We start from the raw sequence: 57,671 nt of genomic DNA on the forward strand, positions 1-57,671 counted from the left end.
ATTGACACCGAGAGGCTAATGGGTGACCCCAAGCTGTTCAGGCCGTGGCTTCAGCTGCTTTGATCATCTGATATAAATCATCTTTTAAGTGCAGACGCTGTAATTTTTGCTGCTCCAGATAATCGTCGCTACAAACTTCTGAGCCTTGCTCAATACGGTGTATTTCGTGGTCAATTTCATGGTAACGGCTGAACAGCACTGCAAAGTGATTGTTGTGTTGCTTTAACTGATGGATCTGTTCTTTGTATTCCGGAAACTCTGAATGTAAATCGTGTTTATCTGGCATGGTTTTTCCCCGTTGGTTGTGTGCGCAGCACTAGTAAAGCCTCTTCCAGTACAAGTACTACAGCTTGATTATGTGTGATTAAATTGTGGCTCTTTGTGCTATACCCCATGCTACGCCTTTGTTCTGACAGTTTTTTGATCCAACACAAAGTTGATGAGATTGGCAAAAGAAAACTCAGTATTTCAAGCTTCGGCTGACAGAAGGATTTAGCGCAACTGGCGGGTACTGCGGCATTGCAGCAACACAGTACCCGGTCTGAGTTATTTCAGCAGACTATGCTGCAGGCTAGCCTGTTTTATTTCTAAAACAGTCACCTGAAGAGGATCAAGCCGGCAGCTGTGGCAAAGTAACCTGGCCAGAGCTGCCATGCGCCAGCTTATGCGGTTTTTGTTTAATGCATCTTTGGTCACTACCCAGCGTGACAATGCTGTGCTCATCTCCTTGCTGATGTGCTGGAGCTGTTGATAGCTCAAGCCTGCTGGAGTCTGAAAACTATGTCTGATTATTTTCAGTTGGTGCAGATATTTTTCCCATCCATCAGCACAACGTGCTACCTCCCAGATTAATTCTTCCTCATCCTTCAGTCGTTTTGCCAGAAATTTAGGCTGAGTATTAGTACCTGCCAGTTTGCGTAATTTGGCAGTGTTTTGTGTCCAGTCTGAGAAGGTTTCATAACACTTGTCGTTTTTCCACCATGGCACTAGCTGGTCAGCGACTTCAAACTGAATGGCACAGGCGGTTTCAAATTGTTGTTTTGGGTTTTGCTCCACCAGACTAAACAGTTGATCGGTCGATATCTGCAACGCCAAATTTAACGCCACATTGCGCCAGCTGTTATGTTGTCTTACTGAACCTAAATCTAACAATGCCAAGGCTCTTGAATTTAACCCTTGGTTGGCTAAACCTGCAGCGACCAGGCTGTTAAAAAACTCTGTTGCATCATCAGCTTTAAGTTTTTCTTCGCTATAGCTGTAATTAAAGGTCAGGCTGCCTTGAGCCCGAGGCGCAGATTGGGCATCTATCAGTTGTTCTATGCTGGTTAAACTGGCTTCTCGTTGCTCGCCCAGAAACTTAAAGCGGGCACTGATATCAGCAGTGCTTTTGGCTGCGACTACATGCCCATACATATCGACCGCAAATACAGCACCGTAACTGACTACTTTGTTCCAGCTTAATTCAAAGCCAAATAAATCAAAGGTTAAGCCTGTAGTTGTAGCCTGGCTGAATTGTTGTTTAAATAGGTACTCAACCTGATTGATGCTGCCTTCTGCTAGCGCCTCTTTCAGCAATTCTGGTACAGACTTAAGCTGCCCTATCAGGCAGGACTTAAATAAAGCCCGGCTTATGGCTGAGCTTTGACTGACAACAAAACTACATAAGGTCTGACTCTGGTTATCTTGTTGTATTGAGGTCATAAAACTTAACCCCAACTGGCGTTCGGACGCCTGGGTGATAGCCTCTGCTAAAGCCTGGCGTTTTTGACCATACAAAGTTAACCAGTCTTGGCTGCGCTTTAAAACTGCTGGCAAAGGTGCGGGTAGAACCACCAGATCCTGCAATTTCAGGCCTGCAGCATCCAGTTTTTCGAACAATTGCGGTTGTCCAATCACCTGCTGTGCCCACTGTTCGAGTTGTTGTTGCAGGTTGTGCCGAATCTCAGTAGTCAGTTGCTTGAGTTCAGGTGTCAGCAAGGTGGCGAGTTTTTGTTGTAGTTCGGGCTGAGCTGTCAGTGATGCCACCAGCTTGTCGACCAGTTGAGGTGAATCCGCCTGCCATGGGTCAAAATATTTACTTAATAGATCTGCTATTTGTTGTTGCAGATAGTTTTGTAGTTCGGCTTGTACTTCGTCAGTCTCAGCTAAATTAAACAGCACACTGCTGAGTTGAACCAAGACCAGATTCTGCGCTGTACTCAGCCTGGTTTTTACTTTTTCCTGCAACAGCGCATAAGGGTTTGCCAGTTGTTTTAGCTGCTCTAACAATGGCTCTGGGTCTGTTGTTTCGGTCAGTAATTTTTCGGCCAGCTGTTCAGCACCTGTTACTTTAAGGCTTCCACCCAAAGTTAAACCTGCTTGCTTTTCATGTGCTTTAGTTCTGGTTAATTTTACTTCTAATTCTGTTGCATTGAGTTTGGTCAGGATGAGTTCAAAGGCCCCAGACAATAACAAACTACTGCTTAGCGTGGCTGCTACTTTGAGCTGAACTCCGGGAGTATGTGCATCAGCACCTGCTTTAGTAAAATTGCGGATCAGCTGCTGACCTATATTGAGTTCAGTTGTTGCTTCAATGCTACCCGTCAGCGTCAGGCATATCCTTTGTGGTGCGTAAGGTTCACTTAATTGTTGCAGTGCGGCATCAAGATCGGCCCATTTGGGTAAAGTGCTAATCGCTTTGGGCAAAACCTGAATTAGATCCTCGTGATCCGGTGCGACAAAAAAAAGATCATAACTGGCCTTTTGCTCACTTTTTGCACTGAGGCCCCAACTGCCATTGGCAAGCGGTACTGTGCCTGTACCAAAGCTTGTGCTCAACACTCCGTCCAGCCCCAGTCTGACCAAGGCCTGACTGAGGCGGATCTCTAACTGATGATCAGTGGCGGCGTCGGCTTTGTTGTACACATCAAGTTCGGCCTGCACTTTAACTTTGCCGTGAAAACTCAAAGGGACAGCGGCGGCTTTAGTGGTGAGAGTTTTGTCTTTGGCCAGCAGTTCAGTCTGGTATTCCCATTCGGGAGTAAAGTCTTTCAGTGGTTTAGAAAAGTCCAACAGCAGATTCAGTAGTTTGCTTTCGTTTTGTGTCACTAACTCTCTGCTGAGCAACTGGTAACTGCTTTTGTAGGCTTCTAAGTGCTTTGGCCAATTATTGCTGTCGGCATAAGACAGCAAACGTCTTAAAGCAGTCAATGTAGACGGGTCGGAATGCTGCTGTTTTTCCGTTTGGATCAGATCATTCAGCGTCAGGGCAAAAAACAGCCATTCCTGACTTTGATCCATAGTGGGCAGAGTATGTTGCATCATAGGTCTCCTTTTATCAGGTGATAAAATCCCACCAGTTCTCTACAGCAGGCTCTATTGGCTATGAATGGGATTTAAGTTATGAGTGTTGCTCCATGGTTTGAGCATTGGCTTCGCAGGACGGACTTTACCCGGACAGCTGAGGGCAGCAAGAAAGCTGAATTGAGTCTGTGACGTTTTGATAATTTGTCAAGTTCGGAACAATAAAGTAGGTTAATTTGTGGCTTTGTTTGAAAAGCCTGCTTTACTAATTGTTGTCAAAATGTAGACAAGGAGCAAAGTCATGTCAGATCCTCTTGCTGTTCCCGCCATTCAGCCCCAAGAAACTGAAGCCGTTTTCCAGCTCGGACTTACTATGGCCGGAGCTATTTCTGCCGGCGCTTATACGGCAGGAGTTTTTGATTGTCTGATCGCCGCTCTGGAGTTGTGGCAGCAAAAACGAGGGCAAGCCAATGTGCCCAAACACAAAGTAGTGATTTCAGTGATATCGGGGGCTTCGGCTGGCAGCATAGTGGGTGCAGTAGGGGTAGCTGCAACCGCAGACCGTAAAGCCGGGTTACAGCATAAACAAGTGCCGCAGGTTGGGCAGGTTAGTTATACCTTACCCATGCTGTATCAGGCCTGGGTTCGTTTGCCTGCATTTTTATCAGAAACGCAGCAGGCGTTGTTAGGCCTTGACGATTTAATGGCTAAAGCTCCTTTGGTGTCAGTGCTGAATTCAGCTGCATTGGCTGATATTGTTGAGCAGTGTTTTGCCAATTATCAAAAAACTGCCGAGCGTAAAGCTTATTTCAGTTCCTCGCTGCATTTGTTTTTTACCCACTCTAATTTGCGTGGTGTGGGGTATTCGGTACCTTTTACAGCAGGTGGTCAACTCAAAACGGGTTATGCCATGACAAATCATGCCGACCGCACACACTTTGTGGTCACAGACCTTGGCTCTACTAATCTGACTAGTGTATGGGCTGATCCTGATCCTGCTATTCCAATGCAATTGCAATGGTTAGAAACTGAAAAAATAACGGCCAAAGATATCCTTGATCCCAGTCAGGACTACAAAACCGGACCCTGGGCCAAATTCGCCGGTGCGGCTTTGGCATCCGGCTCCTTTCCTGCCGCCCTGGCTGCCCGTTATGTCAGCGTCAATACCTTAGGCCATTATGTTGCCCGACAGTGGCCTTTGCAGTTTCCAGAGTCGTACAGGGCGAAGTATAACTTTCGTTTAATGCCGCTCCTACCATCGCAACTGATTAGTCCGGAAAAACTAGCCACACTTTTTACTGAAAAAAATACCGCCACTCTGATGAGCGATCCGGTTGCTGCTGTCACTTTGCCTTACACCGCAGTAGACGGTGGGATGTTTAATAACGAACCTTTTGAATTAACGCGTTTTAGTTTGATGAAAAATCCGCCAAAACCAAACCCAAGAGATGAAAAGTTTGCCGCTTTAGTCGCCAGGGCTGTCGTGATGATTGACCCTTTCCCGCCGCAGCATGCACAAGAAGCGAAAGAGACGGCTGATGGTGCGTCCACTGAGCCTTTTGCAGATGCTTTGCTGCTGAAGGTTATAAAGGCGTTAATCCCTGCTTTTCTGAATCAATCCAGATGTAAATTTGATGAACTGGTGGCCGCTTATGACGAGCAGGTGTATAGCCGTTATCTGATTTCTCCTTCGCGGAAAAATGCCGCTGGACAAGCTGAAGAGCATGCTTTGGCGTCAGGTTTAGTCGGCGGTTTTGGTGGCTTTTTAGCAGAAGCTTTTCGCGCTCATGATTATCAGTTGGGGCGGCTGAATTGCTATCACTTTTTAAAACATCACTTTAGTTTACCTGCAGATTATGAGGTGGTTCGTCAGGGGTACGCTGAAATCAGCAGAGAGGGGTTTTACACTGATTCAACCGAAAAAGAACTGCAGATTATCCCCATCTTTAGTGACTTTCCCGAACCCAGGCAGCCGGACTGGCCCTTAGTTGGAGCGACTGAACTCAATGCGCTGGTTGATGCTGCGGCAAAACGGGCTGATTTGCTGGTGCCCGCTTTAATAAAGGAGTCAGAACCTAAATTTTTTATGAAACTGGCCGCAACACTCATCTGGAAACTATGGGGTAAGAAAAAGTTAAAAACAGCTCTGTATAAGATACTGGAGACAGATCTGAAAGAGAGAACACAGTGGCGATCTTCTTGAGCAAGCTGGTGTAAAAATTCTTGCTGGCACCGATACCCCAGACTCTTTTGTCTTTGCAGACTCGGGTTTACCCGACGAGCTGGCGTTGTATCTGCAGGCAGGTTTAAGCCCTTTAGAAGTGATTCAAACCGCTACTATGAATTCCGCCATTTTTGCTGAAGATCAAGCGAACAGCATCAGGCTGAATCTGAATTTGTTATGGGATGCGCTGATGAGTGCTCCTATGCGTCAGCAATTTGCGGACTAAGCAGGCTCTTTGTATTGAAAGAGCCTGCTTAATCTGAGGCTTAATTCTCAATTCTTGCTAAAAGTGTCGCGAGTTCCTCGATTTTACTAACAGTTTCTTTCACCAGCTCGTCAATTTCATTACTAGAGCTTCGGGATCTGGAGGCCAGTGAGCGCACTTCGTCTGCGACAACGGCAAAACCTCTGCCCATCTCACCGGCTCGCGCAGCTTCTATGGCGGCATTAAGTGCGAGCAGGCTGGTTTGCTCTGAGATGCCATTAATTGTGGTGATAATTTGACTGATGGTCTGGCTGGCTTGCAATACGGCTTGCATCGCAGTTTGAGTTTCATTCAGCGCTATTTTACGTTCAGTGATATCAACACCAAACATCACGTATTGAGTAATCTCACCTCTGAAGTTTTTTAGCACACAAAATCTGCTATCCAACGCCAGTTGTTTGTTGTCTTTGCCTTTGAAAATGAAGGTGCGCCCTATATAACCTTGAGTTTGAAGCTCCTGTTTTTCTTCACTACTTAGCGAATTCCAGATCTCAGCTCCCAGCGATGGCAGACTTTGAGCTGGATCCAGTCTTTGTTGCATCATCTCGTTAATTTTTATCAGCTGACCTTCGGGTGAAAACTCCAGGATCACCAGAGCGCCACTGATAGCATTAAGTTTTTGTGTAAAGTCCAGCGCCATTTGTTTTACTTCGGTTACGTTCGCCTGCACCGAAATAAAATACTCCAGCTGACCAGTAGCCGAAAAAATAGGGGTAATGGACAAAGATATCCAGTAGGGAGTGCCGTCTTTGCTGTAGTTTAGAATTTCGTCGTAAAAGGAGCGTTTATCCCGAATATATTCTCTGATCCGTTGCACTGTATCTGGGTCTGTGTCTTTACCCTGTAAGACTGAACCAGGTTTTTTACCTCGCATAAAGGCCATATCGTAGCCTGTAAGTCGCTCAAAACCGTTATTCACATAACGGGTCAGGCCTTGTGCATCTGTAATAACGACAGAGTTATCTGTTTTATTAGCAACCAGTGACAGCATGGCCATTTCTTCGCGTTTTAGCACTTCCTGAGTGACATCTTTGACAAAAGCTGTGTAAACGGTCACACCGCCCAGTTTTACTTTACTCAGTGACAATTGGCCCCATAGCACAGCACCATCTTTACGCTCTATTTTAATTTCCCGGCTGGTGCCTACTATTTTATCCTGGCCTGTAGTGCGGTTTTTATTCACATAACTATCGTGCTCGGGTTGAATAGCTTTGGGCACTAACATTTTCACGTTTTGGCCTATCACCTCATTTGGGTGATACCCCCACAGTTTTTCTGCGGCTTTGTTGTAAAAAGTCACCTCATTGCGTTCGTTGATAACGACCACTGCGTCCAGAGCCTGAGATAAGGTTTGTTCTATCATCTCGCGGGCATCACGCTCTTTGGTTACATCCTGAACGAAGGCTGTGTAGTGTTTTTTTCCACGAATTTCAATTTGTGATAGCGACAGTAAAGCCCAAATACGTACACCATCTTTGCGTTGTAGCTGTACTTCCCGGGAGGTACCGACAATACGGTTGGTGCCTTCAGTTCTGTGTCTGTTCACATAGCCGTCGTGGCTGCTTCTTATCTCACTGGGAACCAGCAGCGAGACGTTTTGCCCTATCACCTCATCACGCTTATAGCCCCAGAGCTTTTCAGCAGCCTTATTAAAAAAGGTCACTAAGTTTTTTTCATCAATACTGACAATGGCAATAATTGATTGTTCAAGTGCTTGTTTCTCAGCGCTTTCTGCAAAAAAGCCAAACATGGGCAACTCCGGTTAACAAAAGTTGATTTGAATCTAGTCGCCTGAAGAACGAATTTCCACCAGAAAGCTTTGAAAATGAACAATTAAATTTTTTGCCTGGCGGTGATCGAAAAAAAAACAGCTGCTGCGGCGAAAACACTGCAAAATACCTGAATTCCTAGGACTCCTGTATTTGTGAGTTTGTAAGCCTGAAGAGGCTGTGACAAAGTATCTATGGTTATTTGTCCTGGGCGGGACCTGTGAGTGGGGAGTTTAGACAAAAAGAAAGCGGGCAATACAGCCCATTTAGCCCATCAGATAACTCGCTTGTCCGGCTTCGCCCGAGGTAAAAAGCCCTGTAACGCCCAGCAATTCGGGATGGGTAGCACTACTGATAATCACAAACTGGCTTTTTGCGACGCCCTTTTCAAAAGTGCCATCGTGTTTCAGCGTCAGTTGACAAGGTGCATCGCCAAGCTTGCCGCTAATAAATTCAAAGCCGTTAAAGCAGGCGTTCCCTGTTGTTTCATAGTTCAACTGGTACTGCACTTCGCTGCTGCCAGTGATATTCCCACTGTAGCTTTGGCTTACCAGCGCTTTGCTGAGTTTTGCTCCTTGCTCAAAGGATGTGATGACCGACTCTTGCCAGTTGGTTATTTGAAATCTGCCTTTCAATTGCATGAGTTGTTTTGCCTTTCTTGTTTAATGATGCTGATTTCACAGTATCATGCGATTGAAGCTGGGTATTGTAAAAACACGTCATTCCGACGCTTTGCTGTGGGGTAGGGTTTTGCAAAGCAATCACAATCCAATCACTGGGGTGCTGCACCAACGCCAAAGCGCTGAACTCTATCAGCTAAGGCATTATCTGCCTGATGCCGCACTGGCCGAATTGATTGAGCAATTTTGGCTGGTGGATTGGGACTTACGCGGTAAAGCCACTCACATTCAACAAAACTTACCAGACCCGAATTTCCATTTGGTGATTAGCAATGGCACTGCCTCTCTGCTTGGGCCTGTCAGCAAAAGTTATAGCTATGAGATGCAAGGCAAAGGCCAGATTATTGGCGTTAAGTTTGCGTTGGGCGCATTGACTGAACTGTTAAACTTCAAACCTGCCGACTTTATCGATCAGCAGTTGGATGTGCAGCAGCTGTTCGCTATAGATAGTCGTCAGCTATTGTCTGAGTTGTCGATGGCAAACTCAGATCAGCAACGGGTCGCCATACTGCAATGCTGCTTTAAACCCTTTGCTATTGCGCCCTCTGTACAAGCTGCCAGAGTGCGGCAACTGGTTCATCTTATCAAACAGCACTCAGACATCACCAAAGTTGAGTTGCTGTCTGAACGCAGCAATCTTTCGGTGCAGGCCATTCAGCGTTGTTTCCGCCAGTATTTAGGCATCACCCCGAAGTGGCTGATCCGAAAATATCGGTTGCACCACTGCTTGCTGCTATTGGAGCAACAATCAGTGGAGATTGCCGATCTGGTCGAAGCTTTGGGTTATACCGATCAGTCGCATTTAATTCGCGATTTTAAACAGTTTTTGGGGGTGACTCCAGCCGCCTATAAGTTAGCTCCCTGAGCTGCAGGCAAAACAGATAAAATCCTTTACCATAACGGCAGTTTTTACCGGATGAGACACCAAAACGTGATAGGACTAGGGGATCAAAACGCCAGCTTTAGGGTCTATGTAGAAAACAGACCCAAAATGCCACAATACCAGCAGTTGTTTGACTGCGAAGCGGTGCAAGCGGGTGATATCGATCTGATATATCAGCACTGCGGCAATGGCTGGCGCAAGCTGTTTAATGTTTACGCCAAACTGCTATGCGCTTTGGACCCAAAGTTATTTAACTTCCCGACTCAGGCCGCCAGTTGGCAGCAGTATCGTGACCAGTTTTTGCTGCAACAAGCTTCAGACACAGCGCTGTTATTTGATATGCCGCTGCTCAAGCTTGCCGACAATACTCTTCATTTAATTGCTGGCCGCACCCATGCCAAACAGCTGATCCAGCAAGGTTTAGCTTGCCAGCTGCATTGGCTGAATGAAGAGTTTGCGATAGACCCCAGCAGCAAAGTACTGGTGACGCCTTATTTTGATTACCGCCAGCTGAGTAATGAAAAGATTGAGTTTTCGGCCACATTGTTGCGTTCATTGCGAAGCTAACCCGCTAGTTGTTGCCAAAAAGCGCTGAATTTTTTCTGGGTAACAGCCCCGTTGCCACGTTATGATGGCGCATCACTTTTTGTCAAAAACTCTCTTTATTCTCAGGACTGTTGTATGAGCTCAGCTGTTTCTTTGCCCACTGATTTAGTCCCTGCCGAATTGGCTGTATTGGCTGTTACTGCCTTATGGGACAGCGACATTAGCCAAACCCAGTTATTACAAATTCTGGTGTTAGCTGGCGTTAAAGATCAGGACGGCATGGCTTTTTCGCAGCCTAAAATAAAAATGCTGCTGAACCAACTGCTGCACAGGGATTTGATCATGCATCCTGAAGGCCGGGGTTATGCGCTAAACGACTTAAAAATGCCTGAGTTGCGATGGCTGATTATCCAAAAGCTGGACCAGCAACAACAGTTGCAGCTGTTTATTCAGAGTACCAGGCAGTATTTGACGACATTGGGTGAATACCACAGTTGGGGTTTTTATACGGATAATTTTTGTCGCAGAGAAATCTTTTTTGCGGCCCTGATGGCTAACCAGCAAGACCTGTTGCAGTGGCAGGAACAATTCCTCAGTGGTGAAAATGAAGACTGTGATACTGTCGTCGCCTTGTTTTTTCAGCACCCAATTGGCGCTGAATTTTTTGCCCGCATTGACCCCATAGTGCAAGAAATGTTGTTGCACGACGAGTTGGCGTTAAGTAGCTTGTTGTTGAGCGATTGTGCTGCTTTGTATCACTACTGTTGTAACTTACAGGATTCCGGTGCTCCACTTGCTTTAATAGCTCCGCATTTGGCGATTCAGGCTTTGTTGCGGGGCGACTTTGTCAGGGTGATGCTGTTGCTGAATATGCACCCGGATTTATGTCTGCCAGCCCGTTTTGCCATGGCGGCGATGGAAGGTAACTTTGATGCGGCCATGCTGATGGCGGAACAGCATCTGAAAAATATAAAAAAACAAACCGGCAAACGAAAAGTTTTTATGCACGGCTTTTCCGGTTTGATCTATTTGCTGCTGTTACTGGGGAAAAACTCTGCGGCAAGCATCAAATTAGCCCGTGAGCATCTTGCCCTTGGAGTGCAGGATGGTTATGACTTAAGTTACCCGGTGTTGTCGCCTCTGGTTGAACATCTGGCCACTGGTACTCCGCTGTTGCCAGCAGAAGCAGCACCTTATCATTTGCTGCAATTTGATATAGATATGTTATTTACTGGCTATGGCCTGTATTGGCAGGATGCACCTGCTACCGACCTATTGCAGCAGCATTTAATTCAAATGCGCCAGCAGATGCACGACTATGGCTACCTTTGGGTGGTGGCTGAGCTGGATCAGTTACTGACGAAGCAGTTTGATGCAGAACCTTTGTTACCCGGCTGGCATCAGAAGCACAAGTTGACACCGCTGCTGGACGCGATAAAGCGGGAAGAAAGCTGGGTGGTGGCTTTAAAAGCCTTAATGCAGCTGAACCCTGGTGCAGTGACTGTGACTAAAGGCAAAGAAGAGCGTATTGCCTGGTGTTTTACTGAAACAGGACAAAGTTTAAAAATTGAACCTAAAGAGCAAAAACTCAGTGCAGCAGGTCGTTGGAGTAAAGGTAAACCTATCGCCTTAAAACGCCTGATGCGGGAGCAGGAAACGGTACCTGCTTTGACTCCTCAGGATAAACAAGTTGCTGCTTGTATCCGGCGCTATGAGCAATATTACGGTGGCAGCAGTTACGAACTGGATATGGCATTAGCTTTAGTGGCGTTAATTGGTCATCCTGCTTTGTGTTGGGCTGATGCTCCGGATAGCAAACTTGAAGTTGCCAAAGGCGACGTAGTGCTGCAATTAAAAGAAAAAGCCGGGCAAATCAGCCTGCAACTGGACCCTAAAATCCGCTCCGATCAATCCGTGGTCTGGCGCAAAGAAACCCCGACTAAAATTACCGTCTATAGTCTGACGCCAGCAGTGAAACAAGTGGCGGCTATAGTAGCGAATGGTTTAAAAGTACCAGTGGCTGCAAAGGCCCAACTGGTAGAAGCTATTTCGGCCATAGCCCCTGTGCTGACTGTGCACTCAGATTTACCCGAACTCTCAGCAGCTTTGCCTGAAGTACCAGCCGATAGCTGTTTATATGCGCATTTATTGCCTTACAGTCAGGGCTTACGGCTGCAAATTTCAGTGCGGCCGCTTGCTGATGGCAGTTGGTTTACGCCTGGCAAAGGCAGTGCCACATTAGTCGGCGAACAAGATGGCAAAGCAGTGCAAGCTTGCCGTAACTTAAAACAGGAAAAAGCCAGTCATAAAAAGTTATTGCAGGCTTGCCCTACGATTGAAGCGGCGGAGCAGGACGGTGAACAGTGGTTATTTGCTGAACCAGAACATAGCCTCGAATTACTGACACAGTTAAAAGCTTTGCCTGAAACACAACTGCAAATGGTCTGGCCCGAAGGCGAAAAATTCCGTGTGAAAGCCAGCAGAACCCATAAAGAATTCAGTTTAAGTATTAAAAAACAAGGCGACTGGTTTATTGCCGATGGTGAAATTCAGCTGGATGACAATAAAGTCATAGCGCTGAAGGAACTGCTGCAGATGGTGGCGAGCACATCAGGCCGTTTTTTAAAGTTGTCCGACACCGACTATCTGGCTTTAACCGAAAGTTTGCGTAAAAGTCTGGCTGAACTTGGCGCTTTAGGTGAACAAAGCAAAACAGGTTTACGTTTTAATCACCTGACCTTACCGGCTTTAAGTGAATTGACAGCTGAAGTAGGCAACCTGAAAACCGACAAAGCCTGGAAAGATCAACTGCAAAAGTTTGAAGCTTTGGCCGATTTTGAGCCTGCCTTACCTTCTACCTTGCAAACTGAATTACGGGATTATCAGCTACAGGGCTATCAATGGCTGGCGCGTTTAGCTCAGTGGGGTGTTGGCGCTTGTCTGGCAGACGATATGGGCCTGGGGAAAACAGTGCAAACTCTGGCGCTGTTGTTACAGCGTGCGCCACAAGGCCCGGCTTTAGTGGTGGCTCCGGTTTCTGTGGCGATGAACTGGCAGGCTGAGGTATTACGTTTTGCCCCTACGCTGAATGTGCGGCTGTATCAGCAAAGCCGTTCTTTGGAAAACCTCGGGGCTTTTGATCTGGTGATCGCCAGTTATGGCATGCTGCAGTCGGACTCTGAGCTGTTTCAGGCGCAGCATTGGCATACGCTGGTGCTGGATGAAGCCCAAGCGATAAAAAACGAACAAACCAAACGCAGTCAGGCTGCTATGGCGTTGCAGGCTGATTTTCGCATGATAGCGACAGGTACTCCGGTGGAGAACCACTTAGGTGAATTATGGAATTTATTCCGTTTTATCAACCCAGGCTTGCTGGGCTCGAAAGAGCAGTTTCATCAGCGTTTTAGCAGCCCTATAGAAAATGGCGACAAAGCGGCGCGGCAGCATCTGAAAAAACTGATCCAGCCTTTTATTTTACGCCGCACTAAAACTCAGGTGCTGAGCGAACTACCGTCCCGTACTGAAATTACTTTGCAAGTAGAGCTAAGCGATGACGAAAGGCACTATTACGAAGCGCTGCGCCAGCAAGCTATTGAAAATGTAGAGCAGTTGGCGGCTGATAAAGGCAACGCCATGCAGGTGTTGGCAGAAATCACCAAACTGCGGCGTTTTTGTTGCCATCCGCAGCTGGTTGCACCCAATAGCGGCATGACAGGCAGCAAGCTGACCGTATTCACCGACACTGTGGAAGAGCTGTTAGACAACAAACATAAAGTGCTGGTGTTCAGCCAGTTTGTTGATCATCTGGCGATAGTGCGCACCGTGCTTGAACAAAAACAGATCAGTTACCAGTATCTGGATGGCAGCACTCCGGCGCAGGAACGTAAAAAGCGGGTAGATGCCTTTCAGGCTGGCGAAGGCGAGGTATTTTTAATCAGCCTGAAAGCTGGTGGTACGGGCTTAAACCTGACCGCAGCGGACTACGTGATCCATTTAGATCCCTGGTGGAACCCGGCGGTGGAAGATCAGGCCTCAGACCGTGCGCACCGTATGGGGCAAACCCGACCTGTGACCATCTATAGATTAGTGACACAAAACACCATTGAAGAGAAAATCATTGCTTTACATGGCCAAAAACGTGCTTTGGCCGATAGTTTGCTGGAAGGCGGTGATGTGGCGGCACGACTGGATACAGCGGCGCTGCTGAAGTTGTTGAAAGAACTGGATTAATGCCTTAATAGCTGGATACACCTATGAACAGAAGACATTTTTTATATAGCCTGGCCGCAGTGCCTGTGCTTGCCGTGGCTGGCATTGAACTGGCCAGTCGCCGTTTCATACCAGAAGCTGATATTTTACTGGCAAAGCTGGAAGGCTTGAAAGGCCAACAACTGCACAGCAGCGGTAGCTGGAGCCCGACTATGGTATTTCAGCATCTGGCGCAGAGTGTGATGGGCTCGGTGACAGGTTACCCTGAACATAAAGCGGCCTGGTTTACTCATACCCTAGGGCCATTGGCGCTGAAAGTGTTTAAAACCGCAGGCGCTATGCAGCACCCGCTGGATGAAGCTATTCCCGGCATGCCAGAACTGGACGCTAATCTGCCAGTAGAAACCGCGTTAGATCAGCTGATTAGCGCCCTGCAGTTATTCCAGCAAAGCACTTTGCTTCAGCCCCACTTTGCATATGGCAGCCTTAGCCAAAATGACTTTATGGCCGCACATCAACTGCATATAGAACAGCATTTAACGCAGATTGGGGTGGGGTAACTGCAAAGTCATATGGGTTGTGTGAAAGATAGCTTTAAGATTTGTTATGAAAACTGAACTGAACCTGGCAAAGTAACTTTCATTGGGACATCCAAACAAAGGACCTGTAGCTTGGTAAAGTCAAAACTCTGGGATCGGCACCAGCTGTTAGTTGCTTTTGACCTGTATTTTAGGTTGCGTTTTGGCCAGTTTGACCAGCGCAATTCAACAGTTATTTACTTTGCTAATTTGATTGGGCGTACTCCTTCGGCGCTGGCGATGAAGTTGTCTAATCTAGCTAGTTTAGACCCAGTGATTACTGCTTCTGGCCGTTCAGGTTTAACAGGTGCTTCCACCGCAGATCGTACTATGTGGTTAGAAATGAAAGCGGACTGGTTAGCTTTTTCTGAGCAGATGAATGCGGCGGTGTCCGCATTGGGAGAACCGTTACAAAAGACGGTACCAGATGTGCGAGAAGAGCCGCTGGTTAGTTATCAAGGTATGACAAAAGAGGTGATAACTCAGGTTCGTATCGGCCAGTCGTATTTTAGATCCGCGGTATTAAGCGCGTACAATAATCGGTGCTGTATCAGTGGCTTAGCTGTGCCTAAATTACTGATAGCTAGTCATATCGTGCCTTGGAGTGAAGATCCTCAGAATCGTTTAAATCCAACCAATGGTTTAGCTTTGTCGGCTTTGCATGATAAAGCTTTTGATTTGGGACTACTGACTATTGATGAAAGTTATCGTGTTGTGGTGTCGAGTAAAATAAATCACAGCAATGACTACTTCTTTGATTCATCAATAAAAAGTTTTCATGGCAAAAGTATTTTTTTACCAGACAAATCTAGTCCACAGGCCGAGTTTTTGGCGATGCATAGAGAAACAATTTTTGAGAAAGGGTTTAAGGTTAATAGCTAATTCAGTTGAGTAAGCCTGAAATACTAAGCCTGCCGCTGTTGGCGGCAGGCTGCTTTAAAGTCAGAAGCTATAACGCAGGCTGGCGCTGTAACTCCGTGGTGCACCCGGCATGGTCCAGATCGCCGAGTACGAGCTGACGTAGTGGGTTTTATCCAACAAGTTATCTATGTTCAGCTGAGCGCTGAGTTTGTCGTTTAACTCAAATTCTGCAAACAGGTTTACCAGAGTGTAAGCAGGCAGTATGTAGTCTGGGTCTATGGTTTCACCAAGACGATCATCGACATAGTGCACAGTGGCACCCAGATTGGTGGGGTAACTGAACAGTTCCAGCTGCTGCTTCACTGTGGCGTTGGCACTGTGTTTTGGAATATTTAACAGCTGGCTGCCCTTGGGGAGCTCTACACCCCAATCCAGGTTGATCATGTCTTTTGCCGTCGAGGCGTCTGTGTAGGCATAGGACAATGCGTAGCTGGCAGAATCGGTGATTTGGCCAGACAGATCCACTTCAATACCTTTGCTTTCCACTTCGCCCAGTGCCGCAGAAATACCCTGAATAGGGTCTGTTGTTAACATATTATTTTTTTCAGCTCTGAACAGTGCCAGACTGCCCTGGACTGAATTCAGGCTAAATTTTGTGCCCAGTTCCCAGGATTTGGTTTTTTCCGGTTCGAAGGCGTTGTTATTGGCATCAGCTCCGGTATTGGGTCTGAAGCCTTGAGAGTAGCTGCTGTATAAGGAGGCAGACTCCGACCATTGATACACCAGGCCTGCTCTTGGGTTAAAGACAGTTTGATGCTGGCTGGATGAAGTGCCGGTCAGGTAGTTCTCAATCTTTTGGTCAAAACTATCAAAACGGCCGCCTACCTGTGCTTTCCATTTTGCGGTTAAATCTATCTGATCCTGCACAAATAAACCGTAGGAGTCCTGCGTTTCTTTTTGGTCAAAAATACGAGTTCCGGCTGGCGCCGTTTGGCCATACACAGGGTTAAATACATTAATGCTATAGGCTGTTTGGCCTGCTGCAGGGCGGAAACGAGTCCAGTCTTTATTTAGCACAAAGCTATAACCATCTGCACCTATCAGCAGGTGATGTACCACATCGCCAGTAGTGAAGGTGCCACTTAATTCAGAGCGGACTGTTAAATCCGTGGTTTGGAAATCACGCTGGTTATGCTGGCGGCTTAAGGTTTGGCCATCCTTTAAAAACAGCTGACGGGCCGGCGCCAACTCTGCGTCGCTGGATGTACTGATAAACGAAGAGTCTTTGTAAAACACGCCACTGAGCAAGTCCCACTGGCCAAAGTTTTGCTCCAGCGTCAGCTGATGCGCTGTCACTTCAACATTGGTTGGGCCATCTTTGGCTTCGCCTAAAAATCTGGATACGGGTAAAGCTGCAGGATCGCCATTTAAAGCGACAATACCGCGGTCAAAAATAACGTCTTGGTCAACATATTCCAGTTCATAACCCAGTTTGGTTGTATCTGAAACCAGCCACAACAAAGACGGAGTCAGTACGGTTTTTTTGCTCCATACTTCGTCCCGGAAGCTTTTGTTATCTTCATAAGCACCGTTCACTCGTACCGCAACATCCTCACTCACTGCGTCTGTGTAATCTGCTTCAACCCGGTATTTATCCCAACGACCAGCTGATAGTTGCAGGTAGCCTTCGCGGTCAAACTGTGGTTTTTTGGTGACAATATTAATAGTGCCGCCAGGTTCTGAACGACCAAACAAAGCTGAGCCTGGCCCTTTCATAATCTCGATACTTTCAATGTTGGTGGTGTCTCTAGTGCCGCTATAACCGCGTCCAGCACTAAAGCCGTTGATCAAATAACCTGAAGGGATGTTTTCGTCGCCCACTAAACCGCGGATGGCGAAGCTATCCCATAAATCACCGAAGCTGTTTTGTCGGGCTATGCTGGCGGATAAATCCAGTGCTTCAACAAAGCTGGTTACTCCGGCATTGTCCAGAGCCTCATCTGATAAGGTTTGCACTGCAATAGGCTGCTGCTTTAACGGAACATCGCCACGAAAAGGCGCCCGAATTTGCACTGCTATATGTTCCAGTGCAGTTTTGTCCTCTGCAACTGGTGCTGGTTCAGCCGCATGTAACGGCTGAGTAAAGGCGCAAAGCACTGCAACAGTTGCAGCAGAATAGCGGAAAAATCTGTGGTCGGCCATACAATCAAATCTCAGATTAAGGTTCAGGTTAATAGTGTGGGGAATACAGTTGCAGCGCAGCTGATGGTCATTACACTCAGACTGATTCTACTAAATATCCTCAATAATTGATAATTATTATCATTTGCATCTTAATTGTTTAAGCTGTGGTCGTCAAGGGAGCAAGTCGGCTAGATTGAACAAGGTAGGTTTTGCAAAAAGATAGAAAATAGCGGCAATCAAAACAGATTGGTGTAAATGTTATCTGTAAAAAGTAAAACGCTAAGAAGCCTCAGAGGACGCTCTGAGTGTCAGCGTGTGTAACCGATCTACACTCCAAATCCATCAGAAACAGAAATATGGCTGCCATTAAAAGCCCTAATACAGTGCTTGAAATGCTTGTGCGTGGGGTATTACACAAAGCTGGTTTCCGCTATCGGTTGCATGTGACCAGTCTTCCAGGTAAGTCGGATCTGGTGTTTCCGTGTTACAAGACTGTGATTTTTGTCCAGGGTTGTTTCTGGTATCAGCACCAATGCGCTATGTTTCACTGGCCGAAAACCCTTACTGAGTGGTGACGGCAGCTTTATGGAACTGCCAGTCGATTGATTTTTAATACTATTTCGCCCGTTACTTTATGATTTCTACACTTTTATGCGCATAAAAGTGTGGCGACGAAAGTAAGGTGAGGTTATGGAGCGCGGTTTATCAGTAGAATTGCGGCGCTGGTTGTAAAGCGCCGCGCTTGAATATTACATCCCCAACAACGGCTTCAGATAATGCCCTGTATAAGACTTCTCATAAGCGGCCACTTGTTCTGGTGTGCCTGCGATCAGAATTTCACCGCCGCCGCTGCCGCCTTCAGGGCCTAAATCGACCACCCAGTCTGCGGTTTTGATCACGTCGAGGTTGTGTTCTATCACCACTATGGTGTTGCCAGCGTCGCGCAGTTTATGCAGTACGTTTAGCAGTTGCTGGATATCAAAGAAGTGCAGGCCTGTGGTTGGCTCGTCGAGGATATACAGAGTTTTGCCAGTGTCGCGTTTACTCAATTCACGCGCCAGTTTAACCCGCTGGGCTTCACCGCCCGACAAGGTGGTCGCCGACTGGCCAAGGCGGATATAGGTTAAACCTACGTCCATCAGAGTTTTCAGTTTACGGGCTATAGCCGGAATGCTTTCGAAAAACTCGTGCGCGTCTTCCACTGTCATTTCCAGCACTTCGTGAATGTTTTTGCCTTTGTATTTCACCTCCAGCGTTTCGCGGTTGTAGCGTTTGCCTTTACAGACATCACAAGGCACATACACATCAGGCAGAAAGTGCATTTCTACCTTGATCATACCGTCGCCCTGGCAGGCTTCACAGCGGCCGCCTTTGACGTTAAAGCTGAAGCGGCCGACCTGATAACCACGAGAACGGGATTCCTGAGTACCAGCGAATAAATCCCGTACTGCAGTGAAAATACCTGTGTAAGTAGCCGGGTTAGAACGTGGGGTACGGCCTATAGGGCTTTGGTCTATGTCGACACATTTATCAAAATGTTCCATACCCTGAATGGCTTTGTGCGCTGCAGGTTCGTCGCCTTCGCCTTTGTTCAGTACACGGTGAGCGACACGGAATAAAGTGTCGTTGATTAAGGTGGATTTACCCGAGCCCGACACCCCTGTGATACAGGTCATCACGCCAAATGGAATTTCTAAATCGACGTTTTTCAGGTTGTTGCCTGTTGCGCCTAACACTCGTAATTCTTTGCCTTTCACTCCAACATGGCGTTTATCCGGCACTGCAATTTTACGCACGCCGGATAAATACTGGCCTGTAAGCGACTCTGGGGTATTTTTAATATCCTCCAGGCTGCCTTGCGCCACAATATAACCACCATGCACACCGGCCCCAGGGCCAATGTCGATAATATGGTCGGCTGCGCGCACTGCGTCTTCGTCGTGCTCGACGACTATGACGGTGTTACCCAAGTCGCGTAAGTGTGTCAGGGTGCCTAATAATCTGTCGTTGTCGCGCTGGTGCAACCCTATCGAAGGTTCGTCCAGCACATACATCACACCCACTAAACCTGCGCCAATCTGACTGGCTAAACGAATACGCTGGGCTTCGCCACCAGATAAGGTTTCGGCGCTGCGTGACAGGTTCAGGTAGTTCAGGCCTACGTTGACTAAAAACATCAGCCGGTCCTGAATTTCTTTCAGAATTTTTTCGGCGATCTGCGCTTTTTGGCCCATTAAGGTCAGCTGGCGGAAGAACTCTAAACAGTCGCCAATCGACAGTTCCACCACTTCAGGCAAAGTTGTTTTGCCAATAAAGACATGGCGGGCTTCTTCACGTAAACGTGAGCCATTACAAGTTGGGCAAGACTGCGAAGCTAAATACTTAGCCAGCTCTTCACGCACCGCATTGGATTCGGTTTCGTGATAACGCCGCTCCATATTCGGCAAAATACCTTCAAACGGATGCTTACGTTTGATGATGTCGCCGCGGTCGTTCAGGTATTTAAACTCAATGTCGGTTTTGCCTGTGCCGTTTAAAATCACTTGTTGATGCTGTTTGGTCAGGCTGGCAAAAGGTACTTCCAGCTCAAAACCATAATGGTCAGCCAGAGATTTCAGCATTTGGAAGTAATAGAAGTTACGTTTATCCCAGCCACGAATAGCGCCACCGGACAAACTCAGCTCGTCGCTGACAATGACTTTATTGGCATCAAAATACTGTTTTACACCTAAGCCATCACAGCTTTGGCAGGCACCGGCCGGGTTGTTAAAGGAAAACAAACGCGGTTCCAGCTCAGCCATGGAATAACCACAAGTCGGGCAGGCGAAGTTGGCAGAGAAAATCAGCTCAGGCGCCTTTTCATCGTCCATTGACGCTACTTTGGCGATACCACCAGACAGCTCCAGCGCGGTTTCAAAACTTTCGGCTAAACGCTGTTTGATATCGTCGCGCACTTTAATCCGGTCTATCACTACTTCTATAGTGTGTTTTTTGTGTAAATCCAGCTTGGGTGGATCCGACAAATCACAAATTTCGCCGTTAATACGGGCTCGGATATAGCCCTGGGCCGCTAAGGTTTCCAGAGTTTTGACGTGTTCACCTTTACGTTCCTGCACCACAGGCGCCAATACCATTAGCTTGGTGCCTTCAGGAAAGGCCACCACTTTATCCACCATTTCACTGACCGTCTGTGCAGTTAAGGGCAAATCATGGGTAGGGCAACGCGGCTCGCCAACACGGGCAAACAACAAACGCAGGTAATCGTAAATTTCAGTGATAGTGCCGACAGTTGAGCGTGGGTTGTGTGAGGTAGACTTTTGCTCAATAGAAATAGCTGGTGATAAACCTTCGATATGATCGACATCGGGTTTTTCCATCAAGCTTAAAAACTGCCGGGCGTAGGCCGACAACGACTCAACATAACGACGCTGACCTTCAGCGTACAGGGTATCGAAGGCCAAAGAGGATTTACCTGAACCGGATAAACCTGTGATCACCACCAGTTTGTCACGGGGAATTTCCAGAGAAATGTTTTTCAGGTTGTGGGTGCGGGCACCCCGAATATCTATTTTATCCATAGGATTGGGTCTCTTGCCTGTTGAGTCGGCTTGGGGAAAACGAATTATCGCAAAAATTGCTATGAGGCAGTCAGTTTGACTTTAGTTGAAGCTTTATGCGGCAAAGCTTTAACCGGATCAGTAAAGCGATAATTCAATTGACGATACTGTATATAAATACATGCCTTATAGCAAGGTCAGGCGCTTAGAAAAACAGCATACCTAAGAGCGTTAGGTGCGGGTTAGGTCTGCTTTTTCAGAGCACGGTTTAAGTTGCAGTAGTGAGTTATTCACCCGTGTTAAAAGTGGTCTCAAGCATAATGTCAGGCTTAGCCTGCTGTGCTACAATCGCCGCCCGCTTTCACCCCGGAGAATTATCGCGGATGTCTAATCTGAATCCACTGGAAAAACGTGCCGCCTGGTCTCTGGCACTGGTATTTGCTTTCCGGATGCTTGGTTTATTTATGCTGATCCCCGTTTTTGCCATTTTTGGCAAAGACCTGATTGGCTTTTCGCCTTTGTGGATCGGCTTAGCTATTGGTGCTTATGGTTTAACTCAGGCACTGTTGCAAATTCCTATGGGCTGGCTGTCTGACAAATGGGGCAGAAAGCCTGTGATGTTGCTGGGCCTTGGCTTTTTTGTGCTGGGTTCTGTAGTGGCTGCTTTGGCTGATTCAGTGTATATGGTGACTTTTGGCCGAGTGCTGCAGGGCATGGGGGCTATATCTGGTGCTGTGATGGCGTTGGCCTCCGACCTGACGCGGGAAGAACAACGACCTAAAGTCATGGCTGTGATCGGCATGACCATAGGTTTGTCTTTCACCATAGCTATGGTGGCAGGCCCTGCGATAGCGGCGGCCAGCGGTTTAAGTGGTATTTTTTGGTGCACAGCTTTAATGGCCATTACCGGCTTGTTGCTGGTATGGAAAGTGGTGCCTATAGCTGTCAGTAAGGCGCCTTCTTCTGAAACCTTAGCGACTAAAGGCCAAATTGCAGCACTGTTTCGTCACCCTGAATTATTAAGACTGAACTTTGGTGTGCTGGTGTTGCACTTATTATTAACAGCAATTTTTGTGGTGTTGCCAAGCTTGTTGCTGCAGCAAAATTTTGTCTCAGAGCAGCACTGGCAGTTGTATCTTCCTGTTTTAATTGCCGCTTTTATTTTTATGGTGCCGTTGATGATTTTGGCCAGCCGCAAGAAGCAGGAAAAAGGCTATTTATTGCTGGCAATAAGTCTGCTTATTGTTAGTTTTGTGTTAATTTTAATCAATCAGCAGTTATGGTCAATCGCTCTGGCGCTGTTGTTATTTTTTGTTGGTTTTAACTATTTAGAAGCCAGTATGCCAGCTTTGTTGTCGCGTATTGCCCCTGCTGGTTTGAAGGGCACTGCTATGGGTACTTATGCCAGTGCACAGTTTTTTGGTGCCTTTTTAGGCGGTATTTTAGGCGGTGCTGTAGCGAGTTTTAGCAGTGGTGAAAGCTTGTTTGCTGTGGCTGCCCTGATTGGTTTACTATGGTTAGCTTATGCCAGCAGCATGACAGTGCCAGCGCGATCGCAACGGCTGTCATTGCCTGTCAAAGTGGCCGATGAAGCCGCCGCAGCCCAATTGGCGCAGCGCCTGACCCAACTCCAGGGCGTGTTGGAGGTCACGGTGGTGGTTGCGGAACAACGTTTGTATTTAAAAGTCGGCCAGCAACATTTTGATTTGGCAGAGGCACAGTCTTTGGTTGAAAGCAGCCAAAAAAGTTAAGGAGAAGTCGCATGGCTCGTGGAATTAATAAAGTAATACTCATTGGTAACCTTGGCACTGACCCTGAAGTCCGTTATATGCCAACAGGTGGCGCAGTGGCCAACCTGACTATTGCGACCAGCGAAAGCTGGACGGACAAAACCACCAATGAAAAGAAAGAAAATACCGAATGGCACCGTGTGGTGATTTATCAGCGTTTGGCTGAAATTGCCGGTGAATACCTGCGTAAAGGCAGCAAAGTGTATATCGAAGGTCGTTTACGTACCCGTAAGTGGCAGGATCAGCAAGGTGTTGAGCGTTACACCACTGAAATCATTGCCAACGAGCTGCAAATGTTAGATGGCCGTGGCGAAGGTCAAGGCTCAGCTATGGGCGGCGCTCCTATGGGCAATCAGGGCGGTAATCAAGGTGGTTATCAACAAGCTGCTGCTGCACCACAACAACGTATGCCACAAGCTGCCCCTGCTCAGGGCGGGTATGCGCCGCAAGCGCCAGCCGCTGCACCGGCTCAGGGCGGATATGCTCCTCAAGCACCAGCAGCTGCGCCAGCACAAGGTGGTTACCAGCAACGCCCGGCTCAGGGCGGCTTCCAGCCTCAGGGCAATTTTAACCAGCCACAAGGCGGTTTTAATCAGGCAGCACCACAACAACGTGGCCCAATGGAACCACCAATAGACTTTGACGACGATATTCCGTTCTAGGGTTACGGTTCGGTCGCTATAAAAAAAAGCCTCTGACTTCAGAGGCTTTTTTTATATATGTAAGTAAAGATGCCTATTTTGACTATCTGAATCGGCAGTTTTAGCAGTACTCATCATCCGCTCTACCAGATAATGGATAAAGCATATTCCGGCGTGTGACCACCAATAAAAGCAGCATGAATGGCTTCGCTATCCTATCGGAGTTCTGTGTAAGTCAGAGCATAACTGGGGGCCGTCTGACTTGCACTTCCAGTGCAGGTAAAGAGCAGGGCTGTCTCCATTTCAGCTGTTTGATTTGTCTTTCCAACGCTGATTTGTGACTACGGAACAAAACTGAATGTATCCTGCGCCACTTTTCGCGGGGCATGGGTTATCTGCCTTTGCATCACAACTGAGTGAGACTTTGCATGAAAATCAATATTCCTTTACTGGCCCTTGCATTGGGTGCTTTTGGTATAGGTGTCACTGAGTTTTCCCCCATGGGGATGTTACCTGTGATTGCCAATGATCTGGCTGTTTCTATTCCGACTGCGGGTATGTTAATAAGTGCCTACGCCTTTGGTGTGCTAATTGGCGCACCTTTGATAACTTTAGTCTTTGCCACTATGAGTCGTCGCAACCTGTTGCTGTTATCTATGAGCATTTTTACCTTGGGTAACCTGATCTCTGCTATGGCGGACAGCTACAACCTGTTGATGTTTGGCCGTATTGTGACCTCATTTAATCATGGTGCTTTTTTTGGTGTTGGCTCTGTTGTTGCTATGAGTATAGTGCCGCCAGAAAAGCGCTCGGCTGCCGTAGCAGCTATGTTCTCCGGCTTGACCATAGCTACCATTGGAGGTGTGCCTCTGGCTGCCTATATTGGTGAAGTCATTGGCTGGCGTCCGGCTTTTTTTGCTATGGCCGTGATAGGGGTAATTACTATGCTGGCGCTGCGCTTGTCATTGCCGCCACTAGCGAACGAAGGCAAAGCCAATGTGCGCAATGAACTTAAGGTTTTAACTAAAGGATCTGTGTTAGCGGCTTTGTTATTAACAGTGGTCAGCTCAAGCTCAATGTTTACTGTCTTTACCTACATAGTACCTCTGTTGCAGGATGAGACCCATGCCTCAACGGTTTTTGTCACCTCTATGCTGGTGTTGTACGGTACTGGTTTAGCGGTAGGTAATTATCTCGGTGGTCGTTTTGCTGACCGCTCGCTGGATTTAACCCTGATCGCTTCTTTGGTTGCCGTCACTCTGTTATTAGCGCTGTTTTCTGTCACTCTGTCATTGCCGCTGATCGTGGCGCCTGTGATTTTCTTATGGGGTATTGCCAGTTTTGCCTTGGTACCGCCACTGCAATCATTGGTGATCCAGGAAGCCAAAGCTGCGCCTAATTTAGCTGCAGCAATGAACATAGGTGCATTTAATCTGGGTAATGCGCTGGGGGCTGTTTTGGGAGCCGCTATAATCAAAACAGGTTTAGGCTTAAGTTATGTGCCTTTGGCTGGTGCTGGTTCAGCTCTGCTTGGACTTATGATGGTGTTGTGGTTCAGGCGTAGTCGTCAGCAGCGAAGCCAACAAAGCCCGGTTCCATCCTGTTAGATAGATGACACAAAGCCCGCTCCAATGAACACAGCCTTGAGCATTTGGCTCTGGAGTTTTCAAAGCAGCCTGAATGCTCTGGCTGCTTTGTTTTATCAAGGCTTTGAAACTTGCTGAGAAAAAGCCGCCAGCATATACACCAGCGGCGCATTCCAGTTGATGGTGACTTCGTTGCTGGCATAGCTGCACCAGTCGTCCACATAAGACAAGGCGGGTAATTTGCTGCTGTACTGGCACTTATCCTGCTGGCCCGGCTGGGCACCACCTGCTAACCAACCTGGCACTGGAGCTTTTACGTCGTCAGCTTCAGAAGGGCGGTGATGAATATGCTGCGGGCTTTTTACGCCAAAACCTGTGACATAGGTTAAATCCAGCGGATTGCGGCCCAGCACATAATCCAGTAAACCCTGCATCGCCTCGACATAGCCGGCTTTGGCTGTAATTTGGTTGGCTTTGTACAGTAGTATGGCTTTATTCATCGCCACGGCGTTACTGCCCCAGACAAAATCTTCCTGCACCATAGCTACTTTATATGCTGAAGCCTGATGCTGAGCTACAAACTGATCCGCCACTGCTGTAATGGCATTGGATACCAAGTTGCGTTGTTCGGGCGTCAAATCCTTTGCTTCTTTTACTAGTGAAAAATAACCCAAAGCGGAAACTGAAGCCCAGGAAGCTGTTTGTACTGGCTGCGCCAGTTGAAAAAACTGCTGCAGATAAGGCTGTTCACCTGTCAACAGATAAAGCTCTGCTGCGGCCCAGGCAAATTCATCTGCCAGCTTGTTATCCCCGTAAGCGCCTGTGCTGACATCTGCAGGTTGCTGATAATAAATAGCCGGGTTCTCGTTGGCCCATTGCCATGCTTTTATCGCTTGTTGGCTAAATAAAGCGGCCTTAGCTGGCTGATCGGCTTCAAATTCGCTTAGCACTCTGCTGGCTTTGGCCATCACAGCGGCAAAGTTTAAAGCGGCTGCAGTGGTTTTTTGAACTACGTAACGTTGAGCAACAGCCTGATGCGGCATCACTGCGCCTTCAAAATTCAGTGTTGTCAGTTTATGGTAAACGCCACCGTCTGCGGGATCTTGCATACTGCTCATCCAGTCCAGATTCCATAACACCTCATCCAGCAAGTCCGGCATGCTGTTGGTGGACTCAGGGATAGTCCATTCTCGCTGACGGTAAAAATCTTTGAAGTCTGTCCAGGCATCTAATAAGGTAAAAGTGCTGATACCTGAGTTCACTATGTATTTATTGTAATCACCAGCGTCGTACCAGCCTTTAGGCGATTGAATAACAGTGCCCTCTGGTCTGTTAGCCGAAGCGGCAGAGGCATGTATTTTTATGTTGTCGTCCGGATGTCCGGCAGGGCGGGCCCAGGTACCAGCATAGGCCGGATCCTGTTGTTGTGAAGCCCTGTTAAAATAAAAGGCTTTTATCGCTGCGTCGTGCAATTGAGCATAAGGTTGAGCTGAAATTTGTAGTTCAACAGCTGCGTAGCCTGCGACCTCCAGCCTGTAACGTCCATCTGTCTGCACTTGAGTGAAATCGGCGACACTGACGGCCTCACCAGCCGGAGCCCAAAGCTGGGATTCTGAACTTTGACCACTCAAGACTGTTTGGCCAGATGGCAAAGCGACCAGCTGAAAAGCCTGATTGCTTTTGCCGGGGATCAAGGCCAGTTTTTGGCCTTGGGTCAGGTAGCCACTTTGGTTCACTTTAAGCAAAGGTGCTGGCTTTGTCGCAGTGCAACTGGCAACAGATACAACACAGAACAGAGATAAAGCAAAGCGCATAACAAAATCCTTTTTCAGGGAGCTTGAGTGAGACCTCAACTCTGCTTTGCCTGGGGGCCAGCTCAAGTTGAAGTCTGATGTCTGAGGTTTAGGCCAGGATCTTAGCTGCTATCACATCGGCGTTAAAGCCAAAATATTCCAGCAAGGCAGGGCCAGGTGCTGATTCGCCAAAGCTACTAATACCTATGATCAGACCTTTTTTACCGACGTATTTGTACCAGAAATCCGGATGGGCTGCCTCTATTGCAACAATCTTTGCCTGATCCGGTAAAACAGCATCACGGTAAAGCTCAGATTGCTGGTCAAATAAACTGGTGCTTGGCATAGACACCACATTCACTTTTTTACCTGCAGCACTCAGTTTGTCGGCGGTATCGCAGGCCAGTTGCAGCTCAGAGCCTGTGGCTATCAGCACTATGTCTGGTGTTGTGCCGCAGTCTTTTAAAATATAACCCCCTTTATTGATTAACCTGATTTGTTCAGGATTACGCTGGTATTGGCGTAGGTTTTGCCGGCTGAACACCAAAGCAGAAGGCGAGCTGGTGGTGGTTAAGGCTGTTTTCCAGGCCACAGCGGTTTCGGTTAAATCGGCAGGGCGCCAGGTCACCAGATTAGGCGTAGTCCGTAAGTTTGTCAGCTGCTCTATCGGCTGATGGGTTGGGCCGTCTTCGCCCTGACCTATAGAATCATGGGTAAAGACATAAATATTCGGCAACTTCATTAACGCCGACATCCGTACTGCGTTGCGGGCATACTCCATAAACATCAGGAAAGTTGCGCCATAACAGCGGAAACCGCCATGAGCACTGATGCCATTCATGATAGAGGCCATACCAAATTCACGTACACCGTAATAAATATAGTTACCTGAGCTATCGTCCTTGCTCAGTCCTTTACTGCCTGACCACAAGGTTAGGTTAGAACCAGCCAAATCGGCTGAGCCACCTAAGACTTCAGGAAGCAGCCCTGCAAAGTGAGCGATACAGAGTTGTGACGCTTTACGACTGGCGATATCCTGTTGCTGATTTTGGCATTGGTCGATAAAACTTTGAGTGGCCGCTTCAAAGTTAGCTGGTAATTCACGGTTGATGACCCGGCGTTGGTATTCAGCTGCGAGCTCTGGATACTCTGCCTGATATGCGGCGAATAGTGCTACCCATTGTTGCTCCAGCACTGCGCCTTTGCTTTTACTGTCCCATGCCGCATAAATCTCTGCCGGAATTTCAAAAGGGGCATAAGGCCACTGCAGGAATTCACGGGCTTGGGCTATTTCACTATCGCCCAGTGGTGAGCCATGACAGTCGTGTGAGCCGGATTTATTCGGGCTACCAAAGCCGATAATGGTTTTGCAGCAAATCAGCGTTGGCCTTGCTGTTTCAGCCTGAGCTTGCCTGATCGCATCGGCAATTTGCACCGGGTTATGACCATCAACAGAAATCACTTGCCAGCCGTAAGCGTGAAAACGAGCCGGAGTATCATCAGTAAACCAGCCTTCGACATGACCATCAATAGAAATACCATTGTCATCCCAAAAGGCGATCAGTTTGCCAAGGCCTAAAGTCCCAGCCAAAGAACAAGCTTCATGCGACACACCTTCCATTAGGCAGCCGTCACCGAGGAAGCAGTAGGTAAAATGATCGACCACAGCATAATCAGGCCGGTTAAATTGCGCCGCCAGAGTTTTTTCAGCAATAGCCATACCTACAGCATTGGCAATACCAGCACCCAAAGGACCTGTAGTCGTTTCGACGCCTGCTGTATAGCCCAATTCAGGATGCCCTGGCGTTTTCGAATGCAACTGACGGAAGGACTTTAAATCCTCAATAGACAGCTCATAACCGGTTAAATGTAGCAACGAATACAACAACATAGAACCGTGGCCATTACTCAGTACAAAGCGGTCTCTGTTGCTGAATGCTGGATTGGCTGGGTTATGTTTTAAGAATTGTAGCCAGAGCACTTCGGCAATATCTGCCATACCCATAGGTGCACCAGGATGACCGGAATTGGCTTTTTGTACTGCATCCATAGTTAAAGCACGGATGGCGTTAGCTCGGGTTTTATGATCAGTGTGATGATTAGAATGCATGGCTGTGTCCTAAGACTGTTGGTTCAGGTTTTGTAACAGTTGTTCCAGCTTGCGCTGATCCACTGCAAATTTGCGAATACCTTCGGCCAGCTTTTCCGTGGCCATAGCGTCTTCATTCAGTTGCCATAAAAATTCCGCCTGGCTCAGAGCTTTTGCAGTCGCCGGGCTTTGCGCAGTCTGTGGCAGTAAAGCCGCAGGCAAAGGCGCAGTGGAGTCTTTTAATTGCAGTAACAAGTTCGGGGCTATTGTCAGCAGATCACAACCCGCCAGTTGGCGGATTTGCTCGACGTTACGGAAACTAGCACCCATCACCACAGTAGCTATGCCATGGCTTTTGTAATGGTTATAGATAGTTTTGACCGATAAAACGCCCGGATCTTTGTCACCGGAGAAGTCTTGCTCTGGCTGGTTTTGTTTGTACCAGTCCAGAATACGGCCAACAAAAGGTGAAATTAAGGTTACGCCAGCGTCAGCGCAGGCTTTAGCCTGAGCCAGACTAAAAATCAGCGTCAGGTTGCAGTGGATCCCGAGCTTTTCCAGTCGGGCTGCTGCCTGAATACCTTGCCAGGTGGCCGCCAGTTTTATCAGCACTCTGTTGGATTCCACTCCTGCGGCCCGGTAGCGTTCAATAATACTCAAGGCTTTAGCCACGCTCGCTTCGGTATCAAAAGACAAGCGGGCATCAATTTCAGTTGAAACCCGGCCTGGAATATGACGCAAAATTTCGCAGCCAAAATTCACTGTCACTTGCTCACAAGCCGCAGCAATATCTTGTTCATTTCCTTGTAAAGCACTGACCAATAAATGCTGATATTCTGCCTGCTGACTGGCCTGCAAAATAAGCGATGGATTGGTTGTGGCCTCAGTAGGCTGTAGCTGTTGAATAGCGGCAATATCGCCGCTGTCTGCCACTACTGTGGTGAGGTTGCTAAGTTGTTCGAGCTGATTCATTTAAATTCCTTCCCCCTTCGTTATTGCAGCTACAGCTTTGTTGGCTAAGCTTCCTCGCCCCAGTCACATAGCTTTACTATGCTCCAGGGAGCTCGCTCGCTTGCCGTCGCGCTGTAGCTCCAATTATTTGGGGGTCCAATTGACTTAAGTTTTAGATAATTTCTTCACTATTCTTTGGCTTTGCTCTGGCCCTAAGTAGCTAGGTTTCAGGCCGCCTGTATCAATGATCAGTTTTTGCAGCACTAAGGCCGGGTCTACCAGATAAATTCGTAGTTTGTGTTCGCCAGGCGTATTCACTTTGATGGTAGTTTTGATCACCCGCACTCCATCCAACACGGCGTTATCCCATACAGCTGGGCTTTTATCCGCCAGGCTATCTATGATTTGTGGCACGTCGTTATTCAATGCCAAGGCAAAACGCAAACCACGGCCAGGCACCAGATCCAAAGTAGGGGCTATCACGCTATGTAAAGTGAATTCGCCCGTGGAATGGAAATACAGCGGGTATTCCAGATAAGGGGCTTTGCGAATATCTTTGGTTTGATAATCCAGTTCAGTCATAGCGGCCATTGAGGCAACACCACGGCCATGGCCTGGGATCAGTTGCCACCAGCTTTGTTTGCTGTTGCCCTGTACTGTCGCACTGGCTGCGTCCAGCGCTATATAACCGTCTGCTTCCACAAAACCTGAAGTTGGCTCTGTTTCAGGTTTTAGGGCCGACACTTTGATTTTTGCGCCGCCCCAGCCTGTGCCCTGCACATGCACTTCACCGACATTCAAACCAGTTTTGACTTTGCTCCAGTCGATCTTGACCTGAATAGTCTGTGCAACTTCAATCTGGCCTTTAGTCTGGCTCAACTGGATCCAATCGGTCGATGCTTTGGCGCTGAATTCAAACGGCAGGCTACCTTTGTTAAATACTTCAATAGCCCGCTGTTTTTGCCCGTGAGGGTAAAAAGTGTCCAGCGCTAACGGCTGACCTTTGTATTCGCTGATAGGCCATGAAAAAGCCGAACCTTCAGGAGCAACACCCATATCTGCCACTGGCATAGGTTCTGCGACTGACACCACTGGCATTAAGTTCGCAGGTGGGTTACGCCAGTAAGTAAAACCAATATGAGGTTGTGACATCATATGGTTCCAGCGGCCATTGCCCAAGCTGTGGTAAAGCGCCGTCAGCTCTGCGTCCTGTTTAAACCAATAACGCACCTGCTCTGCCCAATACGTAGTAGTGACCCGGCCTTGTTCGCCATGCAATTTATTCATCGCCACAGCACGGTTTAATTCATACACCGCCTGACTGGCTTTCAGTGGGTGCGATACCAACTGGATATACGCATCCCTTTGTTCCATCGGCAATTGACGGTATAGCTGGTCGGATTTTTTCACTAAAGCAGCAAGTTCCTGACTGACGCGCTCTGCTTCCTGATAATGGAGAATGCTGTAGGTATGGGGTTCCACAGCTTCAGGTTTACGACGGCCGTTGTGTGTGGTGTAGCCCTGGATCAGTTCTGCCACTGTCGCTGCATATTGTTCACTGAATTGTTGCATAGCCCAACTGACGGCAAATTGCTCTAAGTTATCGGCTGTAAAAGCCGCTGGGTTCCAGGCCATCCGCAGGAAAAAGTCGGTCGGAAACTCCATCGGCTTTAAGTCCCCGACATTGACTATCCAGATACGATCAGCCTGAAATTGCCAGGCTAAATTCATCTGCTCCCAGATTTTTGCCATAGGTACAGTATTGATCCAGCGATAGGAGCGCGGGCTGCCGACATAATCAAAGTGATAATAGACACCAGCACCGCCGGCACGGCCACGTTCTTCCGCTGTAGGCAGACGGCGGATATTACCGTAGTTATCATCAGCCCAAAGTAAGGTCACATCGTCCGGTACTCTCATACCTCGCTCGTAAAAGCCCTGCACTTCTTTGTACAAAGCCCAGACTTGTGGCACTTCAGTCACAGGCTTGTCTTTGAAAGTTTCTGTCAGGATCTGGCGCTGATCCGCCACAATTTGTTCCAGCAGACCGATGTTTTCGCCTTCGCTCATCGGCTCATCTTCCTGGCCGCGCATGCCAAGGGTAAAGAGACTTTCCAGATCTTTATGCCGCTTCGCGCCTTCTTGCCAGAACTTATAAATATTGTCGCGGTTGCTGGAGTATTCCCATGGCCCTTTGCCGTATCTGTTCCATTCTTTGTCAGCCCGCATCATAGGTTCGTGGTGGCTGTTGCTCATCACTATGCCCATTTCATCGGCCAGAATGGCGTTTTGTGGGTCATCATCGGCAAAGGCGTTATTCCACATCGCAGGCCAGAGGAAATTCGACTTCAGCCGCAGCAACAGCTCAAACACATGCTGATAAAACTGGCTGTTGTAGCCGCCAAATTTTTCGCTGGTCCAATTGGTTAAAGCCGGGTGTTCGTCATTTAAAAAGATGCCCCGGTATTTTACTTTGGGTGCATCCGTCAGGCGGGTGCCTGCTTTGATATATAACTCTGGCTGTTTTTTCACAGGTACATCGGCCCACCAATTCCAGGGTGAGACCCCTATGGTTTCGGCCAGATCATAAACGCCAAAAATAGCGCCGCGTTTGTCGCTACCAGCAATCACCAATGCCTGATCTACGCCGGGCATAGGTTGGTCTATCACCTGAATCAAATAAGCTTCCCAGCGACCCTGAATGCTACTTACATCCAGCTTTCCTGCTGCAATCAGTTGATCCAGTGTTGCGCTATTCCCCAGGCTGCCGATAATCAGCAGCTGTTTGGCATCTGTTTTTGGGCTGATGCTTAAGCTTTTTCCGCTGACTTTTTGGATATCCTGTTGCAAGCTTTGTACGGCGCGTTTTAAGCCTTTATGGTCTCTATCATCCAGCTGAATTGTTGCCTGGGTACTTTTACCAACCAGAGCAAAGTCGTCTTTGGTTGGTTGTTGCGCCAGATAATCTCCGGGTAAAGCCTGCACTATAAAGCTGCTGAGAACTAAGCTGAGCAAGAGGAATTGCTTCATGGTTTGTCCTCAGTGTGCTGTCGCGCGTGCAGACCCAGCGTTGTGCCCACAAATCCACCTGCGACCTGGGTGCTCAGGATTTTTGCATCCTGTACCGGCCCCAACTGTTGCCAGTCGCCATTTTTGTCTGCGTAATAAAAACTGATTTCTGCAGCATTGCCTTGAATTTTTAATCGTAGCTCTGTTGTGCCGGCCGCTAAGTGTTGGCTGGTCATCAGAGATGGCTTTGCGCCTTTAGCTTGTTCAAGAAATACTGTGGGCTTACCGTCTTCAGTTTTTACACCCAGATAGTAGTGATATTGCTCATTCTGAAAGGCCACCAAACCAGCTGAAATAGTGCCTTTTGGCAGCACAAGGCTGGTACTGGTTTCAAAGCTGCTATGTTGCTGGCGACGACCAATAAAAGCTGGTTGCGATAAGGAATTCATGCCAACAGCTTTGGCTTTGAGGCTTAGGTTCTGTCCGTCGAATCTTAACCAGCTTTGATCAAACTCGCGCAGTAGGTTCCAATCCAGCTTTAAGCTTTGACCATCAAATTCATCACGCCATTTGAAGTTGCCGGTTTGTGTCAAACCGCCAGTGCTGCTGATCAAGCCGGTTGGCGCTGTGAGCTGGTAAGGAATTTCTTGTCCTTTAGGCAGTATATGTGGCCATTCGTCTTGCCAACTGACTGGCAGTAAGAAGGTTTCACGCCCTGTATTATAAAAACGTTGTTCGTAAGCCCGGGTGGCCAGAAATACCGCCCACCACTGGCCATCAGGTAATTGCACGAAATCGGCATGACCAGCTGTGGTGATAGGATTGGCTCTGTCGGCTGGTAAGTCTCGTTGCGTCAGAATAGGGTTGCTGTCGTAAGGTACAAAAGGTTCATTCAGGCTGCGGGTTCTGAATACTACAGCCGAATGCTGATCAGCTGTGCCGCCTTCAGCACAGACCAGATAATACCAGCCGTTGTGTTTGTAAATATGAGGGGCTTCTATCCAAATAGGTTGGGTGCTTAAATCAACACCACCATTGACCAACAGCTTTTTGGAATCCGGCAGCACGGCTTTTTTCACCGGGTCGTATTGCCACATCCAAATCGCCCTGTGGCCTTCATACAAGGCTTCGCCCGGCGCTTCGCCGTTATGGCTGATATAAACCTTGCCGTCATCATCAAAAAAGATATCCGGGTCTATGCCTTCCACTTCAGGTAACCAGATTGGATCAGACCAGGGACCAGCCGGGTCTGTCGCGGTCAGAATAAAGTTGCCGCCTTTATCCACTACTGTGGTGATCAGGTAAAAAGTACCATCGTGATACCTAATGGTTGGGGCAAAAATACCACGGGATACCTGCATCCCTGCCATATCTGCTTGCGAGGAACGGTTTAATGCATGGCCAATCAGTTGCCAGTTTACTAGGTCGGTACTATGCAGAATGGGTAAACCCGGGGTATAAGAAAAAGACGACATCACCATGTAATAGTCATCACCACGACGGGTAATGCTGGGGTCAGGAAAAAAGCCTGCAACCACAGGGTTTTGGTAGGAGCCTTTAGCTAAAGGTTCAGCAAAAACTGCGTCCTGGCCCTGATAATCAAACCAATGAAAAGTGGCTGTCGTATCAGCTTCATTAGCTGGTTTGTCAGGTTGGCATCCGCTTAGCAACAGGCTGAAACTCAGCATCACACAGGCGTAGGTTGTTCTCATTTTCATCTGTTCCTTTGACAATTTGAGTCAGGGCAGTCCAAAAAATACCATGATCATCAACGACTTCAGATTTATGAAAATACGTCAGCTTTGTGCGTTTTTTAGGAGGGGAGGATTTAAAACCGACAGAGGCGCGGATAAACCGCTATCTGGCATTGGATTGTAATTTGAGACGGGCGGGTACCGTAGGGGCTGGGCTTGTCCCTGCCCTTTACCCGCCCCTACAATTTACAACACTGCTTTAGTTATTCACCGCCAGATGATTCATCATTTCTCCGCGGGTTTCTCGGTACTCTTTTGGGGTTTGACAGAAATGGCGTTTAAACACTGCATACATATATTGCAGTGATGGGTAACCACAGATATTGGCTATTTCTATTGGATTCACCTGAGTGTCTACCAGCATCTTGCAGGCTTTTACCAGTTTCTGGTTATGCAGCTCAGTATGAATCGAATGGCCACGTTCCGCTCTAAAACGTTGTTCCAAGTTAGAACGAGATATACCTACAAAATCTGTGACTTGTTCTACTTTGGCACCACGGGTGGCGTTACGGCGGATGTAGTGCATGGCTTGAATAACATAAGGGTCACGTAGTGCCTTAAAGTCGGTTGACTGGCGTGAGGCGACTCCCACCGGAGGCACCAGAACGCGTTTGCTCCCTACATCTATGTTATTGAGTTGGGTATGCAGCAGTTTAGCTGCCTTATAGCCCATTTCGAAACAGCCTTGAGTCACAGAGCTTAAACTGATGCGGTTCAGAAAACGCGCTATGTCATCGTCATCTATGCCGATGATAGAAATATTGTCCGGCACCACTATGCCCAGATGTTCACAGGCTTGCAGCAGATGGCGGGCGCGGGAATCCGTGACTGCAATAATACCTATGGGCTTTGGCAAGCTTTGGATCCAGTCTGTCAGGCGGTTCATCGCATACTGCCAGGTTTCAGGCCTGGTGCAGTGGCCCTGATAAATCTGACAGTCGTAGCCATCCTGTGCTGTTAACTTTTTCACTGCGTTTTCCCGCTCAGTGGCCCAGCGGTGCTGTTCATCTGTGGGAACGCTATAAAATGCGAATTGGTCTAATCCCTTGCGTTTCAGGTGCTCATAGGCTGCGTTAACCAGCGCAAAATTATCTGTCGCAACATAAGGTACTGCCGGATAATCTGAGGCTTTGGTATAAGAACCACCTACTCCAACTATGGGTTTGGTTGTACCTGCCAAAGCGCGCTGAATATTCATATCATCGAAGTCGGCAATAATTCCGTCGCCACCCCACTCATGAATATGTTCAAGGCGGCAAAGGAAGTCTTCTTCAAGATAGACATCCCAGTCGACTTTAGATGATTGTAGATAATGACCAATACCTTCGATCACTTGCCTGTCAAATACCTTATTGGCATTAAACAAAAGTGTAATGCTGTGTTTTGCTTTAAACATTTCCCCGTCCTGTCATTGTGCCATCCGTATCTGGAGCCGCACACTGATGCAACTCCACTTACTTTGGCTCTTTATAGTTATCTTTTTTAATTTTCTTATTGAGCGGGCTAAATATTAGCCAGTCGAGCTTTTTTGGCAAAGGATAAAACAGAATTCAGTAACTAATTATGAATTTTCGTAATTGCTGGCTGACATTGCCTCGCCAAGTATTAGCTCACCAAAAGTCAGAACAGAATACAAAATATGTACATAGGCATAGATTTAGGCACTTCGGGTATCAAGGTTATTTTGCTTGGCGAGAACGGCAAAGTGACTGACAGCGCCAGTGCCGAGTTATTGGTCAGCAGACCACAACCCTTGTGGTCTGAGCAAAATCCAGAGCATTGGTGGCTTGGTTTACAGTCATGCATGGATCAGTTAAGTCAGCGCCAATCCCTGGCGAGTGTAAAAGCTATAGGTTTGGCAGGGCAGATGCATGGCGCTACGTTGCTGGACGAACAAAACCAGATTATTCGGCCTGCTATTTTATGGAACGATGGCCGATCTTTCGAACAATGCCAGCAATTGGCGGTGAAAGTAGCGGATTTACCGCAGATCACCGGCAATCTGGCTATGCCAGGTTTTACTGCTCCTAAATTACTGTGGTTACGCCAGCAGGAACCTGCTGCTTTTGCCAGGGTGGCTAAAGTGCTGCTGCCGAAAGATTATTTACGTTTTTGCTTAAGCGGTGACTTTGCATCTGACATGTCAGATTCAGCCGGCACTTTATGGTTGGATGTGGCGAAACGTGACTGGAACGACGAGCTGCTGTGCGCTTGTGGTTTAAGTCGTGACCAAATGCCGAAACTTTACGAAGGTAATCAAATCACCGGCATCTTATTACCTGAACTGGCAAAGCGCTGGGGTTTAGCTGCTGTGCCTTTGATTGCAGGCGGCGGTGACAATGCCGCTGGTGCTGTTGGTGCTGGCATAGTGCATCCTGGTCAGGCTATGTTATCTCTTGGTACTTCTGGTGTGTATTTTGCCGTCAGTGATGGTTTTCTGGCGAATCCACAATCTGCTGTGCATAGCTTTTGTCACGCTTTGCCTGATACCTGGCACTTGATGTCTGTGACCTTAAGTGCGGCCAGCTGTTTGCAATGGTATGCCGAACAGTTGGTGAAAACCCCTGTGGCTAATTTGTTAGCAGATTTAGACCAAGGGCTTGGTGCTATTGAAGATATGCCGCTGTTTTTACCTTACCTGTCGGGCGAGCGCACGCCACATAACAATCCAAATGCCAAAGGTGTCTGGTTTGGTCTGGACTACAACACCGATCAAAAAGCGCTGACTTATTCAGTGCTTGAAGGTGTCAGCTTTGCCTTGTTTCAGGGTGCAGAAGCGCTGCATGCCAGCGGCCTGATGCCCACCGAAATTAACCTGATAGGTGGTGGTGCCAGAAGCTCTTATTGGCGTCAGTTGCTGGCTGATGTAATGAACCAACCGTTGACCTTCAGAGAAGGTGGTGAAGTAGGGCCAGCTTTAGGTGCTGCCCGTCTTGCTTACTTGGCGATGGAACCCGACACAGCGCTGGATGTGCTGTGCCCGCCACCACCAGTGGTCAGCCAGCATCTGCCTGACGCCAAACGTCACGCAGCTTTAGCCAAACGCTACAGCAAGTTTAAGGCTTTGTATCAGTCGTTGGTTGAGCATTTTTAATGGGTAGGGGCGGGGCTTGTCCCCGCCCGTCTCAAATTACAAGGCGATGTTATTGAGGCTTGTCCCCGTCTGCCTCAATAGAACGCCGATGCCATTAAATAAATTGTAGGGGCGGGGTTTACCCCCGCCCGTTCAGGTATCTAACCGAGATAGCAAAGACCACCTGAATAAAGCAAAAGCACAAGATAGCTCTGAAAAAACATAATTGTGATTAAAGTCAGCAATGCCCACCATTAGCAGCATTGGAATTGGTGTAACACAGGAGAGCAAAATGGCTCAGTATTTCGATCAGATTAATAAAATTGCATATGAAGGTGCTGATAGCACCAACCCTTTAGCTTTTAAACATTACAACGCCAACGAAGTCATTTTGGGTAAAACCATGGCAGAGCATTTGCGTATGGCCGCCTGCTACTGGCACAACTTCTGCTGGAACGGTCAGGATGTTTTTGGTCAGGGTACTTTTGGTCGTCCATGGTTAGAAGCAGGCGACGCTATGGCACAAGCCAAAGCCAAAGCCGACGTTGCCTTTGAATTTTTCAGCAAGCTGAGCATTCCTTATTACTGCTTCCATGACATAGATGTGGCGCCTGAAGGCAACAGCATTAAAGAGTACATTAGTAACTTCGCCGCTATGGTCGACGTACTTGAACAGAAGCAGGCTGAAACCGGTGTGAAACTGCTGTGGGGCACAGCGAATTTATTCAGTAATCCACGTTATGCTGCAGGCGCTGCGACTAACCCTGATCCAGAAATTTTCAGTTACGGCGCTACACAAGTTTTCCATGCCATGAACGCAACTCAGCGTTTAGGTGGTGAAAACTATGTACTGTGGGGCGGTCGTGAAGGTTACGAAACCCTGCTGAATACCGATTTGCGTCAGGAGCGTGAGCAACTGGGCCGCTTTATGCAAATGGTGGTTGAGCATAAACATAAAATTGGTTTCAAAGGCACTTTACTGATCGAACCTAAGCCACAGGAACCAACCAAACACCAGTACGATTATGACTCTGCTACTGTCTATGGTTTCCTGAAGCAATTTGGCCTGGAAAAAGAATTCGCGATGAATATCGAAGCCAACCACGCGACTCTGGCCGGTCATTCTTTCCATCACGAGATAGCAACCGCTATTTCTCTGGATATTTTTGGCAGCATTGACGCTAACCGTGGTGATGCGCAAAACGGCTGGGATACTGACCAGTTCCCCAACAGCGTAGAAGAGCTGAGTCTGGTAATGTACGAAATTCTGAAAGCTGGTGGCTTCACCACAGGTGGCTTTAACTTTGACGCCAAATTACGCCGCCAGAGTATGGATCGCGCCGATCTGTTCCATGGTCATATTGGTGGTATGGATCACCTGGCTATGGCATTAAAACGTGCAGCAACCCTGATTGAAAAAGACTTCTTAGGTCAGGCTGTCGCTCAGCGTTATGCCGGTTGGAAAGGTGAATTAGGTGGCGCTATCCAAACAGGTGGTCATTCTCTGCAATCGCTGGCTGCTATGGTTGAGCGCGAACAGTTAAGCCCGAAAGCCGTTAGCGGTCGTCAGGAATTGCTGGAAAATCAAGTGAATCTGGTGTTATTCAGATAAGGGAACCCGAACCCTGTCGTTGCCCGGCTTGTCTGGGCGTTTTGTCCGGGCGCAGAGAAGCTACTGCGCCCTATTTTCTTTTTTGTCACTGCTTGACCTCCTATCTGCTGAAATTCCGTTAAAAGCGTTTCGCCTTTTCTTTGGATAGCTTTCTTTTGCTTCGCCAAAAGAAAGCTATCCAAAGAAAAGGCGACCCCAGGTCGCAGCGAAAGCCCGGCCCAAAATCGTGCGTCCAAGGCGACGAGGCAACTCGCTCGTCGCTACCGCTCCTCACTCAGACACTCCTCGTCTTAAAACCTTGGCCACCCAATTTTGTCCGGCTCGCGCCCCAATGGGGATTTGGTGCCAATAGTTGGAATTGATTTTTTTACGGAACAGATCTGGTGTCAGGTCTTGCCCTTTGCCCTGACAGCAGATTCGATTCTTTAACGCTGCTCAAAGCAGATGTGCGGAAAGCCTCGATTGATTTTGCTTATTCTGCAGCCCTTTAAGAAACTCTGGGGCTAGATCTGCTCCGTTCGGCCACACCACAGTCTCAAGCTCTGGATCCACTGATACTTTACGAAAAACGGTGACGTCCTTCAGCGCTTCAAATACTGGCCCATGCAGTTCGCCACCCAGATCGACCTCGCCAGAAGTGCCATCATCAAAGGCTACCCAAATTTTGTAATCAGCCACGTATTTTGCAGATTTTATATGCAACATCTTTTACTCCAGTGGTGCTATGTAATTTAGGGGCTCACCTGCTTTGGCTCTGCGCCAATTTTCTTCCAGCTCGCTTTTGTGCATTCCTATCCACTCCTGCACAAAGGTCGCTGCTCTTTTGGGCAACTCCCCTTCCAGAATGGTTCCATCAAATGCAAATAGCGCTTCATAGCCAGAATATTTTGCATGAAAATGCGGTGGATTGTGATCATTAAAATACATGGCAATCAAAATGCCGTAAAAGCGGCTGATGACAGGCATTATCTGTATCCTATTGAAAAGCATAAACTCATCATATTGCATCAAAGTGACATGTCAAATTAGCGAGAAATTTCTATGGTGTGTAATTAGGCTTTGCTTGGTTACATCCTCTTATCGTTGCAGCGAACGCCAGATCGTGTAAAGGTATAGAAGATAAGCCGGCCGGGACAAGCCCAGCCCTTTGAAAATTAAACTTAGTTATTTACCAGCTTTTTCCGCCAGTTTGATGAGCTTAGGCACCACTTCTTTTGGCTGGTTTTTCCGGTCAAATAATAATGGGTAATCTGTTCTGCCTTTCATGGGCCAGTCGTTGCGCCAGGTTTGGTTGTCGTTGACCCCCCATAAGGTGACTCGTTGAACGACGTTGCTGTGGCGTAAAAACAGTTCAAATAATTGCAGGTACTTGTTTGATAGCTGGTCGCTGACGGCTTTAGGCAAACCAGCGGCGTAAGGGTTAAACTCCTGCTTTAATTGCATGTTTAAAGAGATATCAGCACCTATATTTTCCGGATCAGGGAATGGCAGCACTGAGATATCCAGTTCGGTAATCATCACAGGTAGCCCTGTTTTGCCAAAAGCTATAATGGAATCTTCCACTTGCTGCAGCTCCGGGTAATCCAGGCTGTAGTGTCCTTGCTCGCCAATGCCGTGTATCGGCACATTTTTCGCTTTTAAAGCAGCAACCAGTTTTAACACGCCGTCCCGTTTTTCTGGCTTAAATAAATTGAAGTCGTTGTAATAGAGTTCAGCTTTAGGGTCGGCCTTGTGGGCAATTTCAAACACTGTGGCTATATAGTCTTCGCCTAAGGCTTTATACCAGTTGGATTGGCGCAAAGTTCCGTCTTCGTTTAAAGCTTCGTTCACCGCATCCCAGCCCTGAATACGGCCTTTGTAGCGGCCCATTACGGCGTTGATATGGTTTGTCAGTCTGGATAACACCAGCTCTTTTGAAGCGGGTTGGCCTTTAGCGTCCTGAAATACCCAGGCTGGCGTTTGTTCATGCCATAACAATACATGGCCTATCACTTTGATATTATTGGCTTCGGCGAACTCAATCATGGCGTCGGCTGCAGCAAAGTTGAACTGGCCCTCCACAGGTTCAATTGCTTCCCATTTCATAATGTTTTCGGCCGTTAAAACATTAAACTGCTGTTTCACCAGATCCAGAGTGCCAGGCTCCTGATCCCGAATTTGGCGTTCACTTAAGGCAGTTCCTACGCTGAAATAGGGGCTGTAGGCCTGCTGAAGAGAGATTGTTTGATTTTCTGCCAGTACAGTACCGCTGAGTAGGGTGCTGCATAACATAAGACAAAGTGAAGTAGATCGCATGTAATAACTCCGATAAGTAAATTAAAAGTTTGTAAAGCTGCAGCTGTTAACCTGCTTTTTCTAACTGATAACGGATCCGTGCCTTAAAAGGTTGGCCGGGGTGGGTAAAGTGAAATGGAAAGCCTTTCTGATTCGGTGAATCCGGGAAAAACTGAGGTTCAAGGCAAATGCCTTGTCGTGACTGAAAAGGCTCACCTAAGTGATCCCCTGTGTATACCTGCAAGCCCGGATAGTCGGAACTTACTTTCAATCGCAACAGACCATCCGGACTGATTAACTCAGCCGCTGTCTGTTGTAAGTTACCGTCGACCACAAAATTATGATCAAGGCGAAGGTCATCCAGAGGTTTAGCGCTGCTGAAATCCATGCTGCTACCTTGTACTTTAGGCAGCTGTCCTGTCGGAATACTTTGCGCATCCACCACAGCATAATGAGCCGCATTCAGGCAGAGTTGATGTTGGTTGATGCTTGCCTTGTCTGCGGACAGATTAAAGTACGGATGCAGCGTTGGACCGACCAAAGTAATGACATCACTGCTGGCCTCCAACAAAACATCTAAAATGCTTTGGTCTGACAATTGATAAGTGATGCGAAAAGACACAGGGCCCGGGTAGCCTCCTTGTCCATCCGCCATTTCGCAGCCAAGAACCAGTTTGGAAGTTTGTTGCTCTACTACATGCCAGTTCATTTGATGCAAACCAGAGGAGCCACCGTGTAACTGATTTTGGCCTTCGTTTTGCTCCAACTGGTAAAGCTGCTGGCCTATCATCAAGCGGCCTTTACTGATTCTATTGGCGTAGGGACCAACCAAAGCGCCCAGATAAAAACAGTCCTGGCCATAATCCTCGGGTTGTGGGTAACACAGCAATAGTTCGCGGTTGCTATTGCCCAATGCAGTAGACCAGTGTTGCATAGCTGCGCCACGTTCCAGAATACTTAGCTGGTCGCCAGCTTTATTGGTCAGATAAAAAACCTTCATAACCTTACTCTCTTTTTAAATACCACACTAGGGGCGGGGTTTATCCCCGTCTGTTTTACGTTCAAATCGAATGCCTGAAAGGTATTGAACCGTGCCCATAAAACAACACCCCGGTATATACCCATCGTACTTGAAGCTGCGGCTTGGTTAACTGCGCTATCTCGCCCCAGTCACGCGGGTTGGGGCAAGCCCAGCACCTAAACCCGCACCTCCAAGGCTGCAACGTCAATATTTGGGGTATATACCACCCTGTAGGGGCGGCGGTTTATCCTCGCCCGTCTCGCGTTCTAATCAAATGCCGGAAAGGGTTTAGCCTTGCATATCTTCTAATTCTGTTCCCTTGGTTTCATGCACCATCCTGATCACAAAGATAATAGAGAGCGCAGCGCCTAGTGTGTAAAGACCATAAGTACCAGCCAAACCTATACCTGCTAATAACAATGGGAAAGTCATCGTAATCAGGAAGTTACAACTCCACTGTGCTAAGCCACTGACAGCCAGGCCTAAACCTCGAATTTGATTTGGGAACATCTCGCCCAGCATCACCCACATCACTGGGCCCCAGGACAAGTTAAAAAAGAAGACGTAAGCGTTGGCACTGATCAGCGCTACTTTGCCCCAGTCACCCAACAGCAGATTGCCACTTTCATCTTGTCCTGCATTGGCAAAACAAAGCACCATCAAACCCAAGGTAAAAGCCATGCCGATTGAGCCCCATTTCAACAAAGGTTTACGGCCTACTTTATCGATAATCAGTAATGTAATGACACAAGCAGCTATGCTTAAACCACCGCTAATGACATTAATCAATAAGGCGTCAGATTCGGAAAATCCGACTGCCTGCCACAATACAGCTCCGTAATAAAATACGACATTAATACCCACCAACTGCTGAAAGCTGGCGAGGCCTATACCCACCCAGACAATTTTGCGCACTTTGCCTGTCTGTTTACTCAATAAGTCTGTCATTCTGGGTTGATGGTCAGCAGACAAGGACTGTTGGATCTCTGCTAGTTTGCGCTTCGAGGCTGAGTCGCCATACAAACGCCCCAATACAGCTGCAGCAGAATCGTTACGACCTTTTAGCACCAGAAAACGTGGGCTTTCAGGAATAAAAAACAGCATCACTAAAAACAGCACTGCGGGGATCAGTTCTATCCAGAACATCCAGCGCCAGGCGGCAAAGTCCAGCCATAACGCCGAAGTGGAAGCTCCGGCCACTTCGGCCAGCAGATAATTGCTGACAAAAGCCATGAACAGGCCAAAAATAATAGCGATTTGCTGCAAAGTGGTAAGCATGCCTCTGTAGCGGGCAGGAGCTACTTCACAAATATAGGCTGGAGTAATAACAGATGCCGCACCTACGGCTAAACCCCCTAAAATACGATAAATAACAAATTCAAAAGAACCTTCAGCAATACCAGAACCCCAAGCGCTGACGATAAACAATACTGCCGCCAGCAATAAAATCGTTTTGCGGCCGCTTATATCAGCAAGGCGGCCGGCAAAAAAAGCACCTACGGCACACCCAAGCAGCATACTGGCTACATTAAATCCTGTGCCGACGCTTTCCGAATTAAAGGCTTGCTGCAGGCCATCAACAGTGCCGTTGATCACACCGCTGTCAAATCCAAACAAAAAGCCGCCTATGGTGGCGACTAAGCTGATAAACAAAATAAAAACTTTGTTATCTTCTGAAACTGATGGCTCATTGCTGTGCTGCAAAATAATAACTCCTGTGGATGAACGCAGTGTCTGAGCATAAGTTCTGTTTGACCGAAATACAGCCGCCTTGTTAAAAATCATAATTCTTTCAGTACATTCCGTTAGTCCGCTTTGGCCACTGCCGATGTATGTTAAGGTCAGAAAAAATCAAGCTATAGAGGCTTGCCGGTGGCTCTTGCGGTAGCCAAAGTAAAGAAACAACTATAAAAACAGCCAGCGACATGCAGGCGTGAGACAGCAACAGGCGAATTGATATGCAAACAGAAGTACAAAAATTAAGTGTCACGGAAAAAATTGGCTATAGCCTCGGGGATCTGGCAGCCAATTTGATTTTTCAAACCCTGATGACTTTTTTGGCTTTTTTCTATACAGATGTCTACCAAATACCAGCTGGAGCTGCTGCTACTATTATCTTTATCGGTGGCTTAATCGGCGCCTGTTTTAACCCTATCATGGGCATTATCGCCGACCGTACTCAAACCCGCTGGGGCAAGTTCCGTCCCTGGATCCTCTGGACCTCTGTTCCTTTTGGCATCATTGCGCTGTTAGCTTTCAGCACGCCGGATTTCAGCCCTGAAGGCAAAATTGCCTACGCTTTTATTACTTATGTGGTGCTGGTGCTGGTGTATTCAGCCAATAACCTGCCGTATTCAGCCTTAAGTGGCGTGCTGACCGGTAATATGGCCGACCGCAACAGTGTGTCGGCCTACCGTTTTGTTGCTGTGATGGTGGCGCAATTTATTATTCAGGCGCTGCTGTTACCGCTGGTGCTGATTCTGGGCGATGGCGATAAAGCTGTAGGTTTTGAAAACACCATGACGCTGTTTGCCTGTGTGGGCATTGTGTTTTTCCTGATTACTTTTATCACCACCAAAGAGCGGGTTTTAACCTGCAGTGCTGGCAGCTCAACCATTCGTCAGGATATAGGCGATCTGCTGAAAAACCGTCCTTGGGCCATAATGCTGGTGCTGACTGTATTGGTATTTATTACCCTGGCATTGAAAGGCGGTATGTATATTTTTTACTTTGAAAATTATTTAAGCGAACAACATGTCGCTGTATTTCTTGAGGATATTGGATTTAATGCCTTTATTGCCGGTTTAAACGCTATGCTGACTGGTATGGGGCTAACTGAGTTTCTTTGGCCTAAAGATGCGGCCACTTCAGGTTTTAGTTTATTTAATGCTGGCGGCATTATTTGCATGATTTTAGGTATAGGGTTTTCAAAGCCCCTGGCTGATCGTTTTGGCAAACGTGATGTGTTTGCTGTAGCGCTTTTTATCTCGACTTTATTTGTGATGGCGTTTTATCTGTTCCCGTCCGATGCCATAGGTCTGGTATTTTCCTCACAACTTTTACATGGATTTTTCTACGGCATCACTATTCCACTGCTGTGGGCCATGATTGCTGATGTGGCAGATTATTCCGAATGGAAAAACCATCGCCGCGCTACCGCTATTATTTTTTCTGCCATGATTTTTGGTTTGAAACTGGGCTTGAGTATAGGTGGTGCCTTAGTCGCTGGTATTCTGGCTCACTTTGGTTATGACGCTCAGCTGGCTGCCCAAGCTCCTGAGACGATCAATGGTATTAAATTATCCGTCAGTCTGTTTGCCTCAGTGCCTTTCCTGTTGGGGGTAGCCTGCGTTTGCCTGTATGAAATTAACAAACACAAAGAAAGCCAGATAGAGCAGGAGCTGAATGAACGCCGCGCTGCCGCTGGTTTAGCACAAGCGGAGTAAGTGGTATGTCTGAAGATTTAACAGTTTTAAAGGCCAAAGCGATTTCCCAGCCTCTGGTCGAGCACATTTATACGGCTGACCCTTCGGCCCATGTGTTTGATGGCCGTATTTATATTTATCCGTCGCACGATATAGAGGCTGGTATTCCCTTTAACGACAACGGCGATCACTTTGGTATGCAGGATTACCATGTGCTGTCACTGGATAACCCCGAAAGCCCTGCTGTCGATCATGGCGTGGCTTTAGACATTAAAGATGTACCTTGGGCAGAGCGTCAGATGTGGGCGCCCGATGCAGCCAGAAAAAATGGCACCTACTACTTTTACTTTCCGGCAAAACGACCGGACGGCATCTTCCAGATTGGCGTAGCTGTAGCGGATTCGCCTGTTGGGCCTTTTAAAGCTCAGCCAAAAGCTATTGAAGGCAGTTATTCAATAGACCCTGCTGTATTTGAAGATGATGACGGCAGCTTTTATATGTATTTTGGCGGTATCTGGGGTGGGCAGTTACAAAACTATCGCAACAATCAATACAGCGCTGACAATGCAGAACCTGCTGCCGCTGAACCGGCATTAGGGCCAAAAGTGGCAAAATTACGTGACGATATGCTGGAGTTTGCTGAAGCGCCACGTGAAGTACTGATTCTGGACGAACAAGGCCAGGTACTGTTAGCTGGTGATACAGACAGACGCTTTTTTGAAGCCTCCTGGCTGCATAAATACCAGGGCAAATACTACTTCTCTTATTCCACTGGCGACACGCATTTTTTATGTTATGCCACAGGCGATAATCCGTACGGACCTTTTACCTATCAGGGCCGGATTTTAGAACCTGTAGTTGGCTGGACCACGCACCACTCTATTTGTGAATTTGAAGGCAAATGGTATCTGTTTTATCACGACTCCATTTTGTCCGAAGGTGTCACGCATTTACGTTCAGTCAAAATGGCGGAAATTCAGTACGACGCTAATGGCAAAATCCAAACCTTAAAGCCCTACAGGGATTGATGACAAGGAGACTCTCGTGGGTAGACAACTACTTTCTGCTGTATTGGGCTTAGGGGTCGCTTTTGCGGCTTCGGCTCAGCAGCCTTATCAAAATGCCAGTTTGCCAACAGAGCAGAGAGTAGAGGATCTGCTATCGCGCATGACGTTGGAAGAAAAGGTAGCTCAATTGCAAACCGTCTGGCAAAAACGTCGCACTCTGGAAGATAAAGAGCTGCAGTTTCTACCGGAAAAGGCTAAAGAGCTCATACCCCTGGGTATTGGTCATATAGGTCGCCCCAGTGAATTTAAAACCCCGCAGCAAACGGCAGAATTTAATAATGCTCTGCAGCGCTGGTTAAAGGAAAATACCCGATTGGGTATCCCTGCCATGATGCATGAAGAAGCTTTACATGGCTATGCCGCTTTTGATGCCACCAGTTTTCCACAAGCTATTGCGCTTGCCAGTAGCTGGTCGCCGCAGGATATGCATGACGTCTATGCTTTGTCTGCCCGTGAAATGCGGGCGACCGGTTCGCACTGGGCTTTAACCCCTATTCTTGATATAGCCCGTGACCCTCGTTGGGGGCGGATAGAAGAAACTATGGGCGAAGATCCGTACCTGATGTCAGCCATGGGTGTAGCCGCAGTCGAAGGTTTTCAGGGTAAAACAGGGAAAACCGGCCAATTTGCGGCAGATAAAGTAGTGTCGACCTTAAAGCATCTGACAGGTCATGGTCAGCCCGCTGCAGGGGTCAATATTGCCCCGGCTTTTATCGGTGAGCGTGAATTGCATGAAGTGTTTTTGCCGCCTTTTGAGGCTGCGGTAAAACTGGCGCATGCCAGCAGTATTATGGCGTCTTACAATGAAATCGACGGCATTCCTTCTCACGTTAACAAGCCGTTGCTGGAAGATGTGGTACGCCAGCAATGGGGTTTTAATGGCGTGATTGTCAGCGACTACTTTGCCATTGAGGAGCTCAATACCAGGCATAGTTTGTATGAAAGCGAAGCCGCAGCAGCTAAAGCTGCTTTATTAGCTGGGGTAGATATGGAGACCCCGGATCCAAAAACTTTTCCGCATTTAACCGGCCTGGTGAAATCCGGTGAGTTGGATGAAGCCGCAATAGACAAAGCAGTGCGGCGGGTATTGGCGCTGAAATTCCGTTTAGGTTTGTTTGAACAACCTTATGTCGATGCCAGCAAAGCCAATGGCATAGTGGGCGCAGCTTCAGATCGTGTTTTTGCCCGTCAGGTGGCAGAAAAATCTATGGTGCTGCTGAAAAATGACGGTACTTTGCCGTTAAAAGCCGACAAGATCAAACACCTGGCCGTTATTGGGCCTCATGCCGATGAAGTGCTACTGGGTGGCTACAGCAGTATTCCGCGCCAGACTGTCAGTATTGTTGATGGCTTACGACAAAAGCTAGAGGGCAAAGCTAAAGTTGAGTTTGCTCCAGGCACAAAACTGACAAAAGCTTTAACCCAAACTCCAGCCAAACAAGCGGCTTTTGTGACGTCTGATATAGCCGATCGTAGCAAAGCTGCTGGTACTTATTCGATGCAGCGCTGGAACTATGACGATATTCGTTTAGCTGATGAGGCCGATCGCAAAGGTTTGCTGGATCAAGCTGTGGCTTTGGCAAAAAAAGCTGATGCTGTAGTGCTGGTATTGGGCGAAAACGAAGGCTTATCGCGCGAAGCCTGGGCTGATACCCATTTAGGCGATCGCACCAGTTTAGATTTGGTTGGCAATCAACTGGAGTTAGCCAAAGCTATTTTGGCCACAGGCAAGCCACTGGTGCTGGTATTGACTAATGGCCGGCCCTTGGCTTTGGGGGAGTTGGCGGAGTCTATGCCAGCTATTGTTGAAGCCTGGTATCTGGGGCAGGAGACCGGCTCCGCCCTGGCTAATGTTTTGTTAGGTGATGTAAGCCCTTCGGGTAAATTACCTCTGACCTTTCCTCGAAGTGCTGGCCATGTTCCGAGTTACTACAACCACAAAGTGTCTGCCAAGCGGGGTTACCTGTTTGACGATATTAGTCCCTTGTATGTATTTGGCCATGGTTTGAGTTACAGCAGCTTTGAGTACAGTGCACTGGAGATTGACGAGAGTAGTGCCAAAGCCAATGGCGAAGTCAGAGTTCGCATGACTATTCGCAATAACGGTAACTTTGATGCAACAGAGGTCGTTCAACTTTATATTCAGGATCCTGTGGCCAGCGTGACCAGGCCTATAAAGCAATTGAAGGGGTTTCAACCTGTACCGTTAAAAGCGGGTGAACAGGCGCGGCTTGAATTTATGTTACCGGTGAACCTGTTGGCGTTTTTTGATCAACAAATGAACTGGGTGGTTGAGCCGGGCGAAATTAAGCTAATGATTGGCAGCTCTTCAGCAGATATTCGTCTCAATGGCAGCTTTAACATCAAAGGTGACGTGACAGAGGTCGGCGCGACTAAGGCTTACTTAAGTCAGGCGAGGATTTATTAATGAATTGGCAGGCAGGAGTAATGGCAATGACAAAGGCAAAGAAGCGAAAAGAAATCAGCAGGAGTTTGCTTGTGCTGGCGGGAGGCTTAGTGTTAACGGGTTGTGGTCAACCCGCAGTGCAGGCGCCTGAAGCCGTGCCTGACAAGGCTGCCAGTCAAAGCTCAACCGAAAAACCTATGATTACGCCAGCCAACTGGCCTTTGCAACAGCCGCCTATAGCGCGCAGTCAGGCCATAGAAGACAAAATTAAAGCGCTGCTGGCCCAGATGAGCCCTGAACAAAAAGTAGGGCAGATTATTCAGGCCGACATTGCCTCAGTGACGCCAAAGCAGGTTCGGGATTATTATTTAGGCTCTGTGCTAAATGGCGGTAACTCAGCACCTGGTCGGGATAACAGGGCCGGCGCAGCCGCCTGGCTGGAACTGGCCGATGCGTTTTGGCAAGCCAGCACAGATACCAGCGATGGCCGGCCTTACATCCCTGTGATGTGGGGCACGGACGCTGTGCATGGTCACAGCAATGTCAAAGGCGCTACGATTTTCCCGCACAATATCGGTTTGGGCGCTATGCGTGAGCCTGAGCTGATGCGTGAAATTGGCCGGGTGACAGCAGTCGAAATGCAAGTGACAGGTCTGGACTGGACCTTTGCTCCTACTATTGCCGTAGTACGGGACGACCGTTGGGGTCGCACTTATGAATCTTATGGTGAAGACCCACAGCTGGTTGCTTCTTATGCGCCTCATATTTTGCAAGGTATTCAGGGTGTGCCTGGCAGTGCCGACTTTTTAAAAGGCCAGCATATGCTGGCGACTGTTAAACATTTTCTCGGTGATGGCGGCACCATAGATGGCAAAGATCAGGGTGACAATCAGCATTCTGAGGCAGAGCTACGTGATTTACATGGTGCGCCTTATTACACAGCTATAGCAGCCGGAGCCCGTGTGGTGATGGCGTCTTACAACAGCTGGTTTGGCGAAAAAATGCATGGCTATCGGCCTATGCTGAACGATGTGCTGGTTGAGCGTATGGGCTTTGACGGTTTTGTCGTCGGTGACTGGAATGGTCATGGCCAGGTCAAGGGCTGCACGCCAACAGACTGTGCTAATTCGCTGAACGGTGGTCTGGACATGTTTATGGCGCCAGACAGTTGGGAGAAGTTGTATCAGAACACTTTAGCTCAAGTGAAAGATGGCCGAATTTCGGCAGAACGACTGGATGAGGCCGTAAGTCGTGTGCTGAGGATCAAAGCTGAAATGGGCTTGTTTGAACAGGTCAAACCTTCAGAGCGGCCTTTGGCTGGTCGTTATGAATTATTAGGCAGTTCAGAGCATAGAGCGCTAGCCCGGCAGGCAGCGCGTAAGTCTTTAGTATTGCTGAAAAACAATCAGCAGCTGTTGCCCTTAAAGGCTGGTAGCAAAGTCTTAGTGGCTGGTGATGCAGCTGATCATATTGGTAAACAAAGCGGTGGCTGGACTTTAAGCTGGCAAGGCTCAGGTAATAAAAACACCGATTTCCCTAATGGTGAATCTATTTATGCCGGTATTAAACAAGCGGTAGAGATGGGGGGAGGCAAAGTAGAGCTGAGCGAGAATGGCCGCTTTACTGATAAACCTGACGTGGCCGTTGTGGTGTTTGGTGAAGAACCTTACGCTGAATTTGTCGGCGATCGCAGCCATCTTGCTTTTGATGATGGCCGGGCTTTGCAAACTCTTACTGAATTAAAAGCTTTGGGTATTCCAACTGTGTCTGTCTTTATCTCTGGCCGACCTTTATGGGTGAATCCGGAATTGAACCAGTCTGATGCCTTTGTCGCTGCTTTTTTACCTGGTAGTGAAGGTGGAGCCGTGGCTGATCTGTTAGTCCGCTCGCCTGAAGGGGAGATACGCCATGATTTTCAGGGTAAGTTATCTTTCTCCTGGCCAGCAAAAGCCACAGGCGAGTTGTTAAATTATGGCGACCAGAATTATCAGCCACTTTTTGCGTATGGCTATGGCCTAAGCTACAGCGATAAAACCGAAGTGGCGAAGCTAAGCGAAGAGTCTGGGATTAGCGCTGATCAGGTGTTGAACTTCAGTCGTTATCTGCATGCGGGTAAGGCAGTCAATCCATGGCAGTTGCAATTGCTGGATAAAGGTGAAGTGACTGTTGTCACTGAACCGCTGCAAAAGTCAGCTGATGGCGCTATCGAAGTTGCGGCTACCGACAGGTTACAGCAGGAAGACTCAGTGCTGCTGACATTCCATAAAGATGCCGCAGTTGTATTAAATCACGCACAAGGCGTTAGTCTGGATTTAAGTCGTCAGGCCAATGGCGATATGACACTGGAACTTGAGTATCAGGTAGTTGCTATGACGCAGGCCCCAGATGCTGCCGCAAAAGTTAGGGTCGGTATGAATTGTGGTGACAACTGTAAATCTAGTCTGGATTTCACCAGCTACTTTAGCAGTATGAGCGGTAAAGGCTGGCAGAGTCTGAAGATCCCATTGCGCTGTTTCAGTCAGGCCAACACTACTTTTGATTTGACCAAAATTAGTCAGCCGCTGGTACTCGAAGCGACAGCAGGCTTCAAGCTGCAATTAGCCAAAGTACGTCTGGCAGAGAATGAAGGCCAGGGCCAATGTGGTAACTAACTAACCTGAACTCGGGATAAGCAGCGCCGCTGAACGAGCATCTTTTCGTGCATCTCTGCGTTGCTGTGTCTAACCATAGCTCGCTATGGCGTACGACAAAGCGCCTTGATATGCGCAAAAATCTGCGCATTCAGTGAGCAAAGACTTAAGTTACGTCAACAGGTTGGCTTATCTGTTTGATTGGTCTGGTTAAATGCAAAGTATTCGACACTCATTATTCCGAGTTCAGGTTAACTAAAATTGAGGTCAAGTCACATTGTTAACAGTGAACACTGTGATCTGATCTCCTTTTCAAGGATGTGGTTATGTTAAGAGTGTTATTTACAGCTGCTGTACTGTTGAGTCCTTTGGCTCATGCTGATGTTCGTCTGCCTAAGTTGATCAGTGATGGTATGGTGTTACAGCGTGATACCCAGATCCCACTTTGGGGTTGGGCCGATGCAGGCGAAGCCGTTGAAGTGCGTTTTAATGGCCAGTTAGTAGGGCAGGTCAAAACAACACAGGGTCGCTGGTTACTGCAATTACCAGCGCAGCAAGCCGGTGGGCCACATCAACTCAGTTTTAAAGGCCGCAATCACATCGAACTGAAGGATATTTATTTTGGTGATGTTTGGGTGGCATCCGGCCAGTCCAATATGGAGCTGGAAATGGCTCGGGTGGCTGAAGCGTATCCTGAAGATTTACAAAGCGCCAACTATCCACTGATCCGTCAGTTTAAAGTGCCGCAAGAGTATAACTTCAAATCACCACAACAGGATTTCAGCGGCGGTGAATGGGTTGCCGCCAGCCCAAAAAGCATTGACAACTTCTCTGCTTTGGCGTTTTATTTTGGCCGTGAACTGTTTCAGCATAACGGCGTGCCTGTTGGCATTTTAAATAATGCGCTGGGCGGCTCGCCTGTCGAAGCCTGGATGAGTGAACAGGCTTTGCAGCCTTTTCCAGAAGCTTTGGCTGAAGGGAAAAAGTTTCGTGATGACAAGCTGATCCAGTCCATCAGTGCGGCAGATAAAAGCAAAAATGAGCAATGGTATGGCGATTTACAGCGCCGAGACCCGGGTTTAACCAGCAAAACGCCCTGGTACAGCGAAACTTTGGATGACAGCAGCTGGCAGAACTTTAGCGTGCCAGGCTTCAGACCAGAGCCTTTTACCGGCGTCTGGTGGCTACGTAAAACTGTTGAGCTGACCGCAGCACAAGCTGCAGAGGCGAGGATTTTACGGCTAGGCTCGATAGTGGATGCCGATGAGGTCTATATCAATGGCAAGCAAGTGGGCAATACCACTTATATGTACCCGCCTCGTCGTTATGAATTGCCTGCCGGAGTGCTAAAAGCCGGTACTAACCTGATTGCGGTGCGTGTTACCTCGACCAACGGCAAAACAGGTCTGCTCCCTGACAAGCCTTATTGGATAGGCACTGATGCCAATCCGCTGCCACTGACTGGCCAATGGAAAATGCAAACCGCTGCTTTGGCTAAAAATTTGCCGGGTGATACTTTTATTCGCTGGAAACCTTTGGGTTTATACAATGGTTTATTGGCGCCTCTGACCTCTTTGCCGATTAAAGGCGTGATCTGGTATCAGGGCGAATCTAATGTGGGTGCTTACGCTCAGTATCAACAACGTTTTACCGCGATGATCAGTGACTGGCGCGCCAAGTGGGCGCAAGGCACAGGGCAGCAAAATCAATTTCCATTTTTATTTGTGCAGTTGGCTAATTATCTGGAAAAAACGCCAGAACCTGTAGAAAGTGCCTGGGCAGGTTTACGTGAAGCGCAGCGGCAAAGTTTATCTGAAGCCAATACGGCTATGGTGGTAGCCATCGACAAAGGTGAATGGAATGATATTCATCCGGTCGATAAAAAAACCTTAGGCCAGCGGCTGGCATTAGCAGCCCGTGCTGTGGCTTTAGGCGAAAAGGTCGGGTATCAAGGGCCTGAACTGGCGTCTGTAATGGCTGAAGGCTCGCAACTGAAACTCAGCTTTCATCACAGTGGTAAAGGCTTAGTGCTGAAAGGTTCAGGCAATAGCTTTGCGATAGCAGGAGCCGACGGTCAGTACCTCTGGGCGCAAGTGCAGCTAAAGGATAATCAGTTGCTGTTATCCCACCCTGATATCCAGGTTCCGGTTAAAGCGCGTTATGGCTGGGCCGATAATCCGGAGGCTGTGCTTTATAACAGTGAAGGCTTACCAGCTGGGCCTTTTGAAGCCACAACAACTAAATAAATCCGCAGGGGCGGGGTTTATCTCCGCCTGTCTTGAATTCAAAATCGATAGAGATCGGGTGTATCCGCCTCCTTCGGTTGGGATAAATCCTCCACAAATGGCGATACAATCCATGATCAAGGGTAGGGGCGGGGCTTGTCCCCGCCCGTTTCATGATCACCCAGTAGTAGTGGAAAGAGCCGAGACAAGTCAAGGCCCTTAGCTGTTATAACGGGTCAATAAAACTACTAATTGTTAACCGACCCAACCTCGGGTCGGCTGACAGACTGGTTTCTTTGGTAATCATGCCACTGTGCAGTAGATGGCGGCGGTATACAATAAGCCTGTTAAATACGCCAGGTTGCTGTGCAATCTGTTCAAACAGCGGTGTATCACTCTGGATGTAACCGTCAGTCACTTTGGGCAGGTCAGGGCCGTGGTTTTCACTTTCCAGTGAGCGGTAATATTCTTTGGTGCGGCTTTGATCTATGCACTCAAAACCGGTTTTTCGATGCCGGTAAAATGCAGTTCCACCCTGATTACCCTGAAATAAATAATGCACGGCAGCCAAAGCGTGTTTTTCTGTGGTATCAAAATGTGGGATACGTTGCAGTAGTTTGAGCTGCGCTGGCGGCGTAGTTACCAGCGATAAATGGCAGACGGAAAACTTGAGTGAGCTGGCGGGTAGCTCAAAGTATTCAATCAAAGTGTCTTGCAGACTCTGCAGCATAAACTGGCGGTAAGCTGCAGGTGCTGCGGCCCTCAGGCCAGGATAATAAGGCGAATTGGCCAAAAACTGCTGACCAGCCGCAAAGTCCACCAGACTTTGTGGCTCTGGAACAAAGTTATCTACTACTAAAAGTGGATTCAGTTCCTGACCTATCGTCAGTCTGCTGATCTGCATGGATCAGCTCAAATTTGATGGGCAATAGTGCCGAATAAAATCACGGTGTGAAGGTAATCGGTCTACAGCACCTTGAATAGTCTGACGTATGTTGTGCAGATGGCTGCTCAACTCGCCTTGTGCCAAGGCTGCGACTAACTGATGATAACCCTTAGGCTGCAGTCGTTGTCCCAGCATCACATGGCTCCAGGATTCCAGCCGGAACATTTCGTCGCCTGTCTGAAAAGCGTGGGCGCTTTCTTTAAATAACTCAATACGATGAGCCAGCGTATCCGGAATACTCATAGTGCGGCAATAATTCCAGAACGGACTGTCAGTTCGCTCTGTCTGGTGGTAATGCAAAATAATAAAGTCGCGGATTTTTTCCACTTCAGTGATGGACTGCTGGTTGTATTCATCCGTGAGAGCTGGTGTTACGCCATTAAAGGGGAACAGCCGCAATAAGCGGATAATACCACTCATAAACAGGAAAATACTGGTCGATTCCAGCGGTTCAATAAAACCACTGGATAAACCAATAGCAATGCAGTTTTTATTCCAGAGTTTTTTACGCCTGCCGGTCTGATAACTTAGCATCCTGGGTTCCATCAGCGGCGCAGTTTCCAGATTGCCGAGCAAACGTTGTTGCGCTTTTTCATCTGACAGGTAGTCGCTGGCGTAAACCAGACCGTTGCCTACTCTGTGCTGCAAAGGGATACGCCATTGCCAGCCGCTGTCATGCGCCATAGCTCTGGTATAAGGCGGTAAGGTCGCTGCAGATTCAGTTTGCACTACCACAGCTTTATTGCAGGGTAACCAGTGATCCCAATGTTCGTACCCTGTTTTTAAAGTTTGTTCGATCAGCAAAGCTTTAAAACCTGTACAGTCGATAAACAAATCGGCGCTGATTTCCTGCCCCGATTCCAGTACTAACGATCGGATGTCGCCATTGACATGCTGTTGTACCTGCGCAATTTTGCCTTCGATCCGCACAGCACCTAAATCTTCGCTGAACTTTCGCAGAAAACGGGCATAACGGCCAGCGTCCAGATGATACGCGTAGTTGATACTGGACTTGTCCGATTTACCAAACTTATGCAGTTTGGCCGCTTGAAGTTCATAGCAGTAGTCGCCAAAAGGAGCGTCAACTCCTTGCTGTAAAGCGTGTAGATAATAATGTTGAAAGTCGGTTAAAAAACTACCTTTGCCCGTGACACCAAAAGGATGGAAATACTGATCGCCTGTCTGGCCCCAGTTTTCAAAGGAAATAGCCAGTTTAAAGGTCGCATCTGTCGCTTGCATAAACTCTTGTTCGTTGATGCCCAGCAAGTTATGAAACAACAGCACTGGAGGTACAGTAGATTCACCTACACCTACAGTGCCAATTTCTTCTGACTCAATCAGCACTACCTCAACCAGACCTTTCAGCCGTTTCGATAACGCAGCTGCGGCGACCCAACCTGCGGTGCCGCCTCCTGCTATCACTACTTTTTTTACCTGTTGCATTGTCTGTCCCCTGTCATTTTTATAATTTTTTTAGCTGTTGATCAGCGATTGAGCCTGTTCAAAAGCATGGCGCGCAATTGTCTGGCTTGCATTTCGTCCAGCTCACCCAACACACCACGGGCCTGTTCCGGCAGGTGTTGTCCAGCCTTTTTCGGGTCATCAAAAATATAATGATTCAGCACAGCCTGCCAGGCTTTGCGTTCATGTTCTGGTTTGTCACGCAGGCATAACAAGGCGTGATACAACAGATTCATACCTGAACCTGTGTAGCGAGGTGCTGTGCTCCACCAGTAGTTGATCAGGATATTAAAGGAGCTTAAAGCTTCCACCTGATGCCACCACATACTGGGCAAATACAGCGCATCACCGGGCTCAAGTTCAGCAATTTGTCCTGCCGCTATAGCTTTTGGAAAGTCAGGAAAACGCTCTAAGTCAGGTTGTTCGAAATCCACCATGCTAATCACCTGGCCACCTGGTGTCGGCTCTAAAGGCCCCGGGTATAAATGGCTGATTTGATCAGGTGGGAACAAAGTGAAGCGGCGTTTACCCAGCACACAACAGGCCAGGTTTTCTGAAGAGTCATAGTGGCAGGCTGACAGTGACTTATTGCCCAGCCAGATACTGACTCTGTCAGGTTCTGTTTCATAGCTAACAACAGGTTTAGGTAACTGAATATCGTTATACTGCCGTAAGGTTGGAAAATGAGTACTTAGTAAATTGGAGGCAATATAAGCAGAAGGTGGTTGGTCTTGATCTTGCCATTCTAAGAGTTGTTGCAGCACCTGATCGACCTGGCCCAGCCGGGTTTCATAGTTGAGTTTGCTGCAGCTTTCGTCATAGAAATAACGGCCATTCAAGCCTGGCTCGCCGTAATAAATCTGAGTGGTTTTACCGTTG

General features: G+C 47.9%; 38 protein-coding genes (1 of these 38 running past the window's edge). 18 read left to right on the forward strand and 20 right to left on the reverse strand.

Features of this window, described 5'->3' with window-relative positions; translation table 11 throughout:
- Window positions 1-37 precede the first annotated feature (37 nt).
- Window positions 38-286 carry a YdcH family protein gene (locus tag EMM73_RS07360; RefSeq protein WP_127685805.1) on the reverse strand — a complete coding sequence of 83 codons (249 nt, stop codon included), beginning with the start codon at window positions 284-286 and terminating at the stop codon, window positions 38-40.
- A 260-nt stretch (window positions 287-546) separates the two neighbouring features.
- On the reverse strand, window positions 547-3,300 hold the full coding sequence (locus tag EMM73_RS07365) for a hypothetical protein (protein ID WP_127685806.1): 2,754 nt from the start codon (window positions 3,298-3,300) through the stop codon (window positions 547-549).
- 283 nt (window positions 3,301-3,583) lie between these two features.
- Between EMM73_RS07365 and EMM73_RS07370 the strand changes: the two genes are divergently transcribed.
- On the forward strand, window positions 3,584-5,485 hold the full coding sequence (locus EMM73_RS07370; protein ID WP_127685807.1) for a patatin-like phospholipase domain-containing protein: 1,902 nt from the start codon (window positions 3,584-3,586) through the stop codon (window positions 5,483-5,485).
- Between the two features lie 85 nt (window positions 5,486-5,570).
- A complete protein-coding gene (locus tag EMM73_RS20020; RefSeq protein WP_186435157.1) occupies window positions 5,571-5,732 on the forward strand; it encodes a hypothetical protein in 162 nt (53 codons plus the stop codon).
- A 40-nt stretch (window positions 5,733-5,772) separates the two neighbouring features.
- Here the strand turns inward: EMM73_RS20020 and EMM73_RS20460 are convergent, their stop codons facing one another.
- Together EMM73_RS20460 and EMM73_RS07380 are read right to left on the reverse strand one after the other, a co-directional pair.
- Window positions 5,773-7,521: a PAS domain S-box protein gene (locus EMM73_RS20460; RefSeq protein ID WP_127685808.1), complete on the reverse strand. Its 1,749-nt coding sequence runs from the start codon at window positions 7,519-7,521 to the stop codon at window positions 5,773-5,775.
- Window positions 7,522-7,806: 285 nt separating this feature from the next.
- A complete protein-coding gene (locus EMM73_RS07380; protein ID WP_127685809.1) occupies window positions 7,807-8,181 on the reverse strand; it encodes a DUF3224 domain-containing protein in 375 nt (124 codons plus the stop codon).
- A gap of 46 nt (window positions 8,182-8,227) precedes the next feature.
- Here EMM73_RS07380 and EMM73_RS07385 point away from each other — a divergent pair, with 46 nt between their 5' ends.
- The 5 genes from EMM73_RS07385 (at window position 8,228) to EMM73_RS07405 (ending at window position 15,318) form a co-directional block, all read left to right on the forward strand.
- Window positions 8,228-9,085, forward strand: coding sequence for an AraC family transcriptional regulator (locus tag EMM73_RS07385; protein ID WP_127685810.1), 858 nt, complete (start codon window positions 8,228-8,230; stop codon window positions 9,083-9,085).
- Between the two features lie 51 nt (window positions 9,086-9,136).
- Window positions 9,137-9,670, forward strand: coding sequence for a DUF6942 family protein (locus EMM73_RS07390; RefSeq protein ID WP_127685811.1), 534 nt, complete (start codon window positions 9,137-9,139; stop codon window positions 9,668-9,670).
- A 114-nt stretch (window positions 9,671-9,784) separates the two neighbouring features.
- Window positions 9,785-13,879: a DEAD/DEAH box helicase gene (locus tag EMM73_RS07395; RefSeq protein WP_127685812.1), complete on the forward strand. Its 4,095-nt coding sequence runs from the start codon at window positions 9,785-9,787 to the stop codon at window positions 13,877-13,879.
- A gap of 23 nt (window positions 13,880-13,902) precedes the next feature.
- Window positions 13,903-14,418, forward strand: a complete 516-nt coding sequence (locus EMM73_RS07400; protein ID WP_127685813.1) for a DUF1569 domain-containing protein — start codon at window positions 13,903-13,905, stop codon at window positions 14,416-14,418.
- A 111-nt stretch (window positions 14,419-14,529) separates the two neighbouring features.
- Complete coding sequence (locus EMM73_RS07405; RefSeq protein WP_127685814.1) at window positions 14,530-15,318, forward strand: HNH endonuclease; 789 nt, start codon at window positions 14,530-14,532, stop codon at window positions 15,316-15,318.
- 60 nt (window positions 15,319-15,378) lie between these two features.
- Here the strand turns inward: EMM73_RS07405 and EMM73_RS07410 are convergent, their stop codons facing one another.
- The gene (locus EMM73_RS07410) at window positions 15,379-17,499 is read right to left on the reverse strand and encodes a TonB-dependent siderophore receptor (protein ID WP_127685815.1); all 2,121 of its coding nucleotides are present in this window, start codon (window positions 17,497-17,499) and stop codon (window positions 15,379-15,381) included.
- A gap of 287 nt (window positions 17,500-17,786) precedes the next feature.
- Between EMM73_RS07410 and EMM73_RS07415 the strand changes: the two genes are divergently transcribed.
- On the forward strand, window positions 17,787-18,056 hold the full coding sequence (locus tag EMM73_RS07415) for a very short patch repair endonuclease (RefSeq protein WP_261373348.1): 270 nt from the start codon (window positions 17,787-17,789) through the stop codon (window positions 18,054-18,056).
- 174 nt (window positions 18,057-18,230) lie between these two features.
- Here EMM73_RS07415 and uvrA read toward each other — a convergent pair whose 3' ends face one another.
- A complete protein-coding gene (uvrA, locus tag EMM73_RS07420) occupies window positions 18,231-21,059 on the reverse strand; it encodes an excinuclease ABC subunit UvrA (RefSeq protein WP_127685817.1) in 2,829 nt (942 codons plus the stop codon).
- A gap of 362 nt (window positions 21,060-21,421) precedes the next feature.
- On the opposite strand from uvrA, the gene EMM73_RS07425 reads away from it, so the two are divergent.
- From EMM73_RS07425 to EMM73_RS07435, 3 genes are all read left to right on the forward strand, one after another.
- Window positions 21,422-22,789, forward strand: a complete 1,368-nt coding sequence (locus tag EMM73_RS07425) for an MFS transporter (protein ID WP_127685818.1) — start codon at window positions 21,422-21,424, stop codon at window positions 22,787-22,789.
- Window positions 22,790-22,800: 11 nt separating this feature from the next.
- Window positions 22,801-23,490 carry a single-stranded DNA-binding protein gene (gene ssb / locus EMM73_RS07430; protein ID WP_127685819.1) on the forward strand — a complete coding sequence of 230 codons (690 nt, stop codon included), beginning with the start codon at window positions 22,801-22,803 and terminating at the stop codon, window positions 23,488-23,490.
- Window positions 23,491-23,897: 407 nt separating this feature from the next.
- The gene (locus EMM73_RS07435) at window positions 23,898-25,076 is read left to right on the forward strand and encodes an MFS transporter (protein ID WP_127685820.1); all 1,179 of its coding nucleotides are present in this window, start codon (window positions 23,898-23,900) and stop codon (window positions 25,074-25,076) included.
- Window positions 25,077-25,171: 95 nt separating this feature from the next.
- Here EMM73_RS07435 and EMM73_RS07440 read toward each other — a convergent pair whose 3' ends face one another.
- The 6 genes from EMM73_RS07440 to EMM73_RS07465 all read right to left on the reverse strand — a co-directional run bounded on the left by EMM73_RS07440 (window position 25,172) and on the right by EMM73_RS07465 (window position 36,047).
- Window positions 25,172-26,869 (reverse strand): glycoside hydrolase family 9 protein, encoded by a 1,698-nt coding sequence (locus EMM73_RS07440; RefSeq protein ID WP_127685821.1) that lies wholly within the window; start codon window positions 26,867-26,869, stop codon window positions 25,172-25,174.
- Window positions 26,870-26,957: 88 nt separating this feature from the next.
- Window positions 26,958-28,958, reverse strand: coding sequence for a transketolase (gene tkt / locus EMM73_RS07445; protein ID WP_127685822.1), 2,001 nt, complete (start codon window positions 28,956-28,958; stop codon window positions 26,958-26,960).
- Between the two features lie 9 nt (window positions 28,959-28,967).
- Window positions 28,968-29,909, reverse strand: a complete 942-nt coding sequence (tal, locus tag EMM73_RS07450) for a transaldolase (protein ID WP_127685823.1) — start codon at window positions 29,907-29,909, stop codon at window positions 28,968-28,970.
- 144 nt (window positions 29,910-30,053) lie between these two features.
- Window positions 30,054-32,918 carry a glycosyl hydrolase 115 family protein gene (locus EMM73_RS07455; protein WP_127685824.1) on the reverse strand — a complete coding sequence of 955 codons (2,865 nt, stop codon included), beginning with the start codon at window positions 32,916-32,918 and terminating at the stop codon, window positions 30,054-30,056.
- Window positions 32,915-34,615: a family 43 glycosylhydrolase gene (locus EMM73_RS07460; RefSeq protein WP_127685825.1), complete on the reverse strand. Its 1,701-nt coding sequence runs from the start codon at window positions 34,613-34,615 to the stop codon at window positions 32,915-32,917. Before EMM73_RS07460 ends, EMM73_RS07455 begins: the two co-directional genes overlap by 4 nt.
- Before the next feature lie 235 nt (window positions 34,616-34,850).
- Window positions 34,851-36,047 (reverse strand): XylR family transcriptional regulator, encoded by a 1,197-nt coding sequence (locus tag EMM73_RS07465; protein ID WP_127685826.1) that lies wholly within the window; start codon window positions 36,045-36,047, stop codon window positions 34,851-34,853.
- Between the two features lie 243 nt (window positions 36,048-36,290).
- Here EMM73_RS07465 and xylB point away from each other — a divergent pair, with 243 nt between their 5' ends.
- Window positions 36,291-37,745: a xylulokinase gene (gene xylB / locus EMM73_RS07470; RefSeq protein WP_127685827.1), complete on the forward strand. Its 1,455-nt coding sequence runs from the start codon at window positions 36,291-36,293 to the stop codon at window positions 37,743-37,745.
- Between the two features lie 271 nt (window positions 37,746-38,016).
- The gene (gene xylA, locus EMM73_RS07475; protein WP_127685828.1) at window positions 38,017-39,336 is read left to right on the forward strand and encodes a xylose isomerase; all 1,320 of its coding nucleotides are present in this window, start codon (window positions 38,017-38,019) and stop codon (window positions 39,334-39,336) included.
- Window positions 39,337-39,771: 435 nt separating this feature from the next.
- On the opposite strand, the gene EMM73_RS07480 is transcribed toward xylA, so the two are convergent.
- The 5 genes from EMM73_RS07480 to EMM73_RS07500 form a co-directional block, all read right to left on the reverse strand.
- Window positions 39,772-40,041 carry a DUF2442 domain-containing protein gene (locus tag EMM73_RS07480; RefSeq protein WP_127685829.1) on the reverse strand — a complete coding sequence of 90 codons (270 nt, stop codon included), beginning with the start codon at window positions 40,039-40,041 and terminating at the stop codon, window positions 39,772-39,774.
- 3 nt (window positions 40,042-40,044) lie between these two features.
- A complete protein-coding gene (locus EMM73_RS07485; protein ID WP_261373349.1) occupies window positions 40,045-40,344 on the reverse strand; it encodes a DUF4160 domain-containing protein in 300 nt (99 codons plus the stop codon).
- Between the two features lie 156 nt (window positions 40,345-40,500).
- Window positions 40,501-41,631, reverse strand: coding sequence for an endo-1,4-beta-xylanase (locus EMM73_RS07490; RefSeq protein WP_222422621.1), 1,131 nt, complete (start codon window positions 41,629-41,631; stop codon window positions 40,501-40,503).
- Between the two features lie 46 nt (window positions 41,632-41,677).
- Window positions 41,678-42,610, reverse strand: a complete 933-nt coding sequence (locus EMM73_RS07495) for an aldose epimerase family protein (protein ID WP_127685830.1) — start codon at window positions 42,608-42,610, stop codon at window positions 41,678-41,680.
- 309 nt (window positions 42,611-42,919) lie between these two features.
- Complete coding sequence (locus EMM73_RS07500) at window positions 42,920-44,335, reverse strand: sugar porter family MFS transporter (protein ID WP_222422622.1); 1,416 nt, start codon at window positions 44,333-44,335, stop codon at window positions 42,920-42,922.
- A gap of 254 nt (window positions 44,336-44,589) precedes the next feature.
- Here EMM73_RS07500 and EMM73_RS07505 point away from each other — a divergent pair, with 254 nt between their 5' ends.
- The 5 genes from EMM73_RS07505 to EMM73_RS07525 all read left to right on the forward strand — a co-directional run bounded on the left by EMM73_RS07505 (window position 44,590) and on the right by EMM73_RS07525 (window position 54,406).
- On the forward strand, window positions 44,590-46,077 hold the full coding sequence (locus tag EMM73_RS07505; protein ID WP_127685832.1) for an MFS transporter: 1,488 nt from the start codon (window positions 44,590-44,592) through the stop codon (window positions 46,075-46,077).
- Window positions 46,078-46,082: 5 nt separating this feature from the next.
- A complete protein-coding gene (locus EMM73_RS07510) occupies window positions 46,083-47,084 on the forward strand; it encodes a glycoside hydrolase family 43 protein (RefSeq protein WP_127685833.1) in 1,002 nt (333 codons plus the stop codon).
- Window positions 47,085-47,100: 16 nt separating this feature from the next.
- Complete coding sequence (locus EMM73_RS07515) at window positions 47,101-49,551, forward strand: glycoside hydrolase family 3 N-terminal domain-containing protein (protein WP_222422623.1); 2,451 nt, start codon at window positions 47,101-47,103, stop codon at window positions 49,549-49,551.
- A 26-nt stretch (window positions 49,552-49,577) separates the two neighbouring features.
- Entirely contained in the window at window positions 49,578-52,181 is a 2,604-nt protein-coding gene (locus tag EMM73_RS07520) for a glycoside hydrolase family 3 protein (protein WP_222422624.1), read from the forward strand.
- 305 nt (window positions 52,182-52,486) lie between these two features.
- Window positions 52,487-54,406, forward strand: a complete 1,920-nt coding sequence (locus EMM73_RS07525) for a sialate O-acetylesterase (RefSeq protein ID WP_127685834.1) — start codon at window positions 52,487-52,489, stop codon at window positions 54,404-54,406.
- A gap of 205 nt (window positions 54,407-54,611) precedes the next feature.
- Here the strand turns inward: EMM73_RS07525 and EMM73_RS07530 are convergent, their stop codons facing one another.
- The 3 genes in view from EMM73_RS07530 to EMM73_RS07540 are tightly spaced (at most 41 nt apart) and all read right to left on the reverse strand, a layout consistent with a single transcriptional unit that may run on beyond the window.
- Window positions 54,612-55,289 carry a DUF6445 family protein gene (locus tag EMM73_RS07530; protein WP_127685835.1) on the reverse strand — a complete coding sequence of 226 codons (678 nt, stop codon included), beginning with the start codon at window positions 55,287-55,289 and terminating at the stop codon, window positions 54,612-54,614.
- A gap of 3 nt (window positions 55,290-55,292) precedes the next feature.
- Window positions 55,293-56,774: a tryptophan halogenase family protein gene (locus EMM73_RS07535; RefSeq protein WP_127685836.1), complete on the reverse strand. Its 1,482-nt coding sequence runs from the start codon at window positions 56,772-56,774 to the stop codon at window positions 55,293-55,295.
- 41 nt (window positions 56,775-56,815) lie between these two features.
- Window positions 56,816-57,671 carry the 3' portion of a cupin-like domain-containing protein gene (locus EMM73_RS07540; protein ID WP_127685837.1) on the reverse strand. It continues 176 nt past the right edge of the window, so only the last 856 of its 1,032 coding nucleotides appear in the window; its start codon lies off the right edge, out of view; the stop codon is at window positions 56,816-56,818.

Origin of the sequence: Rheinheimera sediminis, assembly GCF_004005375.1 — a bacterium.
Lineage (GTDB): Bacteria > Pseudomonadota > Gammaproteobacteria > Enterobacterales > Alteromonadaceae > Pararheinheimera.

Coding starts and splice junctions, on each gene's coding strand:
- EMM73_RS07360 (WP_127685805.1), bottom strand. CDS start 286: ATGCCAGATAAACACGATTTACATTCAGAGTTTCCGGAATACAAAGAA.
- EMM73_RS07365 (WP_127685806.1), bottom strand. CDS start 3,300: ATGCAACATACTCTGCCCACTATGGATCAAAGTCAGGAATGGCTGTTT.
- EMM73_RS07370 (WP_127685807.1), top strand. CDS start 3,584: ATGTCAGATCCTCTTGCTGTTCCCGCCATTCAGCCCCAAGAAACTGAA.
- EMM73_RS20460 (WP_127685808.1), bottom strand. CDS start 7,521: ATGTTTGGCTTTTTTGCAGAAAGCGCTGAGAAACAAGCACTTGAACAA.
- EMM73_RS07380 (WP_127685809.1), bottom strand. CDS start 8,181: ATGCAATTGAAAGGCAGATTTCAAATAACCAACTGGCAAGAGTCGGTC.
- EMM73_RS07385 (WP_127685810.1), top strand. CDS start 8,228: ATGCGATTGAAGCTGGGTATTGTAAAAACACGTCATTCCGACGCTTTG.
- EMM73_RS07390 (WP_127685811.1), top strand. CDS start 9,137: ATGAGACACCAAAACGTGATAGGACTAGGGGATCAAAACGCCAGCTTT.
- EMM73_RS07395 (WP_127685812.1), top strand. CDS start 9,785: ATGAGCTCAGCTGTTTCTTTGCCCACTGATTTAGTCCCTGCCGAATTG.
- EMM73_RS07400 (WP_127685813.1), top strand. CDS start 13,903: ATGAACAGAAGACATTTTTTATATAGCCTGGCCGCAGTGCCTGTGCTT.
- EMM73_RS07410 (WP_127685815.1), bottom strand. CDS start 17,499: ATGGCCGACCACAGATTTTTCCGCTATTCTGCTGCAACTGTTGCAGTG.
- uvrA (WP_127685817.1), bottom strand. CDS start 21,059: ATGGATAAAATAGATATTCGGGGTGCCCGCACCCACAACCTGAAAAAC.
- EMM73_RS07425 (WP_127685818.1), top strand. CDS start 21,422: ATGTCTAATCTGAATCCACTGGAAAAACGTGCCGCCTGGTCTCTGGCA.
- ssb (WP_127685819.1), top strand. CDS start 22,801: ATGGCTCGTGGAATTAATAAAGTAATACTCATTGGTAACCTTGGCACT.
- EMM73_RS07435 (WP_127685820.1), top strand. CDS start 23,898: ATGAAAATCAATATTCCTTTACTGGCCCTTGCATTGGGTGCTTTTGGT.
- EMM73_RS07440 (WP_127685821.1), bottom strand. CDS start 26,869: ATGCGCTTTGCTTTATCTCTGTTCTGTGTTGTATCTGTTGCCAGTTGC.
- tkt (WP_127685822.1), bottom strand. CDS start 28,958: ATGCATTCTAATCATCACACTGATCATAAAACCCGAGCTAACGCCATC.
- tal (WP_127685823.1), bottom strand. CDS start 29,909: ATGAATCAGCTCGAACAACTTAGCAACCTCACCACAGTAGTGGCAGAC.
- EMM73_RS07455 (WP_127685824.1), bottom strand. CDS start 32,918: ATGAAGCAATTCCTCTTGCTCAGCTTAGTTCTCAGCAGCTTTATAGTG.
- EMM73_RS07460 (WP_127685825.1), bottom strand. CDS start 34,615: ATGAAAATGAGAACAACCTACGCCTGTGTGATGCTGAGTTTCAGCCTG.
- EMM73_RS07465 (WP_127685826.1), bottom strand. CDS start 36,047: ATGTTTAAAGCAAAACACAGCATTACACTTTTGTTTAATGCCAATAAG.
- xylB (WP_127685827.1), top strand. CDS start 36,291: ATGTACATAGGCATAGATTTAGGCACTTCGGGTATCAAGGTTATTTTG.
- xylA (WP_127685828.1), top strand. CDS start 38,017: ATGGCTCAGTATTTCGATCAGATTAATAAAATTGCATATGAAGGTGCT.
- EMM73_RS07480 (WP_127685829.1), bottom strand. CDS start 40,041: ATGTTGCATATAAAATCTGCAAAATACGTGGCTGATTACAAAATTTGG.
- EMM73_RS07485 (WP_261373349.1), bottom strand. CDS start 40,344: ATGCAATATGATGAGTTTATGCTTTTCAATAGGATACAGATAATGCCT.
- EMM73_RS07490 (WP_222422621.1), bottom strand. CDS start 41,631: ATGCGATCTACTTCACTTTGTCTTATGTTATGCAGCACCCTACTCAGC.
- EMM73_RS07495 (WP_127685830.1), bottom strand. CDS start 42,610: ATGAAGGTTTTTTATCTGACCAATAAAGCTGGCGACCAGCTAAGTATT.
- EMM73_RS07505 (WP_127685832.1), top strand. CDS start 44,590: ATGCAAACAGAAGTACAAAAATTAAGTGTCACGGAAAAAATTGGCTAT.
- EMM73_RS07510 (WP_127685833.1), top strand. CDS start 46,083: ATGTCTGAAGATTTAACAGTTTTAAAGGCCAAAGCGATTTCCCAGCCT.
- EMM73_RS07520 (WP_222422624.1), top strand. CDS start 49,578: ATGACAAAGGCAAAGAAGCGAAAAGAAATCAGCAGGAGTTTGCTTGTG.
- EMM73_RS07525 (WP_127685834.1), top strand. CDS start 52,487: ATGTTAAGAGTGTTATTTACAGCTGCTGTACTGTTGAGTCCTTTGGCT.
- EMM73_RS07530 (WP_127685835.1), bottom strand. CDS start 55,289: ATGCAGATCAGCAGACTGACGATAGGTCAGGAACTGAATCCACTTTTA.
- EMM73_RS07535 (WP_127685836.1), bottom strand. CDS start 56,774: ATGCAACAGGTAAAAAAAGTAGTGATAGCAGGAGGCGGCACCGCAGGT.